The following is a 57671-nucleotide window of genomic DNA, read 5'->3' on the forward strand; positions in this document are numbered from 1 at the left end:
GGACGAAGGCGAGCGTGTACCAGGTGACGCCGGTCGCGTTGGTGACGGTGGTCGGGCTCGGGGGGCTGCCCCACCCGTTGTAGAGGTACGGCGCGACGGCCATCGGGGCGCCCCCTCCCGGCCCGTCGGGAGCGGGTGCGTTCCACTTCTGGTTGGCGGCGCCGGTGCAGCTCCAGATCTGGAGGCGGGTGCCGTTCGCCGAGGACTGGTCGGTGGCGTCGAGGCACTTGTCGGCCTGCGGGTTGACGATGTCCCGCGCCGCGGTCAGCGTCCACCGCTGGTTCGCCGAGCCGGTGCAGTCCCACAACTGGAGCTTGGCGCCGTTGGCGGTGGACCGGTCGACGACGTCCAGGCACTTGCCGAGGGCCCGCAGGCTCCCGTCCGCGCCGGCCGTCCACTGCTGGGCGGCGGTGCCGTTGCAGTCGTAGAGCTGGACGGGTGTGCCGTTGGCGCTGTTCGCGCCGGCGACGTCCACGCACTTGCCGCCGAGGCCGGTGATCTGGCCGGTGGCGGCCGAGGCCGGGGCGGCCGTCAGGGCCCCGGCGGCGAGGGAGAGGGCGGCGACGGTGAGCCCGGCGCGCAGCACGGGCGGACGGGTGAGGGGGAGTCTGGTCATGGGCAGGGCACAGCCTTTCGCGCTGGGCGGGCTGGGTGGGGGGTGCGGTGCCGGAACACGGATGCCCGTTCATGGATGTGAACCATGGATGTGTGTCTGAAGCATCCTTGTGACCGATGAACTTAAAGGTCTGAACCAGACACGTCAAGATGCGGGGAGCGGGGGAGGTGTGGTCGGCGTGTTCCTTTCGAAGGGTGAACCGGCACCGGCCGGAATCCCGCGCCCTCCCTTCAACTTCCGCCGGGAGTACGGTGAGCGAGCGCTCCTCGCGCGAGCCGGAGGCGGAGCGGGACCGGATCGACCGCGTGATTCGAGGACCTGCGGCGCTCCCGGGCCCTGCTGGACGAGGTCATCGACACGGCCTCGGCCTCCACCCGGCGCACCCCTGACGGCGGCGGCCCTGGGCTGCCACCGTCGTGTGGTCCGGGCCGTCCGGGGACGCGGTCCTGTGGTGCGGGCAGTCCGGGGGACGCGGTCCTGAGGTCCCGGTCGTCAGGGGACGCGCAGGGCGAGGACCGCGATGTCGTCCTGCTGGTCGTTGCTGAACCGGTCCAGCAACTCGTCGCGGAAGACGGCCAGCGGCTGCCGGGCCAGCGCGGCGGCCTGCTGCCGCAGCCGGGTCAGCCCGCGCCCGATGTCCTCGCCGGGCCGCTCGATCAGCCCGTCCGTGTAGAACAGCAGCGTCGACCCGGCGGGCAGCGTGACGCACGCCGTCGTCCGGTCGAGTCCGGGATCGACGCCCAGGATGGGCGCGTGCCCCTCCTCCAGCAGCAGGGTCCGCCCGTTCGGCTGGGCCAGCAGGGGCGGCAGATGGCCCGCGTTGGTCCAGCGCAGCCGCCAGGGGCCGCGCTCCGGCGTCTCCAGCCGGGCGATGATCGCGGTGACCAGTTCGATGGTGGTCAGCCCCTGCATGACGTTGTCCAGGCGGCTCATCACCCCGGCCGGGTCGTCGCCGCTGTCGTAGGCGAGGGCGCGCAGCATGTTCCGCAACTGGCCCATGCGGACGGCAGCCGCCAGATCGTGCCCGATCACGTCCCCGATGGCGAGGACCGCCGAACCGTCCGGCAGCGGGAACGCGTCGTACCAGTCGCCCCCCACCTCGGCCCGCTCCCGCGCCGCCACGTAACTCGCGGCGAGCTGGAGGTGGGCCAGGCCCGTCAGGTCCGGCAGCAGCGAGAGCTGGAGCTGTTCGGCCGTGTACTGCTGGAGCGCGTACAGCCGGGCGTTGTCCAGCGCGAGGCCCGCCCGGTGCCCCAGGTCGGCGGCGAGCGCCTGCTCCTGCTCGTCGAACGGCGCCGCCGGGGCGTGCCGCACGAAGGTGAGCGCGCCGAGCGTCTGCTGCCGTACGCGCATGGGCACGATCAGCGCGGACCCGGCGCCCAGCGTGCGGTACAGCGCCCACTGCGCGGCCTGGAGCGAGCCGACCGGGTCGGAGGTGTGGAACTCGGTCACGATCATCGGCCCCCCGCCCCGCAGCACCCGCGCCAGCGGGGCCGACGAGTCGTCCGGCCCGGGGAGGAAACCGCCCGGCAGCACGCGCAGCGCCCGCTCCGGATCGCGGTCCGTGACGGTCAGCCGCCGCAGTCCGTCGCCCTCGAGGACGTCGACGACGCAGGCGTCGGCCAGATGCGGCACGACCAGCCGGGCCAGCCGGCGCAGCGACTCCGCCGCGTCCAGGCTCGACGCCAGCGCCCGGGTCGCCTCGGCGAGCAGGCGCAGACGGGCCGCGGAGACCTCCGGCGAGGACGGTGACACCGGCCCCTCCGGCCGCCCGGACTCCCTCTTCGTCATACGTCGTCCTTGCGCTACGTCGTCGCCGCGTCCGTCGGCGCGTCGGAACCCGCGTGCGCGGCGGCACGGAGCCCTCGCGGCGGCGCCACGAGGCCCACGCGGCCGGAGCCGGTACCGGGCGTCGCCTCCGGCGACGCGCGACACGCCGACCGCCGTACAGCACCGCACCACGGACACCGCCCGGCGTGTCGCCGGCGTGTCGCGCGGTCCGCGGGGCGTGTCCCGGCGAGCCGCGGCACCGCCGTACGCCCATTGTTCCCCGGCACGCGACACGTGCAATCCCGGACGCGTGCCGCGTGCCGGGCGTCCGGTCCCCGGCGCCCCGCCGGTCGCGCGCGCCACAACGCGTCCCGCGCGGACGGCCGCCCGCACGGGCGCGGGCCCCGCCCCCGCCGGGCCGGGCGCAGGCGCCCCCGCCCGGCCCGGCGCCCCCGCCCGGAGCCCGTACGGCGCTCTGCGCGTGCGGTGGAGCACGGGTTCCGGGCACGCTGGGCGCAGACGAGCGGAGGAGGAATCGGCTCATGGGCGTGCGGCGGCTGGTCCTGGACGTCGACAAGACCGTCAACGAACCCGGTCTGGTCGAGCTGGCCCTGGTGATCGAGGCCGTGCCCGGCGTCGAGGCCGTGAACATCGCCGTCACCGAGATCGACATCGAGACCGTCGGCACCAACGTCACCGTGGAGGGCGACGGCATCGACGTCGAGGCCCTGACCCGGGCCATCGAGCGGACCGGCGCCGTGGTGCACAGCATCGACGAGGTCGTGGCGGGCGCGTTCACCCTGGAGAACACGCCGCGGTCACGATGACGGCGACGATGCCCAGGCTGCTGCGGAGCCTGGCCGCGGGCTCCACCCTGCCGCTGGTGCTGGGACTGGTGGACGGCCTCCTCAACGCGCTGACCCTCGCCGCGGCCTCGCTGGTCGGCAAAGGGGCACCGGTCGGCTACCACCTGGCGGTCCGGGTGGGACTGGCCTCGCTGACGACCGCGGCCTTCGCCGTGTTCGTCGCCGACTACGCCGACCGGCGGTCCCACCTGATGCGGGCGTCCCGGCAGTTGAACATGACCCAGCCGGGGCAGCTCGCCGCGACCCGGCTGGGCCGGCAGGCGATGGCACGGTCGGCGCTGGCCACCGCGATCGCCTGCACCGCGAGCTTCACCGGCGCCGTGGTGCCGCTGCTGGTGGGGGCCGCGCTGCCCGGACTCTCCTGGATGGTGGTGGTCCTGGCGGTGGGCACCCTCGCCGCGCTGGGGGCCGCGCTGGGCCGCCTGTTCGCGGGCAGCTCGCTGCGGTGGGCGGTCGTGCTGGGCTGCGGGGGAGTGGCGGTGACCTGGATCGGCGTCTGGCTGCACATCACCTGAACCCGGCCGCCGCGCCCGGCGGCGCCACCGGTCACTCCGGGCGGCCGGTGAACCGCTCGTAGGCGTCCCGGGCCTCGTCGAGGAGGGCCTCGGCCGCCACCGGGCCCTCGCAGTGCTCCACCCGCCAGTGGTGGTCCGGGTCGAGCCGGTGCAGGACGACGGCGAGGGTCTCCTCGTCCGCGTGCCATTCGCGCAGCGCCACCGGTCCGGTCAGCGCGGCGAAGTTGGGATCGTGCGCCGGCACGCACATCACCTCGGCCCGCGGCCGTCCGTCCACCAGGGCGTGGACCAGTGCGACCGGCCGGGCGCGCACCGAACGGCCGGGCAGCGCGGGCTCCTCCATCAGGACCAGGGCGGCCGTCGGCTCGCCGTCCTCGGTGAGCGTCGCGTCGATGAGGCCGGCGCCGACCGGGTACCCCGTGACCCGGGTCGACCCCGCCGACGCCTGGGTCCAGCCGTCCGATCCGTCCGCCGGGGCGAACGGTGCTCCCACCGTCGCCTCCACCACCACCGTCACCTCCACCGCGGGCACCTCCCGTGGTCGTCCGTCATCCACGTAGAGGCCATCAGCACGGTGCCGTCTCGCTCGTGCGGTCGCGGCGGGCCCCATCGCCCTCGTCACCTCCAGTGTGCCCGCCCCGGGACGGGGCCAACCACGCCGCGGGCACCCCGCCCGCCGTCGCCCGCCACGGCACCCGTTCACCCGGACGGCCCAGTCCGGCCCGCGGTCCGGACGCCGGGCGGGCGGCGTGGGGGCGAGACTGTGAGAGCGCCGGACGCGCCGCCGACGGGGGCCGCCACCGGGACCGCGGCCCGCACCGCCGGTCCCCGGCGCGGCCGACGCGACGGACGAGGAGCACACGGTGGAGTTCGACGTGATCGTGGAGATCCCCCAGGGGTCCCGCAACAAGTACGAGATGGACCACGCCCTGCACCGCATCCGGCTGGACCGGATGCTCTTCACGTCCACCCAGTACCCGGCGGACTACGGCTACGTCGACGGCACCCTGGGCCGCGACGGCGAACCGCTCGACGCGCTGGTGCTCACCGGCGACCCGACCTTCCCGGGGTGCGTCATCCGGTGCCGGGCGGTCGGCATGTACCTCATGCGGGACGAGAACGGCCCGGACGAGAAGGTGCTGTGCGTGCCCGCGGGCGATCCGCGCCACGCGGCCGTGCAGGACATCGGCGACCTGCCGGACTTCGACCGCCTGGAGATCACCCACTTCTTCGACGTCTACAAGGACCTCGAACCCGGCAAGTCCGTCGAGGGCTCCCACTGGGAGGGCCGCGAAGAGGCGTACGCGGAGATCGAGGCGTCCCGGGTCCGCGCGCGAAAGCCCCCCTCGCACGGCTGAACCGTCCGCCGCCCCCTGCCCCTGCCTGACCCCTGCCCCTGCCCCTGTCACCTGTCACCCCGCCCCCGCCCCGACCGGAGGGACCGCCCCCCATGCCCCTGCGGATCACCGAGCTGCACGCCGTCGAGATCCTCGACTCCCGTGCCCGCCCCACCCTCGCCGTCAGCCTCACCACCGAGGACGGCATCCGCGTCCGCGCCGGGGTCCCGGCCGGCGCCTCCACCGGCACCCGGGAGGCCGTCGAGCTGCGGGACGCGGACCCCGGCCGCTACGGAGGCCAGGGCGTGCTCACCGCGGCCGGCCAGGTCAACGGCGAGATCGCCCGTTCCCTCGCGGCCCGCGACTTCGCCTCGGCCACGGAGATCGACCGCGCCCTCATCGACCTGGACGGCACCGGCACCAAGTCCCGGCTGGGCGCCAACGCCGTCGTCGGCGTCTCCCTCGCCGCCTGGTACGCCGAGGCCGCCCGCGCCGGACGCGGTCCCTGGCAGCACCTCGCCCGCACCGCCGGGACCACGCCCCGCCTCCCGGTGCCCCACTTCAACGTCGTCAACGGGGGCGCCCACGCCACCGGCGGACCGGACATCCAGGAGTTCATGCTCGCTCCGCTCGGGGCACCGGACTTCCCCGAGGCGGTCCGCGCCGGCGCCGAGGTCTACGCCCGGCTCAAGGCCCGCCTGTCCGCCGCCGGGCACTCCACCGGCCTCGGCGACGAGGGCGGGTTCGCCCCGGCGATCCGGCGGCCCGAGGACGTCCTGACCCTGCTCGTGGAGGCGATCACCGACGCCGGGTACACCCCCGGCCGGGACGGTGTCGCCATCGCCCTCGACCCGGCCGCGGGGCAGTTCCGCCGCCCGGCCGACGGCCGCTACCTGATCGACGGCGAGGCGCTGACCAGCGACGCGCTCATCGACCGCTACGAGGAGATCGTCGACCGCTTCCCCGTGTGGTCCCTGGAGGACGGTCTCGCCGAGGACGACGGGGACGGCTGGGTCCGTCTCACCGCCCGCCTCGGCGACCGCGTCCAGATCATGGGCGACGACGTCTTCGTCACCGACCCCGCCCTCATCGCCGAGGCCGTCGCCCGGCGGGCCGCCACCTCCGCCCTCATCAAGGTCAACCAGATCGGCACGGTCACCGAGACGCTGGAGGCCCTCCGGGTCTGCCGCGAGGCGGGCTGGGCGCAGATGGTCTCCCACCGTTCCGGCGAGACCGAGGACACCTTCATCGCCGACCTCGCCGTCGGCGCCGGGACCGGCCAGATCAAGTCCGGCGCCCCGGCACGCGGCGAGCGGATCGCCAAGTACAACCGGCTCCTCGCCATCGCCGACGCCGACCCCGCCCTGCCGTACGGCCTCGCCGGCCCCTGACCGCCCCCACCTCCACCCCAGCCCCCGTCCCGGGGCCCGGCCCCCGGACCCCACACCCCTGCCAGGCCGTCCCCGGCGCGGGCGCCCCGGCGCCGGCCGCCCGCCCGGGGCACCGCCGACCACCCGGGAGCGGTCGATGTTCCGCAAGCAACCCGTACAAGACGCCGACGAGCTGCTGGCCAGGCTCGCCTCGCTGACCGCCCAGGCACGCGAGCTGGCGGAGCTGCAACGGTCCCAGGTGGAGCTGGCCATCGCCCTGCAACGCGGCATGCTCCCCGCCGACATGCCCGCCGTCCCCGGCTTCCGGCTGGCCGCCCGCTACTCGCCCGCCTACGCCGGACTCAACGTCGGCGGCGACTGGTACGACGCCTTCCTCCTGCCCGACGGCTCCCTCGGGTTCTCCGTCGGCGACGTCCAGGGGCACACCATCGACGCCGCCGCCTTCATGGGCCAGATCCGGGTCGGCCTGCGCGCCCTCGCCTCCGTCACCAGCGAGCCCGGCGACCTCCTCGCCCGCACCAACGACCTGCTGCTCGCCCTCGGCGGCGACCTCTTCGCCACCTGCACCTTCATGCGCTTCGACCCCGCCACCGGCATCCTGTACAGCGCCCGCGCCGGACACGTGCCCTGCGTCTGGGCCACCGCCGACGGCGAGGCCGGGGTCTTCGACGACGAGGGCGGACCGCCCCTCGGCGTCATGGAGGGCGCCGAGTACCCGGTCACCCCGCACCGGCTCACCACCGGCGGCGTCCTCGTCCTGCTCACCGACGGCGTGGTCGAGGGACCGTCACTGAGCATCGACGACGGCCTCGACCACGTCGTCCGGCTCGCGGGCGTCGCCGCGGTCGCCGGTATGGAGGCCGACTCGCTCGCGTCCTCCGTGATCAAGAACGCCACGACGGTCGGTCACGAGGACGACGCCGCCGTCCTCGTCGTCGGCCACGACGGTCACGACGGCCACGCCGCCCACCGGCCGGACGGCACCGCCCCGGGGGACACGGGGTAGCCCGGAAGGCCGCCCGCACCCGGTCTCGCGTGGCCGACCGCACCGTACCGGTGTCTCATGGCTGCTGTGGTGCGCATACATGGTTGGCCGCGGCCGGTGGCTCTCCTCGTCGAGACGCTGCTCGTCGCCGGCTGCTACTACGGGGCGGGACGCCTGGGCCTGTTGCTCCAGTTGGTCGTGGAGGGGGCCGTGGTCACCCCCCTGTGGCCGCCCACCGGAGTCGCCGTCGCCTGCCTGCTCATCCGCGGCCCGCGCTGCCTGCCCGGCATCGCCCTCGGCTCCCTCCTGGTCGTCATGTCCCTCACCACCCTGCGCCCCACGGCCGTCGGCATCGTTGCCGGGAACACGGCCGCCCCCGCCTGCGCCTACGTCCTGCTGCGCGCCGTCGGCTTCCGGCTCGACCTCAGCCGGCTCCGCGACGGACTGGCCCTCGTCTTCCTCGGGGCGCTCACCGCCATGGTGATCAGCTCCGGCGTCGGCGTCGGCGTCATCCTCTCCACCGGCCGCCTCGACACCGCCCACTTCTGGACCGTGTGGCTCGCCTGGTGGGCCGGGGACGCGATGGGCGTCGTCATCGTCACCCCGCTGCTGCTCCTGCTGTACCGGGCACGCCTCCCGCCTCCGACCGGACGCTGGCGGGAGGCGGTCGGCCTCACCCTCGCCCTCTGCGTCCTCGTACCGCTGGTCACCCGCAGCTCCATCGGCCTGATGTTCCTGGTCTTCCCCCTCCTCATCTGGGCCGCGCTGCGCTTCGAACTCGCCGGGAGCATGCCCTGCGCCCTGCTCGCCTCCGTTTTGGTGACCATCACCGCCAGCACCGGCTCCGGCTCCTTCGGGCGGCTCTCCCCGGACCAGGTGATGATCAAGCTCCAGGCGTTCAACGGCGCCATCGGCCTGACGGCGCTTCTGCTCTCCTCCGTCATCACCGAGCAGCACAACACCCGGCGCTCGGTCGAACGCGCCTGCCAGGAACTGGTCGAGGCGCTGCAACACCTCTCCGCCGGCTCCGGACGCAGACAGCCCGGCCAGGACGGCGACTGAGCCACCGTGGGCGAGCGCGCCCCGCGCCCCGCCCCCCCCGCCTCCCGCGCCCCCCGCCTCCCGCGCCCCCGCGCCCCCCGCGCCCCACGGCGTGCGCCCGGCGGCCCGGCCCCACATGCTGAGGGCATGGCCCAAGACCTGTCCGTCGTCGTCTACCCGCCCGGCGAGGACGGAGGACGCCGCGTCCGCTTCGACGGCTCCTTCGTCGGCCTTGCCTACACCCTCCTGGACATCGCCGAGTTCCTGCGCCGCGCCGGAGTGGAGGACGTCGAGGCTTCCGACGTCGAGGCCGCGCCGTGGGTCGAATGGCGCGGCGGAGGCCCCCACGACTGGACGTACTGACGCCCCGCCGCCTCCCGGCCCGCACCCCCGCGCCACCCCCGCCGCCCGTCCGGAGCGGGTCGCCCCCGATCGCCTCCGCCACCCGCCCGGCCTGTCCTAGAGTGACCTGGCCAGTGCAGAAGCCCGGACCTGTGAGGTAATCACCCACCATGCCGACCGAAACGTTTGAGTTCCAGGTAGAGGCCCGTCAGCTCCTCAAGCTGATGATCCATTCGGTCTACTCGAACAAGGACGTCTTCCTGCGGGAGCTCGTCTCCAACGCCTCCGACGCACTCGACAAGCTGCGTCTGGCCGTGCTCCGCGACGACACCCTCGACGCCGACACGAGCGACCTGCACATCGAGATCGACATCGACGCCGAGGCCCGTACCCTCACCGTGCGGGACAACGGCATCGGCATGTCGCACGAGGAGGTCACCCGGCTCATCGGCACCATCGCCAACTCGGGCACCGCCGCCTTCCTGCGGGAGCTGCGCGAGGCGGGCGACGCCGCCGGGGCCGACGGGCTGATCGGCCAGTTCGGCGTCGGCTTCTACTCCGGGTTCATGGTGGCGGACGAGGTCACCCTCCTCACCCGGCGCGCGGGCGAGAGCGAGGGCACCCGCTGGTCGTCGCGGGGCGAGGGCACGTACACCCTGGAGACCGTCGCGGAGGCGCCCCAGGGCACCTCCGTCACCCTGCACCTCAAGCCGGCCGACGCCGAGAACCAGCTCCACGACTACGCCGCCCCCTGGAAGGTGCGGGAGATCGTCAAGCGGTACTCGGACTTCATCACCTGGCCGATCCGGCTCGTCCCCGAGCCGCGCGAGGGCGAGGACACGCCCGAGCCCGAGACGCTCAACTCGATGAAGGCGCTGTGGGCCCGCCCGCGCGAGGAGGTCTCCGAGGACGAGTACCGCGAGCTGTACCAGCACATCGGCCACGACTGGCGCGAACCCCTGGAGACGATCCGCCTCCAGGCGGAGGGCACCTTCGAGTACCAGGCCCTGCTCTTCCTCCCCTCCCACGCGCCGCACGACCTGTTCACCCAGGGCTACCAGCGCGGTGTGCAGCTCTACGTCAAGCGCGTCTTCATCATGGACGACTGCGAGGAACTGCTCCCGCCCTACCTGCGCTTCGTCAAGGGCGTCGTCGACGCGCAGGACCTCTCGCTCAACGTCTCCCGCGAGATCCTCCAGCAGGACCGGCACATCCGCATGATGCGGCGGCGCCTGACGAAGAAGGTCCTCTCCACCGTCAAGGAGATGCGGGAGTCCGCGCCCGAGCGTTACGCCACCTTCTGGCGCGAGTTCGGCGCGGTCCTCAAGGAGGGCCTGGTCACCGACTCCGAGAACCGTGACGCCCTCCTCGCCGCCGCCTCCTTCGCCAGCACCCACGACGCCGGGGCGCCGACCGGCCTTCGCGCGTACACGGAGCGGATGAAGGAGGGCCAGGACGACATCTACTTCATGACCGGCGAGTCCCGCGAGGCCATCGAGAACTCCCCGCACATGGAGACCTTCCGCGCCAAGGGCGTCGAGGTCCTGCTGCTCACCGACCCCGTCGACGAGGTGTGGGTCGACGCGGTCGGCGAGTACGAGGGCAAGCGGCTGCGGTCCATCGCCAAGGGCGAGATCGACCTCGGCGGCGACGAGGACGGCACCGCCGACGAGGAGAAGGACAAGCAGGGCGAGGCGTACGCCGCTCTGCTCGGCTGGATGACGGAGCACCTCGCCGACGACGTCAAGGAGGTCCGCCTCTCCTCCCGCCTCACCGTCTCCCCGGCCTGCGTCGTCTCCGACGCCGACGAACTCACCCCCGCGCTGGAGAACATGTACCGCGCGATGGGCCAGGAGGTGCCGCGGGCCAAGCGCATCCTCGAACTCAACCCGGAGCACCAACTCGTGAAGGCCCTCAACCGCGCCTACACGGAACGCGAGGACCGCACCGAGCTGACCGAGACCACCGACCTGCTCCACGCCCTCGCGGTGCTCGCCGAGGGCGGCCGGCCGAAGGAACCGGCCCGGTTCGTGTCGCTGGTCGCCGACCGGCTGGAGCGCACCCTGTAGCGGGGCCGTCCCGGCGCACGGCCGGGCGGGGTGACGGACCCCGCGCGGCCGTGCGCCGCCGGCCGGGTCAGACGGGGCGGTCGCCCGCGATGGCGACGCGTTCGGCGACCCGGCGGTGCGTGCCGTAGTCGTAGGCCGCGTAGTGCTGGGTGGCCCGGTTGTCCCAGAACGCCACGTCACCCGGCTGCCAGCGGAAGCGGACCTGGTACTCGGGGACGTGCGCCTGCTGGAAGAGGTGGCGCAGCAGCCGGTCGCTCTCCTCGCGCGGCATGCCGGTGATGTGCGTGGTGAACGACGCGTTCACGAAGAGCAGGCGCCGCCCGGTGTCGGGGTGCGTGCGCACCACCGGGTGTTCCACCGGCGGGAACCGGTCCTGGTGCGGGGCGAGCCGCTCGGGCCCGTAGAACCGGGCGAACCCGGGGATGAAGTCGTGCACCGCGCGGGCCCCGTCGACGCGGTCGCGCACCTCCCGCGGGAGGTTGTCGTAGGCGGCGGCCATGTCGGCCCACAGGGTGTCGCCACCGGCCGGCGGCACTTCCCGCAACTGGAGGACCGCCCCGAGCGCCGGGCGTTCGCGGAAGGTGACGTCGGCGTGCCAGACGTTCTCGAAGGTCGGCGTGGAGCCGCCGCCCTTGTCGAAGCGGACCACGTCCTCGGCGGACCCGGCGGCGAGCAGCGGGTTGGTCTCCAGCTCGCCCCAGTGGCGGGCGAAGGCGCGTTGCCGTTCGGAGGTGAGGTGCTGGGCCCGGAAGAAGAGGACCTTCCACTCCAGCAGGGCCCGGTGGAGTTCGGCGCGCAGCTCCGGGGCGAGCGGGCGGGACAGGTCGACACCGCTGATCACGGCGCCGATCGTGCGGGCCTGCGGCTCGACGGCGAACAGCTCGTAGGGCCGCTCCTGCCATCCCTCGGGCACGCGGCGCAGGACGCGCCGTCCTTCGTGGATGCCGTCGCCGGGGATACGCGCCTCACGCAGGGCGGGGGCCGGTGCGGTGTTGGTGACGGTCATGGGACGTCCTTCCTCTGCACACGGGGGTTCGAACGGGGTCGCGGGGGTGAGGGGAGGTGACGGGACGCGGACCGTGGCAGGACCGCGTACGCCGAGGAGCGCACCCGCCGGCAGCGGGTACGCGGAACACGCCGGGGCGGCGGACCGGAACGCGCCTCTGCGCGGGGGCCGTCGACCGGGAAGGGGGAGGCGGGGGGAGAGCGGTGGCGGGGTCAGAGGACCGGGCCGGGCTCTGAGGGTGAGGCCGCTATCGGCCGGAGCGTTCGCAGCCGGTTCGGTCCGGGACGCGCGGAGCCCCCGACATCCTGACGAACCAGTACGTGGTCATGGCGACGATTCTGTGATCACGCCCGTCTTCTGTCAACGGGGCCCCTTTGGCCCCCGGCCGCCTCACCCGTCCCCGCACGTCTCCCGTACGTGGCCGGGGTCGCCCTCGGGCGTGACGTCCAGGTCCCGCCGTACGATGGAGAGTTGGTCTCCCCACCCCGCGCAGGCCCGGTCCAGTCCGGCCGCGTCGTACTCGACGACCAGGACGCGGTCGCCGAACGCGTCGGTGTAGTCGCCGCATTCCTCGTAGCGTCCGCACTCCTCCACCACGGCGAAGTCGGCGCCCACCTCCCCACGGGCGGAGGCCAGTTCGGGGGTGTTCTTCTGGGCGATGGCCAGACCGCGGTCGTGGGCGTGGGCGGCGAGCAGGGTGAGGAACGCCTTCGCGTCGTCCGCGTCGAGGAGGCCCTTCGGGGCGCGGGTGTAGCTGTCGTAGTTGTCGGGCTCGACGGCGTCGAAGCCCTTGTCGGCACAGGTGTCGATCCAGCCACGGACCTTCTCGGCGATCCGCTCGCGCTTGTCCTCGCTGCCGATGTCGAGCAGCGCCTCGTCCCAGTCCGTGTCCATCACGACCTTCCCGCCACCGCCGCCATCGCCGCCGTCGCCGCCGCGTTCGCGCAGCAAGAGGCCGGGCTCCCAGGTGTCCTCCGCGTCGGGCTGGGCCTGGAAGGCGTTGACGTAACAGACGTTGTACAGGCCGGGGGCGGGCGAGGCCGTGTGGTCGCGGACGACGACCTCCACGCCCTCGGGCGGGGGATAGGCGCCGCCGAGCTGGTAGTCGAACCCGGCGTGCGCCGGAGGAGGCGTCACCCTCAAGGCGTCCCGGGGCGTGCCGTCGCCGCCGCCGGACGAGCCCCCGGTGCCCGTGCACGCGGTCAGGACGGCGGCCACCGCGAGCAGCGCGGCCGGCCGGAGGACGGCGAACCGGTCGGCGGACATGTCAGGCGGCTCCCTCGGACGGGCCCACCCCGCGACGGCGCGGTCGGGGGAGACGGCGGCCGGCCGGTACGCGAACCGGCCCGGGAAACCTAACCGACCCCGAAACCACCCGGCAAACCACCGCGCTCCCCGCCCCGGACCCGGCCTGTCCCCCGGGAGAGCTACACGCAGGTGTCCTCCGTACGGTGACGATCCGGCACCCCGGGGTCCGTAGCGTTCGAGACATCCCGCGGCACCCCTGCCGCGACTCCCCCGAAGGACGCTCCATGAGGCTGGTCTGGCAATTCCTCGCCGTGATGGCGATCACCGTCGTCTGCAGTGTGGCGACGAAGGCGGTCGACGGACACCCCTGGCCGACCCTCGCCCTCGGCCTCCTGACCGCCGTGCTCACGGTGCTCGTCTACGGATGGGTGGTGCGCCGCACCGAACACCGGGCGGTCACCGAGACCGCCCGCGAGGGCGCCGTCCCCGCGATCCTGCGCGGACTGGTCATCGGCCTGGTCTGGTTCGGCGCGGTCATCGCCAACATCGCCTTCCTCGGCGGTTATCACGTGCACGGCATCGACTCCCCGTCCGGCGCCGCGGGCCTCTTCGGCTTCATGGCCGCCGCCGCGGTGACGGAGGAAGTCCTTTACCGCGGCGTCCTGTTCCGCATCGTCGAGGAACGCTGGGGCACCTGGATCGCCCTCGCCCTGACCGGTCTCCTCTTCGGCGGTGTCCACCTGCTCAACCCGAACGCCAGTGCGTGGGGCGCCGTCGCCATCGCGGTCGAGGCGGGCGGCGCGCTCGCCGCCGCCTACGCCGCCACCCGCAACCTGTGGGTGCCGATCGGCCTGCACTTCGGCTGGAACTTCGCCGCCGCCGGAATCTTCGGCACCGAGGTCTCGGGCAACGACACCCCGCCGGGGCTGCTCGACGCCACCACCTCCGGTTCGCCGCTCGTCACCGGCGGCGACTTCGGCCCCGAAGGCAGCGTCTACGCCGTGGTGTTCGGCGCGCTGGTCACGATCGCGTTCCTCTGGCTGGCCCGCCGGCGCGGCACGCTGGTCCCGCTCGGCGGACGCCGCTCCGGGCGGCTCGCCGACGTCGCTACACTGCCCCGGTGAACGCACTGCGCCGGGCCCGGGAGCTGGTCCGACGGTGCGACGTGCGGATGTGGTACGTCCCGCTCGCGCTGGTCCTCTTCGCCGCCTCGCTGCTGCCCTCCTTCCAGAGCCACGGCACCCAGGTCGGCGGGGTCCCGCACCGTCCGTACGACGCCCTGGCCGTGGCCGCGATCGCGCTGGAGTGCCTGCCGCTCGCGGTGCGCCGCCGGTGGCCGGTCGTCTGCCTCGCCCTGGTGTCCGCCGGGTTCGCCGTCGACCAGCTCCGCGGGTACCACTCGCTCGCCGGCACCGCGCTGCCCATCGCGCTGGTGAGCGTCGCCTCACTGACGGAGCGGTACCGACGGGCCACGGCGCTCGCCTTCACCGGAGCGTTCCTCCTGTTCGCGGTGGTCCTCCACCGGATCGGCTCCGGCGAGCCGGTCGGTGAAATGCTCCTGCTCTACCTGGCGTTGGGGCTCGCCTGGGGCCTCGGCACCGGACTGCGCGCGGCCCGAGCCGCCGAGGAGGAGCGCCGGCACCGCGTCGCCGAGGAGACCCGTGCCGCCGAACGCGCCCGCATCGCCCGCGAACTCCACGACGTGGTGACCCACCACGTGACCGCGATGGTCGTCCAGGCCGAGGCGGCCCGCTACCTGACCGCCGCGCCGGACCGCCTCGACCAGACCCTCACCGCCGTCACCGACACCGGCCGGCGGGCCATCACCGACCTGCGCCACCTGCTCGACCTGCTCCAGCCCGACCACGGCCGCGAAGCGAGGACACCGCCCGTCGGCCGGTTCCTCACCCTCGTGGAACAGACCCGGCGGGCCGGACAGCCCGTGGAGTTCACCGAGGAGGGCACCCCGGCCGAATCGACCGGCAGCGCCGACCTGGTCGCCTACCGCGTCGTACAGGAGGCGCTCACCAACGCCCTCAAGTACGCCCACGGCAGCCGCACTTCGGTCCGGGTGCGGCACGGGGAACGGGAGATCAGCGTCGAGGTCGGCACCGACGGCGCCGGCGAGCGCACCGCCTCCCCGGGCGGCAGCGGACGCGGACTCGCCGGACTGCGCGAACGCGTCGACGTCCTCGGCGGCGACTTCAGCGCCGGCCGCGGCACCGGCGGCGGCTTCCTCGTACAGGCGCGCATACCGGCGGGGAACCCCTCGTGACGGCGCCGCTCCGGGTCCTCGTCTGCGACGACCAGATGCTCGTCCGCACCGGACTGGTGACGATCATCGACGCGCAGCCCGACCTGGAGGTGGCGGGGGAGTGCGGGGACGGCCGCACGGCGGTCGACCTCGCGGCCCGATTACGGCCCGACGTGGTGGTCATGGACGTCCGCATGCCCGTGCTCGACGGCATCGAGGCGACCCGCCTCCTGGCCGGCGCGGGCGTGCCCCACCCCGTCAAGGTGCTCGTGGTCACCACGTTCAACCTGGACGAGTACGTCTACGAGGCGCTGCGCGCCGGCGCCGGGGGGTTCCTGCTCAAGGACGCCCCGCCGGCCCAGCTCCTCCACGGCATCCGGACCGTGGCCTCCGGCGCCGCGCTGCTCGACCCGGAGGTCACCCGGCAGCTCGTCGGCCGGTACGCGGCCCGCATCCGCCCGGCGGAGGACTCCACGGGGGACGTGCCGCTGACGCCGCGCGAACTGGAGGTCCTCCGCCTCATCGCCGACGGCCTCTCCAACAGCGAGATCGCCGCGACCCTGCTCATCAGCCAGGAGACCGTGAAGACGTTCGTCTCCCGCATGCTCGCCAAGCTGGGCCTGCGCGACCGCGTCCAGGCCGTCGTCTACGCCTACCGGCGCGGGCTGGTGACCTGACGGGAGGCCCACCGCCGCGCCGGTCTTGCCGGCGCCGGGCACGCGGGGTCCGCCGGCCGGAACGGCCGTGTCTCAGGCGCCGGCTTCCAGCACCGCCGTACGGCCGCGCAGGGCGGCGGAGAACCGGTCCGTGACCTCGGCCAGCGCCTCCGCCGTGCCCACCGGGAGGCCGACCGTCCCGTCCTCGCCGACGGTGATGTCCGTGTCGAGCGTGAACCAGCCCGGGACGACGTGCGTGGCGCCCATCGAGGTGAGCACCGGCCGCAGGGCGTAGTCGATGGCCAGGACGTGGGCCGTGCTGCCGCCGGTGGCGAGCGGCAGCACGGTCTTGCCGGCCAGCGCGTACTGCGGGAGCAGATCGAGCAGCGACTTGAGCAGCCCGGAGTAGGCGGCCTTGTAGATGGGGGTGCCGATCACCACGCCGTCCACCCGCTCGAACAGCGAGGCGGCCTCGACGACGGCCGGATGGCGGAGGTCGGCGCCGAGCAGGGCGCGGGCGGGCAGGTCGCGCACCTCCAGGGAGACCACGTCGTGGCCCTGGTCCCGGAGCCGGTCGTCGAGGTGAGCGAGGAGCCGTGCGGTGCGGGAGGCGGGGGAGGGGCTTGCGGAGACGGAGAGGACGGTGGCCATGGGGAGACCTTTCGGTTTCGGTGTGCGGGAGGGGTGCGGGCCGCCGCGGCGCGGGCGGGCCGGGGACTGGTCCCCGGGGGCGCTCACCAGGCGCTCGACTCCACCGTGACCGGCGGCAGGAGTCCGTTGCGCAGCGCTTCCAGGAAGGTGACGATCTCGGCGGCGACCGAGCGGTGCTGGAGGTCGTTGAGGACGTCGTGGTGGGCGCCCCGGACGACCGAGAGGCGGGCCCGGGGCAGGGACTTCGCCATCCGGGCGAGGGCGTCGCGGTCCGCGAGCGGATCGGCCTCCCCGGCGAGGATCAGCACCGGGACGCCCGCCCCGCTCTCGTGGGCGAGCGCGAGCAGGGCGCCGGGGACCGGCTCGCCGAGCGCGCCCCGGCGGAATGCGGCGTCGGCGCGGAGCGTGCCCCGGTGGGCGGGGCAGGAGGTGCGGACGGCCAACTCGTCGTCCCAGGTGCCGGAGGCCGCGGTGCGCGCGGGGAGCCCGGCGAGGACGGCGGCGTCCGCGCGGAGCCCGGCGGGCCCCTCCCCGCTCGCCGTTGCGAGGAGCGCGGCCACCGCCACGGCTCCGGTGTCGGCGCCCACCAGGACCACGGGGCCGACGACACCGTCGGGGCCCGCGGTGCCCCCGACGGCCTCGGCGATCCGGGCGCCGAAGGCGGTCAGCCGGCCGGCCGGGTCGTCGGCGTCGAGGCGTGCCGCGTCGACGACCCGGACGCGGTAGGCGTCGGCGGCCAGCCGGCGGCCCAGCCGGTGGTAGGTCGCCCGGGTCTCTCCCCGGCCCGGCACCACGACGACCGTGCCGCGGAGGGCCGGCCCTTCGGGAGCGTGGTGGTCGGTGTAGGCGGCGTGCTCGGTCATCTCGGGCTCCTGGCGGGAAACGGGGAAGGGGGGGCGGCGTCGACCGGGGAGTGGACGGGGGCTGAGCGAGGCCGCGTACTCGCTGGGCGGGCTCGTGGCGGGCCCCCTCACCCGCCCCCTCACCCGCCCGCGCGTTCGCGCACGCGGGTGTGGCGGTTCGCGGGGACCGGCAGGCCGAGGTGGCCCCGCAGGGTGTCGGCCTCGTACGCGGTGCGGAACAGGCCGCGCTCCCGGAGGAGCGGCACCACGCCGTCGACGAAGAGTTCGAGGTCGTCGTCGGTCCGAAAGGCGAGGTTGATGCCGTCCAGGGTGCCCGCCGCGAACCACTCCTCGATGGTGTCCGCGACGGTCGTGGGGGAACCGACGAACGGGGACTCACGGAACGCGGCCACGCTCTCCACGACTTGACGTAGCGTCAGCTCCTGCTCGCGGGCACGCCGGATGATCTGTGCCGCGCCGGTGCGTCCGCCCTTCTCCGCCAGGTGGGCGACGTCCGGGAAGGGGGCGTCCAGGTCGTGGACGCCGAAGTCGTACGCGCCGAAGGAGCGGCCCAGGAGCGCCAGGTTGCGGTCGAAGTCGTTGTCCTCCTCGAAGATCTCCCGCTCACGGCGCCGGGCCCGCGCGTCCGTGGCGGCGACGACCGGTCCGCCGTGGAGGAAGACCTTGAGGTGCTCGGGGTCGCGGCCGTGGGCGGCGGCACGCCGCTTGACGTCCGCGTAGTACTCCCGGGCCTGTTCCAGGGTGCCGCCGGGCGCGTAGACGCCCTCGGCGACCCGGGCGGCGAGGTCGCGGCCCTCGGCGGAGACCCCGGCCTGGAAGATGACGGGCTGCCCCTGCGGCGAGCGCGAGACGTTCAGCGGCCCGGCGACCCTGAAGTGCTCACCCACGTGGTCCAGCGCGTGCAGCCGCCGCGGGTCGAGGAAGACGCCCCGCTCCACGTCGGCGGGGAAGGCGTCGTCCTCGTAGGAGTCCCACAGCCCCCGGGCGACCTGGACGAACTCCAGGGCGCGGCCGTAGCGGGTGGCGTAGTCGAGGTGTTCGTCGAGGCCGAAGTTCCTCGACGTGCCGGTGTCGAAGCTCGTCACCACGTTCCAGCCGGCCCGGCCCCCGCTGATGAGGTCGAGGGAGGCGAAGCGGCGGGCCAGGTTGAACGGGGAGTTGTACGTCGAACTGGCGGTGCCGACCAGGCCGATGTGCCGGGTGTGGGTGGCGACCGCCGACAACAGGGTCAGCGGCTCCAGCCGGTTGAGGTAGTGGGCGGGGTAGGTGGCGTTGATGAACTGGCTGTCGACGATGAACAGGGCGTCGAAGAGGGCGTGTTCGGCCGCCTGCGCCTGCCGGATGTAGTAACCGATGTCGATGCTCGCGTTCTTGGCGACGCGCGGGTCCTTCCAGAGGCCGTGCTGACCGGGACCGCCTACACCGTACGGGTGCAGGGCGAGGTGGATTCCGCGGGACATGGCTGTTCCTCTCGAAAGCGAAAGCGAAAGCGGGGGTGGGGGTGGGGGCGTGGCGTGGAGGGGGTTGGTTCAGTCGGCCGGCAGGGCGCGCAGCGCCTCGCGTTCGGCGCGGCCGGCGGGGCGGCCCCGCAGGGTGGGCGCGGAGCCGAGCAGCAGGCGGGTGTAGGGGTGGACCGGGTGGTTGACGATGTCGCGGGCGGCGCCCGTCTCGACCAGCTCGCCCCGGTGGAGGACGGCGACGCGGTCGGCGGTCCCCGCGACGGAGCCGAGGTCGTGGGAGATGAGGAGGAGCGCGACCCCCGAGGCGCGGAGTTCCTTGAGGATCTCCAGGACCTGGACGCGGTTGGCGGAGTCCAGGGCGCTGACCGGTTCGTCGAGGACGACGAGCCGGGGCCCGGTGACCAGGGCGCGGGCCACGGCGACACGTTGGCGCTGTCCGCCGGACAGCTCCGCGGGCAGCCGTTCGAGCAGGTCGGGCGTGAGGCGGACCCGGTCGAGGAAGGAACGGACGCGCGGGGCGGCCTCCTTGCGCCGCACGCCCTGGATGAGCAGCGGTTCGACGAGCGAGTCCTCGATGGTGAGGTCCGGGTCGAGGCTGCGCAGCGGGTCCTGGAAGACGTACTGGATCACGCCCCGGCGGCGCAGCGCACGCCACTGGCGGGGCCCGTACGCGCCCACGTCCTCCCCGGCCACGCGGATCGAGCCGGCCGACGGGGGGACCAGGCCGAGGACGGCGCGGGCCAGGGTCGACTTGCCGGAGCCCGTCTCGCCGATGAGGCCGACGATCTCGCCGGGCGCGATGCCCAGGGTGACGTCGCGCAGGACCCGTCGGCGTGCGCGCCCCCGGCCGTGGTGCACGTCGAGGCCGGTCACCTCCAGGACGGCCCCCGGCTCCGCCTCGCGCGCGGCCTTCACGGCCGGGGTGGTCATGACGCCTCCCGAGGGGTGACGGAACCGGTCCAGCCCGTACTGCTCGTGCTCGGCGACGAGCAGGCGGGTGTAGGGGTGCCGCGGGTGGTGGAGCACCGAGCGGGTCTCGCCCTGCTCGACCACCTCGCCCCGCCGCATCACCAGGACCTCGTCGCAGAGGTGGGCGACGACGGCGAGGTCGTGGGAGACCACGACGAGGGCCAGTCCGGTCCGTTCGCGCAGATCGGCGAGGAGGTCGAGGATCTCGGCCTGCACGGTCACGTCGAGCGCGGTGGTGGCCTCGTCGGCGATGAGGGCCCGGGGCTCGACCGCGACGGCGGCGGCGATCAGGACGCGCTGGAGCATGCCTCCGGAGAGTTCGTGGACGTACTGGCCGTGGACGCGTCCGGGGTCGCGCAGCCGTACGGCCGCGAGCAGTTCGACGGCGCGTCGGCGGGCGGCGCGGCGGCTCAGTCCCCGTTTGACCCGCAGGACCTCGGCGATCTGCGCGCCGACGGTGATCGCCGGGTTGAGGTAGGAGGCGGGGTCCTGGAAGACGGCGCCGATGGTGGAGCCCCTGAGGTCCGTCCACTGCCGGGGCGTCTTCGTCGCGGTGTCCTCGCCCATGAGGTCGACGCGTCCGCCGGAGACCTCGAAGTGCGGCGGCAGGATGCCGAGCACGGCACGGCAGGTGAGGGTCTTGCCGCTGCCGGACTCCCCGACGATGCCGACCGCCTTGCCGGGGGTCAGCGTGAAGGTGACGCCGTGGACGATCTCCCGGTCGCCGGCCCGGTCGGTGACGCGGACGTCGTGGAGCGCCAGTACGGGCGCGGCCTCCGGGGAGCCGCCGTCGTCGGTGGGGCGGGCCGTCTCGGGGCGGGCCCTTTCGGGGCGGGGCCTTTCGGGACGGGGAGTGAGGGTGTCGGGGGAGAGCGGGCTCATCGGGAACCTCCGGCGGGATGGGGTCCGGCCGCCTCGCGGCGGTGGGCGCGGGCCTTGCGGTCGTTGGCCGGCGCCCGGCCGGCCTCTCCGGAGACGTCACGGATCGCGTCGGCGAGGAGGTTGCAGGCCCAGACGGTGATCATGATCAGCAGAGCGGGTGCCACCGGTGCCCAGGGACGGTGGCCGAGGTAGCCCAGGTCGGAGGCGAGCAGCCCGCCCCAGGTGGGCTCGGGCGGCTGGACGCCGATCCCGAGGAAGGTCAGGCTGGAGACGATCACGAAGCCGACGCCGACGGTCTGGGCGAGCGCGACGGCGATCGGCGGGAGCACCTTGGCCCAGACGTGGCGGCGCACGATCCAGCCGATGGAGGCGCCGGAGACGATCGCCGCCTCCACGTAGGCGGAGCGGGCGACGGCCAGGGTGGCGGCGCGGGAGACCCGGTAGAAGAGCGGCGAGACCAGGGTGCCGGTCACCAGCATGGCCTGGGTGATGCCGTTGCCGAGCAGGGCGATCACCGCGATGGCGAAGAGCAGGAAGGGCAGGGCGACCAGGGTGTCGGCGATGCGCAGGGTCAGCCATTCGAAGACCCGGCCGAGGTGGACCGACAGGATGCCGGGGACCGCGCCCGCCACGAGCGCCACGAGGGCGACCTCCAGCGAGCCGAGGACGCTGACCCGGGAGCCGTCGAGCAGACGGCTGAGCACGTCGCGGCCGAGGTGGTCCGTGCCCATCCAGTGGCCGGCCGAGTAGGCGGCGAGCGCGTGGTCGCCGGTGGCGAGGGGGTCCTGCGGTGCGAGCCAGGGGCCGAGCAGCGCGAGGAGCGCGATCACGGCGAGGATGACGACGGCGATCCGTCCGGAGGTGAGCGCGAGGACGCGGCGCACCATGGTCACACCCCCCGCCGGGAGGCCGGCGTCACGTGGGCCAGCACCAGGTTGACGACGAGGTTGAAGGAGACGACCAGGGCGATCGAGACCACCAGGACGCCCTGTACGGCGGGTACGTCACCGGCCTGGGCGGAGTCGTTGGCGAACCTGCCGAAGCCCTGCAGACCGAAGATCCACTCGGTGACGACGGAGGCGCCGACCAGGGCGGGGAACTTCTGCCCGAGGGTGGCGAGCGTCGGCCCGAGGGCGTTGCGCAGCACGTGGGTGAAGAAGATCCGCCGCGGGCTCAGTCCGCGTACCACCGCGCCGGTCACGTAGTTCTCCTGGTAGGCGCCGACGAGGCTGGAGCGGAGCTGGCGTGCCACGTCGGCGACGACGTCGAAGCTGAGGGCCAGGGCGGGCAGCGTGATGTGGGCGAGCCAGGCGCCGGCACCCTGCTCCGCCGGGACGTAGCCGGCCGAGGGGAACAACCCCAGCCCGACGGCGAGGACCGAGACCAGCACGATGCCGACGACGAAGGCGGGCATCACCGAGATCACGGTGACGAAGCCGGTGATCGTCCGGTCGATCACCGTGGTCCGCCGGAGCGCCGCGACCGTGCCGAGCAGGAAGCCGGCGAACACTCCGATGATCAGGGCGAACGTCGCGACCGAGAGGCTCACGCCCAGGCCGAGCCCGATGAGGGTGGAGATGTCGGCCCCGTTGACCCAGCTCGTGCCGAGGTCACCGTGGAGCACCGAGGTGAACCAGTCCCCGTACTGGGTGAGGAAGGGCCGGTCGAGTCCCCACTGGGCCTCGACCCGTTCGATGGCCTCGGGGGTGGCCTCCTCTCCCAACTGGACGCGGGCCGGGCTGAGTCCGCTCAGCGAGCGGAGGGCGAAGGTCACGAAGGTCGCCACCAGGAAGACCGGCGCGAAGACGGCGGCCGACCGGGCGAGGACGGCCAGGACCCGGCCCGCCGCGTGCCGGACCCCGGCCACGGCGACCCGGCGGCGGACAGGGGTGACCGGCGGTGCGGTCGTCGTCACGGGGCTGCCCCCTCTCTGTGCGATGGGTGGATGGACGGTGACGGGGCCGCTCGCTCCGACCGGCCCCGGACGCGGGTCAGTTGCCACCGGAGACGGTCACGCCGGTCCAGTCGACGTGCCCCGGGTTCTTCGGCAGGCCGGACACCGCCCGCGTCTTGGCGAAGAGGTTCGGGGAGGCGTACGTGAACACCAGCGCCCTGCTCTTCAGCCCCGCCCGGGTCGCGGCCCGCAGCGTCCCGGCGTACCCGGGCGCGTCGAGCGGCGTCTGCCGGACCTTGGCCACCGCCTCCTCGAACCCATCCGGCTCGTACGGGGTGGAGAGGTTGAGCGGGCCGTCGGGGCCGAAGTGCGCGGTGAGGGTCTGGACGGCGGAGTCGCGGCCGGTGGTCCCGTAGAGCGAGAAGGTGAGGTCCTTGGCGAAGAACGGGGTGGCCCAGTTCTTGTCGATCCGGATCGTCACGGTGATGCCGACCGCGGCCAGTTGCGACTGCACGATCTCGGCCTGGGGGTCCTCCGAGGGGATGACGAGGTCCAGCCTGAGGTCGCCGGGCCGGTGCCCCGCCTCGGCGAGGAGCTTCCTCGCCCTCGCGGGGTCGTGGGGGTAGGCGTTCTCGGACTCCGGGTCGTAGGCCACGTATCCCTTCGGGAAGGGCTGGTCGGTCGCCTCGCCGTAGCCGAAGGTGAGCTTGTCGACGAACTCCCGGCGGTCGACCGCGTGCCGCACCGCGTCGACGACCCGGTCGTCGTCGAAGGGCGCCTTGTTGACGTTGAGGCTGAGGTTGGCGGCGTTGAAGCCGGGCTGGACGAAGACGTCGAGGCCCGCCTTCTTCGCGGCGTCCGCCTGACTGGGGTCGATGTCGGCGAAGTTGTAGACGCCGGTGCGCAGGCCCGAGACGACCGTCGAGGCGTCGGGGGCGGAGACCAGCTCGACGTGGTCGATGTGGATGTCGGCCGCGTCCCAGTAGCCGGGGTTCTTCCTGAGGACCGCCTTGGTGCCCGGGACCAGTTGCTCGATCACGAACGGCCCGGCGCCGACCGGGTGCTGGTCGAGCTTCGCGGGGTCCTCGGCCGCCTTGGGGCTGGCGATCTGGAGGACGCGCTGTCCGAGCAACTGCGGTATCTGGTAGTCGACCTGGGTGAGGTGCAGCGTCGCCTCCAGCCCGTTCGCCTCCACCTTGCCGATCGAGGTCAGGTCGCCGAAGAGCGCGGAGTTCTCCTGCTTCTGGGCGCGCTCGATGGCGGCCTTCACCGCGGCGGCGTCGACCGGTTCGCCGTCGCTGAACCTCTGACCCGGGCGCAGGGTGAAGGTGATGCGATCGCCCCTGTCGTTGTAGGACCAGCTCTCGGCGAGGTCGGGGACCGCCTTGCCGTCCTCGTCGGTGCGTGTCAACGAGGCGTATACGAGGGAGAGTTGGCGGAACTGGGCGCCGCTGCCCGAGACCACCGGGTCCCAGTGGGCCGGGAAGTAGGAGGAGGCCCACTTCAGCGTGGCGTCGCCGGTGGCCGGGGAGGCGGCGCCCCCGCAGGCGGTGAGGGCGGGGACGAGGAGGGCGGCGACGGCCCCGAGCGCGGCGGCCCGCGGGCCGAAGGGGCGCCGGGCGGGCCGGAGACGGAGTCTCCGGGGGAAGGTCGTCGGTCGTGCGGACATCTCGGTGTTCTCTCTGTGAAAGGGGTCACCGGCCCGCCGCGGGACAAGGGCGGGCGGGACCGGGGCGGTCCGGCGCCCGCGCCGGAGCCGTGCGCGGACACGCGGGCAGGGCGACGGGAGCCTCGATACGCCTTCGGGCGGGCGGAGTTCGCCCCCGCCGGATGTCGACGGGGACACGAACGGGACCGGCGCGGGCCGGAGGGGAGTGCGCGAGGAGGACGCGGGCGGGCCGTTCAGCGCGGTGGCGGACGGCGGCGGTGCCGTCGTCGTCGGTCGGCGGAGGCCGGGGAGCCGAAGTGGCGGTCGGTCAGCGACAGAGGGCGCTGGAGGTGCGCCGCAGGTCCACGTAACGGCACATCACGCCGGGGTGCGTCGTGAGCATGCGGCACATCCTGGTGGCAGCCGGCGCCGGATGTCAATGGACACCTTTTGGTGTCTCATTCGGTGGAACGGCGCTCGGCCGCAGCTCAGCGAGGTGAAGGGGGGCCGGACAGGGCGGCGGGGTGCCGGCGGGCCTCGTCCGGGTGGAGCCACAGCGGGCCCTGGCCGGTGTCCACCCGCACCGCCCCCGGCGGCGGCCAGACGCCCTCGGCGAGCACCAGGCGCTCGGGCTCCGTCAGGCTCCGGTACCGCTCCAGCGCGGCGGCGGGACCGAGCGGCGCGGCCTCCTCCACCGGCCCCTGGCCCAGCTCCTCGACGGCGGCGGCGTACGCCGTGAACGGCCGCCAGCCGGGCACCGCCCGGTGTCCGGCCGCGGTGCGGAACAGCAACGTCGGCAACGCGTACCGCAGTTCCCCGTCGGCGGTCTCCTTGGCCGCGCCGGGATGCGGCGACCGCCCGCGCACGGAGAGCACCTCGGGGACCGGGCGACGGGCCTCCGCGCGGTCCGCGAGCACCCGCTCCCGCACCTTTGGGGAGGCGGCGTCCCGGGCCAGCGCGACGGGGTCCAGGCCGGGCACGCCCCGCACGCACCGCAGCGCCAGCTCCGGGGTGTCCGCCGGTTCGCCGAGGACGAAGGCGCTCTCCCGCAGCCGCCGCAGCACCCGCTCCGCGACGTCCCGGCCCTGCGACTCGGCCGCCTTGGCGGCCAGCGAGGACGGCCAGGAACTCGCCGCGACCCGGCGCAGCGAGCGCGCGCGGGGGGCCAGGGTGTGCGCGCCGATCTCCGCCACGTGGCGTGCGTACCAGGCGGTTTCGGCCGCCGGGTCGGGCGGGGGGTCGTCGCCGTCGTCGAAGAGGACGGCGTACACCCGCCGCCACCGGGCACGTCCGGCCAGCGCCGCCCGGAGCCCGCGGAAGACCGGCTCGGAGCCCCAGGCCCAGGGGCAGAGCGGATCGGTGTACTCCACCACCTCCAGCGTGACCACCTCGCCGGCACCGCCCCGGTCCGCGTCGGACGGCGCCCCCGCGCACGCCGGCCGTGGGGCGTCCCGCCCGGGTGGCGGCGGCCGGTCCGGAGCGCGGGTCACGCGGCGCCCACCTCGGGCCGCCGGTCCTGTGCGCCCGAGGGCAGCAGCGAGGCCAGCGTCAGCCCGCCGAGGACCGCCGCCGCACCCGCTTCCAGTTGCCGCCACACACCGGGCAGGGGAGCGGCGGCGCCGGGGTAGCTCAGCGTGTCCAGCGGCCGGCCGCGCAGGCTCAGGACCTCGCCGTCGACGGCGCGCACCACGTCCAGGAGGGTGACCTCGTCGGCGGGCCGGCCCAGCCAGTAACCCCCCTCGCAGCCGCGCCGGCTGCGGACGAGGCCCGCTCTGCGCAACTCGCCCACCACGGACTTCAGGAAACGGTAGGGAATCTCCTGCGCGGAGGCGATGGCTTCGCAGGTGAGCGGACGGCCGGGTTCACGGGCGAGCTCCAGGAGGGCCCGCGTGGCGTAGTCCGCCTTCGCGGAGATCTGCATGGCGTCCATCATGCCCGACCGGCCCCGCGCGAGTGCCGCCTCCACTCGAACCCGCTTTCTGTTGCGGCAACATTGCCGCAGATGAACCCCATAGGACACCTCTTGACATCCTTTTCCGCGCCGCCCTAGCGTCCCGGCCATGAGCGAGCCCCTGACCACCGCCGGCGAAGGCTTCCACCCGCACCTCCACGCCGCCGCGGACGACCGCCCGGCGGCGCCCCCGCACACCCGCCTGCACCACATCCGCGCCGACGCCCTGGACGGCGACACGGCGCAGACCGGGGGGATGCGCCGGTTCGCGGCCGTCAGCGGGAAGACCACCGGCTCCGAGAAGCTGTGGATGGGACAGACCCACGTGGCGCCCGAGACCTCCTCCTCCGACCACCACCACGGAGACTCCGAGACCGCCATCCACGTGGTCAGCGGGCACCCGGAGTTCGTCTTCCTGGACGACTCGGGCGACGGGCCCCGGGAGGTGCGCCTGCGCACCTCGCCCGGCGACTACATCTTCGTCCCGCCCTTCGTGCCGCACCGGGAGGAGAACCCCGACCCCACCGAGGAGGCCGTCGTGGTCATCGCCCGCTCGACCCAGGAGGCGATCGTGGTGAACCTGCCCCACCTGTACGCCCTTCCGGCCACGGAGGACCGACCGGACCTGCCCGGGGCTCCGGAGAGCGGGCGGGCGGCGGCGCCCTGGCGGACGTACGTGCCGGCCCGCGACCCCGCTCCCCGCGACGAGCCCCGCGGATGACGCCCTACCCGGCGGCGCCGAACCACCGCCGCAGGCACCGGGCCAGGTCCTCCTGGTCCTCACCGGCCCACACCACGTGGCCGTCCGGCCGCAGCAGCACCGCGGGAAGGTCCAGCTCCTCGCTGACGTCGGCGACCAGGTCCACCCGGTCCTGCCACCCCGCCACCGAGAGCCGGCCGGTCTGGTCGAGGAGCAGCCCCCGTCCGTGGTGCATCAGCCCGTACAGGCGGCCCCGCTTCAGCGGGAGGTCACGCATCCGCCGGCCGAGCGGTTCGCCGTCCGCGCCGACGTCGTAGCGGACCCCGACGGCGGTGATCGTCTCCGTCAGGTACCGGGTGACGTCCGGGAAGGCCACCAACTCCGCGAACAGCTCCCGCATCGCCACCGCCCCCGGATCGGTCCCCAGCAGCGTCATCTGCGCCCGCGTGTTGGCCAGCACCCGCGCGCCCACCGGGTGCCGCTCGGCGTGGTAGGTGTCCAGCAGACCCTCGGGCGCGTCTCCGCGCACCTCGGCGGCGAGCTTCCAGCCCAGGTTGAACGCGTCCTGGATACCGAGGTTGAGCCCCTGGCCGCCGGTCGGCGGGTGGATGTGCGCCGCGTCGCCCGCCAGCAGCACCCGGCCCGTCCGGTACCGCTCCGCCAGCCGGGTGGCGTCCCCGAAGCGGGAGAGCCGGCGCGGTGTGTGCACGCCGAAGTCGGTCCCCGCCACCTCCCGCAGCCGCTCCCTGAACTCCTCCAGGGTCGGTGCGGGCGCCCCGCTCCCGGCCGGGCCCCGGGCGGGGACGATGACCCGGTACACCCCGTCGCCGAGCGGCACCGCGCCGAACCGCAACTGCGTCCGGCGCACCTCGGCCACCACCTCCGCCAGCGTCCGCGCGGAGGCGGTCAGCTCCATGTCGCCGAGGAGCGTCTCGACCCGCGCGGGCTCCCCGGGGAACCCCACCCCGAGCAGCCGGCGCACCGTACTGCGCCCGCCGTCGCAGCCGACGAGGTACCGGGACCGCAGCCGCGTGCCGTCCGCCACCTCGACGTCCACCCCTTGCGCGTCCTGGCGCAGAGCGACCACTTCGCAGCCGCGCCGGATCTCGGCACCCAGCCCCACGGCGTGCTCGGCGAGCAGCCGCTCCGTCGTCACCTGCGGGATGGCCAGCCCGTACGGGTGCGCCGTGTCCATCCGCTCCGGCCAGGCCAGCGCCACCCCGGCGAACGGGCCGCCGACCTGAAACCGCTCACCGGCCGCGAGGAACCGCTCCAGCAGCCCCCGCTGGTCCATCACCTCGACACTGCGCACGTGCAGGCCGAGCGCCCGGGAGTACGTGGCCGGCTCCGCCGCCTTCTCCAGCACGACCGTCCGCACACCGGCGAGCCTCAGCTCGGCGGCGAGCATCAGCCCGGTCGGCCCGCCGCCCGCGACGATCACGTCGTACATCGTCAATGTCCCCACCTCGGGTCCGTCGTAGGCCGGTGATTCTGCGGCACGGAGGGGGCCTTGCGGCAAGCCCCCCGGTGCGCTATAAGTTGAGAGTGGAAAGGAACGGCGAGGCCGTCCCTTTCCTTTTTTCATTTCCCGGACCGCATTCCGGTCCCCTCGTTTTCCCGACCCCTTGCCTTCCGGTCCCCTCGCTCTCGGGAAACTTCGCTTTCGGGACCCTGCCGTCGCCGGGCGCGGCGCCGTGAAAAGCGGCCGTGACGTGGGACGATGACCGAAACGGAGGCCCCTTCATCGGCCGACCGTCATATCAGCGTCCTTTCGACGGAGGTCCCTCCGCTGTGATCGCGCCCGCCCCGGCACACCCCCATCCCGGCCTTCCCCGCCGTCCCGGCCCCTTCGTCACTCCCCGCATTCCCGCCCGAGCCGACGCGCGACGCAATCGGGAGAAACTCCTCGCCGCCGCCCGCTCCGCCTTCACCGTCCCCACGGACACCGTCGTCCCCCTCGAAACCATCGCCCGAGCGGCGGGGGTCGGGATCGGCACGCTCTACCGGCACTTCCCCCACCGCCGGGCGCTCGTCGAGGCCGTCTACGCCGCCGAACTGGACGAGGTCACCGCCGAGGCGCCCGCGCTGCTCGCCGCCCTGCCGCCCGACGCGGCCCTGCGCGCCTGGCTGGACCGGTACGCGCGGTTCGCCGCGGCCAGGAGCGGCCCGGCCGGTACGGTGCCCGACGGCGCCGTCACCGAAGCCGGAAGGGTACGGGTCACCGGCACCGTCACGCTCTTCCTCGCTGCCGGAGCGCGGACCGGCGCGCTCCGCCGGGACGTCGACGCCGACGACGCGGTCGCCCTGCTCCTGGGCGTCCTCTCGTCCCCGGGCAGCCGCGACACGCCGGAACGGACCGGCCGGCTCCTCGACCTCGTCGTCGACGCGCTGCGCCCGCACGCCGCTCCGTATCCGGCATCCGAGAGGCAGAGTTGAGGGAGAGTTGAAGGAGAGTGGAGGGAGAGTGGAGGGAGAACAGCGCGCGCCGGACAGCGACGGGAGGCACCCGCCGCGCGCACCCCTACCGCATCGAGCCGGCCGACAGGAGGACCCCGCCGTGCCCCCGGACACCATCGTCCTCGGCGACGTCGAGGTCACCCGCGTCGTCGAGTGGTCGGGCCCTGTCCGCACGGCCCGCTTCATCGTCCCGGACAGCGACGCGGAGACCTGGCGGCGCAACGAGTGGTGGCTGGCCCCCGACTTCTGGACGCCGGACGACGACGCCTACCGCTGCCACGTCCAGACCTGGGTCCTGCGCAGTGAGGGCCAGACCATCCTGGTCGACACCGGCATCGGCAACGGCCGCGACCGGCCGCAGGTCCCGGAGTTCGCCGGGCTGGACACCCCGTTCCTCGACCGGCTGCGCGCGGCCGGTGTCGCCCCCGAGGACGTCGACATCGTCGTCAACACCCACATCCACTACGACCACGTCGGCTGGAACACCCGCTGGTGCGACGGCCGTTGGGTGCCGACCTTCCCCGAGGCGACGTACCTCGTCCCGCGCCTGGACGACGTGTACTTCGACCCGGCCAGGGAGGACCGGCGCAGGCCCCCGCGTGACGCCTTCGAGCGACTGCGGCGGGAGGGCGCCGAGTTGGTGTTCCGCGACAGCATCGAGCCCGTGCACCGGTCCGGGCAGGCGGTGGTGTGGGAGGGCAGCCACCGCATCGACCGCAACCTGAGACTGGAGGCGGCACCGGGCCACACCCCCGGCTCCAGCGTCCTCACCCTCCGCTCCGGCACCGACCGGGCCGTCTTCGTCGGGGACATGCTGCACAGCCCCGTCCAGGTCCTCCACCCCGAGTGGAGCAGTTGCTTCTGCGAGGACCCCGCACTCGCCGCCCGGACCCGCCGCGCCTACCTCTCCCGCGCCGCCGAGCAGCGCGAACTCGTCATCCCGGCCCACTGGCCCGGACACGGGGGCGCCGAAGTCCGGCGCCAGGGCGACGGATTCGCCATCGCCGCCTGGGCGGGCTTCCCCCGGGCGCCGGCCGGGTGACCGACGGGGGAGCGGCGGGGGGAGGGGGAGCGGCGGCGCAGCACGGAGAGGCGGCCCCGATGCGCTCCGTGGCCTACGTGAAGTCGTACACCGCCCAGTCGGTGACGGGGCGGTACCCGATCCGCCGGTAGAGGGCGTTGCTGGTGGGGTTCGCCGCGTTGGTGAACAGCACGGCCCCTTCGGCGCCCGAGGCCAGTGCGGCGCGGCTCACCTCGACGGTCACGGCGGCGGCGTAACCGCGCCCCCGTAGGCCGGCCGGGGTGTAGACGGGGTCCACCTGGGCCTGCCCGGCGATCGTCGGGTTCACGCCCGCCATGGAGACGGGCGTGCCGTCCGGGGTCTCCCAGAAGGTGTACCGCTTGTCGGCGAACCGGGTGCGGGCCCACGACGCGGCGGTGAGCGAGACGGACTCCCCGACGTCCGCGGCGAATTCCCGGCACCAGCGCATGACCTGCTCCTCGTCGCCGTCCCCGGCCGGTCGCGCCCGGCCCGCCGGGAAGGGCTCGGGCGGGGTGAGCGCGCCGAGGCGGTGCAGGCGCAGCCGGACCCGCAGCGTGGCCGTCGCCCCCGTGTGCCGTCGCCAGGCGTCGGCGAAGGCGAGGGCGGTCTCCTGGGCGGCGCTGACATAGGGCGGCGCGTGCCCCTGGGCCACGAGGTGGGCGGCGAGGTCGTCGGCCTGCTTCGTGCCGAGCGGTGTGAGCACCAGCCCGCCGCGGGAGAGCCGGTGGAACGTCGCCCGCACCTCGCCCGCGTGCTCCAGCCGGCCGAAGACGTGCGGACCCTCGCCGTACATGGCCGCCATGGGCGAGCGCAGCCGCGCCAGCGCGGTCAACTGCACGATGTGCCACACCGGCCGCGCTCGCAGGAAGCCTCCGGCCCGCCCGAGGAACGCGTCGACGTCATCGTCCTGGTGCCATCCGTCCGCTCGCATGCCTCATGATCCTCGACGGCACCGGCGGAGGTCGACCCGGCGCCGGCAGAGGACGCGGTATCCGGCCACGTAGCGCCAACTCCCTTGTCGGAAAAGGCAGTACAACCTTCCGTGCCTCTCGTTGATCAGGTAACCGGCGCCTCGGGAACCCCGGTGCGCCCGTCATCCGCTCACACCCCTGGGGGGAAACATGAGACGTGTCTCTGCCGGGCGCTCGCCGCGCCGCGGAGCCGGTGCCGTCGCCGTGGCCGGTCTGCTCACGGCCTCACTCGCCGCACCGGCGTTCGCGGACGAGCCGCAGACCGACCAGTTGTGGATCAACCCGCCGTACCGGCAGGCCCTGCCGCTCGGGGCGGACGGCGGCGGACCGCAGACCCGCCCGCTCGACATCGGCCTCTACCACGACAACGGCAACTTCACGATCACCGACGGCAAGGTCACCGTCGACGTCTCCGGGCTCGCCGGCGTCGCCGAGGTGACCTGGCCGGACAACTGCGCGCCGAGCGGGACGACCGCCGTGTGCGACGTGCCCGTGGTGCCCGTCATCGGGCCCGACTACACCGCGCAGATCCGCCTCATGGTCCGCGCGGCCGACGGAGCGGCGGCCGGTGCAGAGGGCCGGATCACCTACGAGGCGACCGCCACCGGCGGCCCCTCCGGCACGCTCGTCGCACCTCACCACAGCTTCGACACCACCCTCACCGTCGCCAGCGGCCCCGACCTGGCGATCACCGACGTCGCCCCGATCCGGCACGCCGAGCCCGGCGACGAGAAGACCCTCCCCTTCGAGCTGGCCAACCACGGCGACGCGACCGCGCACGGCATCACCGTGACGATGAGGGCCTCGTACGGGCTGGAGGAGCTGACCCGGTACGACGCCTGCACGTACTCCCGGACGAGCGGCGACGACTACGCGCCGATGACCCGCGCCGAGTGCTTCTTCGACCGGGAACTGGCGCCGGGCGACACCTTCGAGCTGCCCGAGCCGCTGAAGGTGACCCTCACCCGGCACGCCCTGGAGGAGCGGCTCGACATCATCGTCGACCCGGGCGACGGCGCCGAGGACCTGCGGGGAGAGGACAACTACCTGGCGCTGCTGATCGGGGCCGACAGCACCGCCGACTTCTCGGTCACCGGCGACGCGGTCTCCGGGGAGGCGGGCCAGACCGTCAGGGCCCGGCTCACCTTCAGGAACAACGGACCCGGCTGGCTCGGCGACAGCGTCTCCGGCGACCCGGTCGCCAAGGTCCGGCTGATCGTCCCCGAGGGCACCACCGTCACCGGCGTCCCGGACGGCTGCTCCCCGCGCTCCCTCGACGGCACCTACCTCCCCCGGCAGACGGGCGCCCCGCGCTACGACTGCGCCCTGCGGTTCTGGGTGCTGGAGGACACGGAGCGCTCCTACGACTTCTCGCTGCGCATCGACTCCGTCATCCCCGGCGCGACCGGTGCCGTGAGCATCCACCCCGCGTTCGGTGACTTCACCCACGACCCGGACGACTCGAACAACACGGCGGTCCTGACGGTCAACTGACCGTCCCCGCCGTCCGGTCGGCGGTGGTCTCCTCCGGTCTCGGAGGAGACCACCGCTCGGTTCCTCTTGCTTGTCCCGACTGTCCGGCTGCCGTGGCGGGACACCGGCCGAGACCGCTCCCTCTTCAAGAAACCGGTGTCGTCTGTGAACACCGTCCGGCTTCCCGGGCCTCCCGGCGACGTACCCCCGCACGTCCTCACGCACCCAAGGCGGCCCGGTTCGGCGTGGGAACGGACCGCCGACGGCAAGGCGCCGGGGCAGGTCGGGGCCGGTCGGGAACGAGGTGCGTGTCAGATCGTGTCCGGAGAGGCGGCGGGCTCCGCGGTCACCTCCCGGAGGTCAGTCGGCCCACCGGCTGATGGGTGGTGACCCGGACCCCCGGAAATCCGTGGAGGACGGTGTCTTCGACGGATTGGTCACCGAGGATGTGGAACCGGAAGAAGGACACGATGTACCGGCTCGTGGCGTCCTGCACCTGGGGCGCGTTCCAGGTGTCCTGCGGGGCGCAACTGGTGTCGTTGTCGTATGCCCATTCGGAGTTGAAGAAATTGTGGTTCGCGCCGGCGAGGTCCACCTCGTAGAAGGGGGCCGTGTTCCGCCCGGCCGCGTTCTTCGCGAAAGTGCGGCGGTTCATGGCCGCGCCCCCGTCGCAGTCCCCGGCCAGCACGGCGAACGGGATCTTTGTGATGCGGTAGTCGAGGTGCTCGGGTGAATCCGGATCGGGAACGTGGTAGTCGGCAGGAGCGAGGGGGACCACTGCCCGCAGGCGGACTCCGCGGGGGAGGTCAGCCGCGTGGATGTCGGCTGCCTGCCAGACCACGCCCCTGCCGCCGCGGGAGTGTCCCATCAGCCCGACGTTGGTCAGGTCGAGCTTGCCACGCAACGCCCGCACGTGCTCGGCCAGCGGTCCTCGGCCGTCGTTCGCGTCACGGAGCATCTCCAGGTGCTTGTTGACCAGCGCGGCGCGCGCCATGTCCGCGGGTGTTCCCAGCTCACCCGCGTTGATGCCGTTCACGCCTACGGAAACGGCGACGAACCCCTGTTCCGCGAGGGCTTTCGCAAGGTAGTCGTAGCCGATGTGGCTCCGGGTCGGCGGTATTCCCGCCGGGCAGGGCCAGCCCAGCCATGCGTCGTCGTCGCATGTGGTCCATAAGCCGTGCGCGAGCATCACCACCGGGTGTGGGCCTCGTGAGGACCGCGGATAGTGGACGACAGCGGTCAACTCGATCCGGGCCTCCTTCTCCCTTTCCTCGTCGAGGAATCCGGGAACGGTGAAGGCCGTGTCTCCCAGCGTGTACTCGATCCGAGAGGTGCCGTCTTGCGCGGCGCCCGTCGCGGCCGGCGCCGGGGTGGTGATCAGGGCGGTCATGATGGCCACGGCGAGCCCCAGGATTCTCAGCCTGCCGAATCGCATGTCGATATGTCCCCTTGTCGGTGTGGGTGTCACTGGTCTGCTGAAGGGCACGAGAACCCGTTGCGCGGCACTGTCAGCTTCAGCAGGTAGTTGTCGCCGACCTGCCGGGTGCAGTCGCTGCGGTCGTACGCGCCGTGCCCGGCCCCCTCGTAGGTCGCGAGTACGGCCGCCTCGCCCTGCTGGCGCTGCACGGCGGTCGCGTTCTCGTGCGGGGTTGCGGGGTCGTGCCTGCTGTTGAGGAGCAGGGTGGGCACTCGCGTCCGCATGGTGCCCGGTCGTTGGGGGTTACGGGCTTCGGGGCTGCCGAGGCAGTTGGTCAGCGCCGCGTTGCCGCGGGTCGAGCCGACAGTGCGCGGGGAGATCTGCTTCTCCACCCGCGTCAGCGCGTCGTACTCGGCGAAGTCGCGCACGCGGAAGCCCAGATCGGCACAGGAGACGGCCCTGAACGCGGTGGCGTACGACGGGGTGTCGTCCAGGGCATCCGCACGCGCGGACCGCCGGGTTGTTGCACCGCCCTCGTGCAGTGACAGTACCCACGAGCTGAGGTCGGCCCAGTCCGGACCGTAGCCCGCCGTGGTCAGGGTGCCGCCGAGGTCGTACGGGGTGATCAGGCTCTCCGGAGCGTCCGGATCGGCGAGTTCGCCCCGGGCCGCCCTGGCCATCAGGCCGTCCCACAGGGCTTCGACGTCCTGCCCGTGCAGCGGTGAGGAGTGGGTGCGGGCGTTCCACCGCACCCACTCCTCGAACACGTCCCCGGCGGCTCGGGCGGACACCGCCACGTAGTCGTGAGCGTTCAGGCCCCGGTCCACCACCGAATCCAGCAGCGTCGCGCGCAGGTCGTCGCCGTAGCGTTCGGCGTAGCGTTGGCCGATGACCGTGCCGTAGGACAGCCCGTAGTAGCTGATCTTCCGCTCTCCCAGCGCCTGGCGCAGGGCGTCGATGTCGCGCACGACGTCGTCGGTGGAGAGGTGGTCCACGATCGGCCCGGAGCGCCGGGCGCAGTCCTCGCGAACCTGCCGGCCGTGCTCGCGCAGCCTCTCGAACCCGGCCCGGTCGGCGGGATGTGTCGTGGGTCCGCCGAAGTACAGTTCGGTGGAGCAGCGCACCGGTTGGCTGAGTCCGACGCCTCGCGGGTCGAAACCGACGATGTCGAAACGCGCCAGCACCTCCGGGGTGAAAGAGAACTGCGCGCCGAACGTGAAGTCGACGCCGGATTCGCCAGGTCCGCCCGGGTTGACCACCAGTACACCGATGCGGCGGTCGGGCTCGGTCGCACGGTGGCGGGCCAGGGCCATGGGGAAAGTGCCACCATCGGGGCGGTCGGGGTCGATCGGCCTGATCAGTGTGCCGCACTCGAATTCAGGGCGGTCGGCGCACGGTGCCCATGTCAGGGGATCGGACGATGCGACGGCCGGCTCGACGGTACCGGCGATGAGAAGCACCCCCGCCGCGACCGCCAGCAGCCGGCGCAACGGTGCCCGGCCGTGCTGCCGAGCGGTGCGCGGGTGGGGGATCAGGCGCTCTCCCCGGGTCTTCCGCTCCTGCGGCATGCGAGGACTCACCGCTGGTGTGGTGGCATGTCGTCGTCGAAGTCTCAACTTCGGTCTCCTCGGTGGACTGACGGAAACGCGGTCAGGGTCACCTCTGAGACGCCCCAAGCGGTCGGCGGGTTAGGTGATCCACGTCACACGGGAGGGGCTTGTGGGTTCCTCGGGGGGCCGGCTTCGCCGCCCGGCACGCCACGACGGCCCGGCCGCCGACCGCCGGCCCCTTCGGGGTGCTGTCGCCACGGCAGTCGCAGAGACTCGAGAAGGCGGCTCTGACCGGCAGAGGTGGCGAGCGGTGACGGGAGCGCTAAGCCAGGGGTGCCCCCTTGCCGATGCCGTGAGCGGCTGCCACCCCGGCCACCCGCCGCGCCGGCCACTGCCGCCCCATCCGCCCCCCAACCCCCGTTCCCCCTGGCCGGAACGTGAGGGATCGAGTGCCGGGAATCGGCAGGATGTCGAGATTCCAAGTTACCGTGAAGTAATGATTGACGGGGTCGTGGACCCTTCCTACTGTTCCACCCAATCGAACGGCGTACCGGCCAATGGAACGCCGATGGGCTCCGGCCCTCGAATGGGGAGGGGATCACGCGTGACAAGCTCGGACATCACGGCCCTGCTCTCACCGGTCGACCTCGGCCCCGTCCGCTTGCGGAACCGGGTCTTCGTCCCCGGCCACACCACGAATTTCGGCCACGCCAACCACCCGACGGAACGTCACGCCGCCTACCACGCCGAGCGGGCCAGGGGCGGAGTGGGGCTCATCATCACCGAGGGCATCCGCGTCCACCCCACCAGCGCCGGCCGCCACATCAGCCTCGGCAGCTTCGACGACGACTCCATACCCGCCTACGCGGCCGTCGCCGAGGCCGTCCAGGCCCACGGCACACGGCTCTTCGCCCAGTTGCTGCACACCGGCCGCCAGGCCAACGGCGACGCCACCCGCACCGCCGCCTGGTCGCCTGGGACCACACCGTGGGCCGCCGGCACCCACATCCCGCACGCCATGGGCCGCTCGGACATCGCCCTGGTCGTCCGCTCCTTCGGCGCCGCGGCCCGGCGCATGCGGCAGGCCGGCTACGACGGCGTCGAGATCCACCTCGGCCACGGCCACCTGATCGAACAGTTCCTGTCCCCCTTCACCAACACCCGCACCGACGCCTACGGCGGCAGCGCCGACGGACGGCTCCGCTTCGCCCGCGAGGTGCTGGCCGAGGTCGTGGCCCAGGCGCCCGGCCTGCCCCTGGGCATCCGCGTCAGCACCGACGAGTTCCTGCCCGGCGGACTCACCCCGCCCGACATGGTCGGGATCGTCGACCGGCTGCGGCAGGAGTTCCCGCTCCTCTACGTCCACGCCAGCCACGCCGCCTACCACGGCAGCTACTCCCTCGCCACGCAGATGGCGGACATGAGCTTCCGGCACGCCCACTTCCGGCACCACGCCGCCCTGTTCAAGAAGGAGATCCCCGCCCTCCCCGTACTCGCCGTGTGCCGGCTGGACAGCCTCCCCGAGGCCGCCGAACTCGTCGCGTCCGGAGAAGCGGACCTCGTCGGACTCGCCCGCCCGCACATCGCCGACCCCCACCTCGTCCGCCGGGCCGAGGAGGGACGCGCCCACGAGGTCCGCGGCTGCATCGCCTGCAACCAGGGCTGCGTCGGACGCCTGGAGGCCAGCCTGCCGATCGCCTGCGTCGTCAACCCGGAGGTCGGCGACGAAGGCGCCTGGGCGCGGCTCCGCTCGGCCCGCCCCGCCGGCACCCGGCGCGTCCTGGTCGTCGGCGCCGGACCCTCCGGCATGGAAGCCGCCCTCTCCGCCCACCGCGCCGGACACGAGGTCACCCTCGCGGAGGCCGGAGCGGCCCTCGGCGGAGGGATCGCCGTCGCGGCCACCGTGCCCGGCCGGGAACGGCTCGCCCTGATGGTCACCGACCTGGCCCGCGAACTCGCCGACAGCGCCGTCGACATACGGTTCGGGGAGCGGGTGAGCACGGCCGATCTGCTGCCCGGCGGCCGGCTCGACGGGTACGACGACGTGGTCGTGGCCACCGGCGCCCGCCCCGGCAGACGCGAACTGCCCGGCGGACCCCCTGTGTTCGACGTCCTGGAGACGGTCGCCGCCCTCGGGGACGACACCTCCCCGCTGCGCGGCACGGTCCTCGTCCGCGACGACCAGGGCACGTGGACCGCCGCCTGCCTCGCCGAGGCCCTCGCCCGCGCCGGTGCCCGCGTCCACGTCCTGTCCCCGACGGCCTCCTTCGCCTCCAAGATCACCACGTACTCCCGGCTGGCGCTCACCCGGCGCCTCGGGGAACTCGGGACCCGCTCCCACGTCATGCGGGACGTCCACACGGCACGCGGGGACACCGTCGTCCTGCGGGACACGCTCAGCGGCCACACCGAAGAACTCACCGGCGTCACGGCCGTCGTGGACGTGGCACTGCCGGTGGCCGACGACGGGCTCTACCGGGAGCTGGACGCCCGGGACGACGCCCCGCGCGTCCACGTCGTCGGCGACGCCAACGCCCCGCGCACCGCGCTGGAGGCCGTGTACGAAGGCCGGCTCGCCGGAACCTTCCTGACCGACGCCGTCACCGGCGCGGAACTCCTCGCCCACACCCCCTGACGCGCCACCCGCACCACGTGACCGGCCGCCGACAGCCGGTCGGGACAACAGAGTTCTTCCCGCCCGTCCGCCCCGTGCCCCACTCCCCGGCACGACGACGGGCAGGCCGGTCCGCCGGCCCCTCTCCCCACCCGGGCGCTCCTCGACGTACCCCGTCCCCAGGACCGCTCGTCCGCCCGGCGCCGACGCCGCGTCCCCGCACCGGCCCGGCGCCTCCGGTCGTACCCCGCACCGGCCCCCACCCCCCGGACGACCACCCCGTCCCCACCCCGGGGCCCGCCACCGCACGACCGCAGACATGCCCGAACAGGAGAGACACGTGATCGACATCGAGAACCAGCTCACGCTCGACGAACGCTCCCGCGTGGACTTCGTCCTCGCCCTGCGCAAGCGCTGGGCCGACACCGTCTACCCGGCCCTCGCCGAGGAGTACCGCTCGACCGGCCCCGCCGCCGACGACATCGACGGCGCCGTGGAACGCCTCCACCGGCTCAGCCTGTACCCCTGGTACAGCCACCTGGAGCGCGTCCAGCAGAAGATGCTGTGGAAGACCGTCGGCGAGGCCGTCCTCGGCCGCGCCGAGACCCTGCGCCGGCAGCTCCACGACCTCCCGGACCACCCCAAGGGCGACCTGCGGCTCGCCCCGGAGACCGAACTGCCCGCCTGGTACACCGACTACGACATCCACATCCAGCCCGGCAGCTTCCACTCCGACGACCTGAGCGCCTACGTGTACGAGCTGGGCGCGCGGATCGTCATGCTCCGCGACAACGACGGCTACAAGTTCCACCGGCTCTTCACCGAGACCGCGCTGCCCGAACTGCCCGCGGCCTCCCGCGTCGTGGACATCGGCTGCGGCTTCGGCAAGAGCACCCGCCCGCTGGCCGACCGGTACCCGGCGGCCGAGGTCATCGGCATCGACTTCGCCGCCCCCGGACTGCGCCTGGCGCACGCCGAGGCCGAGGCCGACGGCGCCGCCATCCACTACGTCCAGGGCGACGGCCGCGCCACCGGCCTGGAGGCGGGCTCCTGCGACGTCGTCACCGGCACCATGGTGCTCCACGAGATGCCCGCCGAGGCGGTCCGCGAGACCGTCGCCGAGGCGGCCCGGCTGCTCAAGCCCGGCGGCACCATGAGCTTCCTGGAGTTCCACCCCACCGGCGACGCCTTCCGTGACGCCACCATCCACGAGCACGCCGAACGCAACAACGAGCCCTTCTTCCGCGACCTGTTCGCCGCGGACCTCCCGGCGGTCTGCGCCGAGGCCGGTCTGACCGGCGCCGGCTGGACCCCGTTCGACGAACGCCGCGACGGAGTCCGTCCCGAGGGCTGGGGGGAACGCCGCGAATGGCACTTCCCCTGGGCCGTCCTGACCGCCACCAAGCCGCAGAACTGAGGCCCGCCGTGTCCGAAGAGTTCGACTACTTCCGCGACCGCAACATCGGCAAGCTTTTCGACCTCGTGCTCCAGAGCAGCACCGAACTCCACGTCACCCACCAGCGGTTGCACGCCATGGAGGCGCTCCTCGTCCGCCACGGCGTGCTCACCGCCGGCGAACTCGACGCCCTGGAGCCCACCGAGGAGGAACAGCGCGTCTTGGACCACCAGCGCGACGCCGTCCTCGCCCGCCTCGTCCGCGTCATCACCGAGAGCGGCCCCGCCGAACACCCGCTGCGCGACCAGTGGGAGTCGACCCTGCGCGAGACCGGCCGATGAACACCGCCCGGCTCCCGCACGCCGACGCGGTCGACCTCTTCCTCCAGCTCTGCGAGGACCGCCGGCTGGACGAGGCGCAGCGGATGCTCGCGCCCGGCGCCCGCATCGTCTTCCCCGGCGGCGCCGTCTACGGCTCGCTGCCCGAGATGGCCGCCGGCCAGCGCGGCCGGTACCGGTGGGTGCGCAAGCGCCGAGACCGCTACCACGTCGGCACCACCCACGACGGCCTCGTCGCCGTCACCTCGCTCGGCACCCTCTACGGCGAGGACCTGAGCGGCCGTCCCTTCGAGGGCGTGCGCTACGCCGACGTGTTCGTCCTGCGCGACGGACTCATCGCCGAGCAGCACGTCTACAACGACCTCGCCGACAGCGGGGTCAGCACCCCGGTCAGCGGCTGACCGTCTCCTCCACCGAACAGCAGAGGTACGCACCATGAAGCACGCCCTGAGAGCCGGCGCAGGCGCCCTGACGCTGTCCGCCATGATCGCCCTCTCCGCCTGCGGCGGGGCCTCCGACTCCGCCGGGTCCGCCGACTCCGGCTCGGGGAAGAAGGCCGCCACGATCCAACTGGCCATCGCCTCCGCCGTCATCGGCCCCAAAGAGGAGGTCGCCACCTACTCCGTCGCCAAGCGGGAAGGTTTCCTCGACGAGGAGAACCTCAAGGTCGAGACCATCAACACCGACGGCTCGGTCGCCGCGGTGCAGGCGGTCGCGTCCGGCAGCGCCGACATCACCCCCTCCGACGCCGGCGCCATCCTCGCCGCCCGCGAGAAGGGCGTCCCCGTCGTCGCCGTCGGCGGCCTCGTGCAGAACTGGCCCTGGCGCATCGCCACCAAGCCGGACAGCCCGGTCAAGAACGCCGCGGACCTCAAGGGCAAGAAGATCGGCGTCATCAGCCTGGCGTCCGGCTCCGCCCCGTACGCCCGCGCCTTCGCCGAGGACGGCGGACTCGACCCGGACAAGGACGTCGACCTCGTGCCGGTCGGCGTCGGCAGCCAGGCGCTGTCGGCCCTGGAGAGCGGCAAGGTGGACGCCCTGGCCCTCTACACGCAGGCGTACACCACCCTCGAACTCACCGGGAAGAAGTTCTCCTACCTGGAGAACGGCGAACGCTTCGACGGCATCCGCTCCCTGACCTACGTGGTGCGCGAGGACACCCTGCGCGACAGGAAGGACGAGATCACCCGCTTCCTGCGCGCCTCGTACAAGGGCATGCTCTTCTCCGCCGTGAACCCCGAGGCGGCCATGCGCGACGGGTACGCCGTCTTCCCGGCCATCCTCTCCGGCCAGAAGGCCGAGGACCGGATCGAGAACGACACCGAGATCCTCAGGACCTGGGTGGCGACGGCCACCCCCGCCACCGGCGAACCCGCCTCCTTCAAGGACTGGGGCGCCATCGGCGACGAGGCATGGACCAGGACGGGCGACTACATGAAGTCCGCCGGGACCATCACCAAGGACCCCGACCTCAAGGCCCTGTGGAACGACAGCCTGCTGAAGGACGCCAACGACTTCGACGCCGCCGCCGTCATCGGCAAGGCCGAGAGCGCCACCAAGTAACCGGCGGCGACGCCAGGAGCAGGAAGGCAAGGAGGCCACGATGGCCATCAGGACCCTCGGGCGCCGCCCGCGCGCGGCGGCAGCCGCGGAAGCCGACCACGAGCGCTGGATCGAGCTGAGCGGGCTGCACAAGGTCTACCGCCCGCGCAAGTCCGAACCGACCCACGCGCTGTCCGACATCAACCTCACGGTCGGACGCGGTGAGTTCGTCTCGGTCGTCGGGCCCTCCGGGTGCGGCAAGACGACCCTGCTGAAGATCCTCGCCGGGCTCATCCCCCGCAGCGAGGGCACCGTCCGGGTGGCCGGCCGCGACGTGGACGGTCCGCTGCCCGAGATCGGCATGGTCTTCCAGGCCGCCACCCTCCTGCCCTGGCGCACCATCCGGCAGAACGTGATGGTCCCGGTCGAGGTCCAGCGCCTCGACCGGACCGTCTACCGCGAACGGGCCGACCAGCTCCTGGAGATGGTCGGGCTCGGCGGGTTCGAGGACAAGTACCCCGACGAGCTGAGCGGCGGGATGCAGCAGCGGGCCGGGATCTGCCGGGCCCTGGTCCACGACCCGGCGGTCCTCCTCATGGACGAGCCGTTCGGCGCGCTGGACGCCATGACGCGCGAGTACATGAACCTGGAGCTGCTGCGCATCTGGCGGGAGAGCGGCAAGACCGTCGTCCTCGTCACCCACTCCATCCCCGAGGCGGTGTTCCTCTCCGACCGGGTCGTCGTGCTCAGCCCCCGCCCCGGCCGGATCGCCGAGGTGATCGACATCGACCTGGACCGTCCGCGCGACCTGAGCGTCATGGCCTCCGACCGGGCCGGCGTCCACGTCGAGCGCATCCGCACCTTCTTCAACGCCCAAGGCGTGATCGACTGATGGGGCCGCTCATGACGATGACCGAGAAGGGCCCGGAGGACGGCGGCCCGGAGCCGGGCACCACCCCGCCCGGCACCGCACCCCCGGCACCCCCGAAGGCCAAGCCCGCCCGCCGCCGGGACCTGCGCGACCACCCCGAGTGGGTGCTCGTCCCCGGGGTCTTCGTGGTCGTCCTGCTGCTGTGGGAGTACCTCGTCCCCGTCCTCGGCGTCGACGAGTACGTGCTGCCGCGGCCGTCCAGCATCGCCGAGGCGCTGCTGACGCAGTTGTCCGACGCGCTGTTCTGGACCCATATGAAGGTGACCCTGCTGGAGTCGCTCTACGGCTTCGTCCTCGGCGTCGGCGCGGCGCTCCTGCTCGGCACCCTGATCTCCCAGATCCGGCTGGTCGAGAAGACCCTGATGCCGTACATCGTGGCCTTCCAGACGGTCCCCAAGGTGGCCCTCGCCCCGCTCTTCGTCGTGTGGTTCGGCTTCGGCATGACCAGCAAGGTCGTGATGGCCGCGGTCATCTCCTTCTTCCCGATGCTCGTCAACGTGATCGAGGGCCTGCGCTCCGCGGACGCCGACCGGGTGCAGATGCTGACCGTCTTCGGCGCGAGCAAGTTCGACGTCTTCCGCCGGGTGCGGCTGCCCGGCGCACTGCCGTTCATCTTCGCCGGCCTCGACATCGGCATCGTCTTCGCCATCCTCGGCGCGGTCGTCGGCGAGTTCATCGGCGCCAAGGAGGGACTGGGCTACCTGCTGCTCCAGACCAACTACAACTTCGACATCGCCGGGATGTTCGCGGTGCTCGTGGTCCTGTCGGTGCTCGGACTGATCGCCCACTTCATCATCCGCGCCGCCCAGAAGCGCTTCGCCTTCTGGGCCGAGGACAACACGGTGATCGGCGCATGAGCACCCACTCCACCGACCCCGTACGGTTCGACGGCAGGGTGGCCCTGGTCACCGGGGCCGCCCGCGGCATCGGCGCCGCCATAGCCGTGCGCCTGGCCGAACTGGGCGCCACCGTCGCCGCCGCCGACATCCTGCCCCACCACCGGTGGGAGCAGGACGCCCTCCCCGCCGGCGGCCCGCACACCCGCCACCACCTCGACATCACCTCCGGCGACTCCTGCCGGCGCACCGTCGAGGAGGTCCTCGCGGTCCACGGACACCTGGACCACCTCGTCAACAACGCCGGCGTCGTCGCCAGGGGACCGGCGGCCACCACCACCGAGGAGGACTTCCGCCGCGTCATCGACGTCAACCTCACCGGCACCTTCCGCATGTCACAGGCCGCCTACCCCGCCCTCCGCGCCGCCGAGGCGGCCAGCGTCGTCAACATCGGCTCGACCAACGGCCACATCGCCGTCCTCGACACCCTCGCCTACTGCGTCAGCAAGGCCGGCGTCATGCACATGGCCCGCGTGCTCGCGCTGGAGTGGGCACCGGACGGCATCCGCGTCAACGCCGTCGGCCCGACCATCGTGCCGACCGACATGACACGGGACGTCCGCGCGGACGACGCGTACATGGCCGACAAGATGGCCGGCATCCCGCTCGGCCGGATGGCCGCCCCGCGCGACGTCGCCCTGACCGTCGCCCACCTGCTCAGCCCGGCCGCCGCCATGACGACCGGCCAGACCGTCTTCGTCGACGGCGGCGTCCTCATCCACTAGCCGGCCCCGGCCGGCCCCCCGTACCCCAGTCGTCCCGTCCACGCGAGAGGGGAGCACCCCCGTGCCCCAGCCCGATCTGCAAGCCGCCCTCGACGCGGTCGACCAGCACTTCGACACCTTCGTCACCGAACTCCGGGAGCTGTGCCGGCTGCGCAGCAGACGCCAGGAACCCGACCAGATGGCCGCCACCGCCGACTTCCTCAAGAACTCGGTCGAACGCTGGGGCGGCACCGCCGACATCGTCCCCTGGGAACAGTCCCACCCCTACGTCCTCGCCGAGATCGCCGGCGGCGAACGGCGCCTGCTCCACTTCAACCACTACGACGTCGAGGTCGAACCGACCGGCGACGACGCCGAGTGGATCAGCCCGCCCTACGCGGCCGAGATCCACGACGGCCGGCTCTACGCCCGCGGCGTCGCCGACGACAAGGGCGCCCTGATGTCCCGCGTGCACGCCGCGGCGGCCTGGCGCCTGTCGGGCCAGGAACCCCCGGTCACCAGCCGGTACATCATGGAGGGCAAGCAGTGGCTGCACAGCCCCGGGCTGGGCGGCGTCGTCGAGGCGCACGCCGACCGGCTGGCCGCGGACGCCGCCCTGTGGGAGAACTCCTGGACCGACGGCGAGGGCCGCCCCCTGCTCAAGCTCGGCGAGAAGGGCGTCCTCTACCTGAAGCTCACCTCCCGCACCCTCACCCGGGACCTGACCAGCCAGAACACAGTTCTGCTGCCGTCCGCCACCACCCGGCTCACCACGGCCCTGGCCACCCTGGTCCACCCCGACGGCACCCCCGCCGTCGAGGGCTTCGCGGACGACGCCCGCGTCCCCACCGACGCCGAACGCGCCCTGCTGGAGCGGATGCCGTTCGACGGCGCGTTCCTGAGACAGCGCGCCGGCGTCGACGCCTTCACCGGCGGACTCACCGACACCGAGGCCGCCGTCGCGCTGCGCACCGTCCCCACCCTCACCCTCGCCGGCATCGAGGGCGGCGACACCACGGACGACGTCACCCTCGGCATCCCCGCCACCGCCACCGCCAAGGTCGAGATCCGCCTCGTCCCCGGCCAGGACCCCGAACGGGTGCTCCAGGCCGTCCGCGCCCACCTGGTGAAGGAGGGCTTCGAGGACATCACCGTCGACGTGATGGCCATGAGCCGCCCCCACCACACCGACCACACCGACCCGTTCGTCGCCCTCGTCGCCGACACCGCCCGCACCGCCTACGGCGCCGAACCGCTCGTCGAGCCGTACACCCAGTGGATCGGCAACCAGGGCGTCCTCGCCGGAGTGCCCATCGTGGGCGTCGGCGTCTCCCGCGCCGACGCCGGCATCGACGGCCCCAACGAACACATCCGCCTGGAGGACTACCGCATGGGCATCAAGCACGTGGTCGCCGTCATGGCCGCCCTGGCGGTGGCCGAGTGACCACCCCCGCCACCCACCTGAGAGGGACCTCCCACCGCGGCTACCTCGACCTGCCCTGGGGCCAGGTCCACTACCGCCGCTCCGGCGACCCCGAGGGCCCCGCGCTGGTCGTCGTCCACCAGTCGCCGCTCTCCTCCGCCACCTACGAGGAGGCCATGGCCGCCCTCGGCGCCCACGGACTGAACACCGTCGCCCTCGACATCCCCGGCTTCGGCATGTCCGACCCCGCACCCGAGCCGTGGACCATCCCCCGGTACGCCGACGCCCTCTGGCAGACCGTCGACGCCCTCGGCCTCGGCGCGGTGCACCTCCTCGGCCAGCACACCGGCGCGATCATCTGCGCCGAGGCCGCGCTCGGCCGGCGCGACCGCGTGAAGAGCCTGACCTTCCAGGGCATCCCGCTCTACACCGAGCGGGAACGCGAGGAGAAGGCCGAGGGATACGCCCCCGGCTACACCCCCGTCCTCGACGGCGGCCACCTCCGGGTCGTCTGGGACCGCGTCCGCGGCCTCTACCCGGGCATCTCCGCCGAATCCTGCACCCGCCAGGTCACCGAGTACCTCAGCGTCGGCCCCGACTACGGCGTCGCCTACCGCGCCGTCTTCGCCCACCACCTGGACACCGCGCCCCTCGCCGGACTGCCCACCCTGCTGCTGCACGGCAGCGAGGACGTCCTCGACCGCATGAACGACGTCGTCACCGCGGCGTTCCCCGACGCGCCCCTGGTCCGCATCGACGGCGGCACCGACTTCGTCGCCCAGGAGCAACCGGACGCGTTCGCGGACGCCGTCGCCGCCCACGTCCTGGCCCACAGCACCGCCGGCCCGGACCCCTTCACCCCCCTCTACACCGCCACCGTCGACGTGAGCGGCGGACGCGCCGGACACGCCACCTCCCGCACCGGCACCCTCGACCTGCCGCTGACCCGCCCCGCCGAACGCACCGCGGACACCACCGGCACCGACCCCGAGGAACTCTTCGCCGCCGGATACGCGGCCTGCTTCAGCAGCGCCCTCGCCGTCGCCGCACGCCGCCGCCGCGCCACCGTCGGCCCCCTCACCGTCACCGCGTCCGTCACCCTCGGCACCCTGCCCGGCGGCACCTACGGCATCGCCGCACGGCTGGTCGTCAAGGCACCCGAGTGCCCGCAGCACCTTCTGGAGGAACTCGTGGAGACCACCCACACCCTCTGTCCCTACTCCCAGGCGGTCCGGGGCAACATCGAGGTCATCACCGAGACACACGGCGGCACTTGACGCCGCCGGCCCCCGGTGAACGACCCCATCCCGCCGGCCCGCGCACCCGGGCCGGCCGACCGACCGAGGTTCCCATGACCATCGACCCCGCCGACTCCGCCGACTCGGCCACTCCCAGCCGCTCCGGGATCTCCAGGGCGCTCTCCGTCATCGACGCCATCGCGCGCGGCCCGCACGCCCAGGGCGTCTCGGTGATCGCACGGGAGACCGGACTGCCCAAGGCCGTGGTCCACCGCATCCTGCGCGAACTCGTGGCGGAGAACTTCCTCGCCTTCGACGACGCCACCAAGGCGTACCGGATGGGCCCCGGCGCCCTGAGCATCGGACTCGCGGCCATGCGCGAACTGGACGTCGCCGCCATCGCCCACCGCCACCTGGTGGCCCTGTCCGAGCTGACCGGCCAGACGACGACGCTCTCCCTGCGCCAGGGCTGGTCGCGGGTCTACGTCGACCAGGTCCTCTCCCGCCAGGAGATCCGGATGTCGGTGGCCCTCGGCACCAGCCACCCCCTGCACGCGGGCTCCTCCTCCAAGGCGATCCTCGCCGCCCTGCCCGACAGCGAGGTGGAGGACTACATCGCCCACCACCGCCTGGACGGCGTCACCGACGCCACCATCACCTCGGCGACGACCCTGCGCGAGGAGATCGGCGCCATCCGCAAGGCCGGCTACGCGGTCAGCGTCGGCGAACGGCAGGTCGAGGCGGCCAGCGTGGCGGCCTGCGTGCACGGGCCGATGGGCCAGGTCATCGGATCGGTCTCCATCTGCGGGACGAAGGCGATGTTCGGCGAGACCAGCAGCGGCCGGCTCGGCGAGCAGGTGGCCACGGCCGCCGCCGACATCTCCGCCGACCTCGGCGCGGTGCGGGACACCGCCCCGAAACGAAAGGACACGCCATGACCCCACCGGCGCCCCAGGCCCCCGACCCGGCCCCCGGCCCCCTCGACGGGCTCCGCGTCATCGACGCCTCCACCATCCTGGCCGGACCGCTCTGCGCCCAGCTCCTCGGCGACTTCGGCGCCGACGTCGTCAAGATCGAGCACCCCGTCGCCGGGGACGGGATGCGCGGCCACGGCGAGTCCAAGAACGGCGTCCCGCTCTGGTGGAAGGAACTCTCCCGCAACAAGCGCACCGTCGGCCTCAGCCTCTCCGACCCGCGCGGAGCCGCCCTCCTGCGCCGGATGGTGCGGCGGGCCGACGTCCTGATCGAGAACTTCCGCCCCGGCACCCTGGAACGCTGGGGCCTCGGACCCGACGTCCTCCACGAGATCAACCCCGGCCTCGTCCTCGTCCGCATCACCGGCTTCGGCCAGAGCGGTCCGTACGCCTCCCGCGCGGGCTTCGGCACCCTCGCCGAGGCGATGAGCGGCTTCGCCCACCTGACCGGCGAACCGGACGGCCCGCCCACCCTCCCCGCCTTCGGCCTCGCCGACACCATCTGCGGCATCGCGGCCTCCTCGGCCACCGTCATGGCCCTGTACCACCGCGACCGCGACCCGCACCGGCGCGGCCAGGTCGTCGACATGAGCCTGATCGAACCGATCATGGCCGCCGTCGGCCCCTCCCCGACCGTCTTCGACCAGCTCGGCACCGTCGGCAGCCGCCACGGCAACCGCTCCACCAACAACGCCCCCCGCAACACCTACCGCACCTGCGACGGCCACTGGGTGGCCGTCTCCACCAGCGCCCAGCGCATCGCCGAACGCGTCCTGCGCCTGGTGGGCCACCCCGAGATCACCGAGGAGGAGTGGTTCGCCACCGGCCAGGGCCGCGCCGCCCACGCCGACCTCCTCGACGACCTCGTCGGCGGCTGGATCGCCGAGCGCACCCGCGAGAAGGTCATCGCCGAGTTCACCGAGGCCGGCGCCGCGGTGGCGCCCGTCTACGACGCGCGGGACATCGTCGAGGACCCGCACATCCGGGCCACCGACATGCTCGTCACGGTCGACGACGAGGACTTCGGACCCCTGCTCATGCACAACGTCATGTGGCGGATGTCCGGCACCCCCGGCCGCATCCGGTTCACCGGCCGCGCCCGCGGCGCCGACACCGACGACATCCTCGTCGGCGAACTGGGCGTCGACCCGCGGGAGATCGCCGAACTCCGGGGGGACCAGGTCGTCTCCTGACCACCACGAGCGGCACCAGCGCACCGAACCACCGAGCGAAGGACGGCACCCACATGAGCAGCACGGCATCGATCACCGGACCCTCCCCGACCCGGGCACGGGACCCGCTCCTGGCGGAGGTACGCCGGGGGGTGCGCGTCCTGGACCTCGGCCGGCGGCTCTACACCGGCATGCCCCAGTCGCCCAACCACCCCGCCTACCGGCACACCCTGCCGCGCCGCCACGGCGACCGCATCCGGGCCGACGGCGGCTCCGCGGCCAACGACATGCTCGTCATGGGCACCCACGTCGGCACCCACATCGACGCCCTCGCCCACGTCTCCCACGACGGCAAACTGCACGGCGGGGCCGACGCCCGCGCCGCGGTCCGGGACGGGGTCTACCCCGACCACGGCGTCCACACCATCGCCCCGATGGTCTGCCGCGGCGTCCTCCTCGACGTGCCCGCCGCCCTCGGCACCGACGTCTGCGAACCCGGCTACGAGATCACCGTCGCCGACCTGGAGGCCACCGAACGGCTCCAGGGCACCCCGGTCGGACGCGGTGACGTCGTCCTCCTCCGCAGCGGCTGGGGCCGCCGCTTCGACGCCCCCGGCCACGACACCTACATCGGCCACGACACCGGCGTCCCCGGCATCGGCGAAGCCGGCGCCCAGTGGCTCGCCGCCCGCGAGGTCCACGCCGCCGGCGCCGACACCATCGCTTTCGAACGCCTCGCCCCCGGCGCCGGACACGCCACTCTCCCCGCCCACCGCGTGCTGCTCGTCGAGGCCGGCATCTACATCATCGAGACGCTGGACCTGGAGCAGATCGCCGCCGAACGCGTCCACGAGTTCACCTTCGTCCTCGCCCCGCTGCCCCTGTTCGGCGCGACCGGCTCCCCGGTACGCCCCCTCGCCGTCACCGGCACCCCGGCCGAGGACGCGGACCATGGCTGAGCACACCCTCGCCCGGCACCTCGCCCGGTTCGCCGCCGGCACCGGGTACGACACACTCCCGGCCGAGGTCGCCGACAGCGTCCGCCGGCGGATCGTCGACGTCCTCGGCCTGTGCGTGGCCGCCCACCGGCTGCCCACCTCGACGGCGATCATCGCGCACGTACGGGAACAGGGCGGGGCGGCCCACTCCACCGTGATCGGCGGCGGCCCGCCCGTCCCGGCACCGCTCGCCGCCCTCGCCAACGGGGTGCTCGCCCACTCCCTCGACTACGACGACACCCACCTGCCCTCCGTCCTGCACCCCAGCGCCTCCGTCGTCCCCGCCGCCCTCGCCGCGGCCGAGGCGTCCGGAGCCGACGGCGCCCGCACCGTCCACGCCGTCGCCGTCGGACTGGAGGTGTGCGTACGGCTCGGCATGGCGGGCTACGACCGCGCCGCCGGCAACTCCACCTTCTTCGAACACGGCCAGCACGCCACCTCGATCTGCGGCGCCCTCGGCGGCGCCGTCGCCGCCGGACTCCTCCTCGGCCTCGACGAGGACGCGGTGCAGAGCGCGCTCGGCATCGCCGCCTCCATGGCCGCCGGCATCATCGAGGCCAACCGGACCGGCGGCACCGTCAAACGCCTGCACTGCGGACTCGCCGCCCAATCAGCGGTCACCGCCGCCCAGTTGGTGCGCCGCGGCTTCACCGGACCGCCCACCGTCCTGGAAGGGCGCTTCGGCTTCTTCGAGGCGTTCCTGCACGGCGTGTACGACCCGGCGGCCATCACCGAGGGCCTCGGCACCGAGTGGGCCGTCCCCGGCATCTTCTTCAAGCCCTACCCCGCCAACCACTTCACCCACACCGCCGCCGACGCCGCCATGGCCCTGCGTGAACAGGGCCTGGACCCCGCCCGGGTGGAACGGCTCGTGCTCGGCGTACCGGCCCCCGTGATCCGTACCATCGGCCAGCCCATCGAGAACAAACGCGCCCCCGAGACCGGCTACCAGGCCCAGTTCTCCGGCCCCTACATGGTCGCCGCCGGACTCCTCGGCGGCGGCGGGGGACTCGGCCTCGGACTCGACGACTTCACCGACGAACTCGCCCGGGACCCGGCCCGCCGCGCGCTGATGGCCAAGGTCGAGGTGGTGGCCGACGAGAGGGCGACCGCCATCTTCCCCGAGCAGTTCCCCGCCGTGCTCACCGCCCACGACACCGACGGCCGCGTCTGGCGGCGGGAGGTCCTCACCAACCGCGGCGGCAGCGAACGCCCCCTCTCCGACGCCGAACTGGAACTCAAGTTCCGTGACAACACCGCGGGACGGCTGGCGGACGCCGACGCCGGCCTCGTCATGGACCGGGCCCTGCGCCTCGGTGAGACGGACCGCATCCAAGACCTGCTCCGCCCCTTGGCCGAGCTGAAGAACGTGGCTGGAGGCCCCCGTGACTGACTACGACCTCGTGCTGACCAACGTCCGTGTCGTCACCGACGAACAGGACGAACCGCAGGCCGCGGACATCGCCGTACGCGACGGCAGGATCGCCCTGGTCGCCCCCGGCGTGGACCCGGCCCGCGCCGCCCGCGTGGTCGACGGCGGCGGGAAGCTGGCCTTCCCCGGAGTCGTCGACGCCCACCAGCACTGGGGCATCTACAACCCCCTCGACGAGGACGCCGCCACCGAGAGCCGCGCCTGCGCCCAGGGCGGCGTCACCTCCGTCCTCAGCTACATGCGCACCGGCCGCTACTACCTCAACAAGGGCGGCCCGTACGCCGACTTCTTCCCCGAGGTACTGGAACGCACCGCCGGCCGCGCCCACGTCGACTACGCCTACCACCTCGCCCCCATGTCCACCGCGCACATCGACGAGATACCCGCGCTCGTCCGCGACCACGGCGTCACCTCGTTCAAGGTGTTCATGTTCTACGGCGGCCACGGACTGCACGGCCGCTCCGCCGACCAGAGCTCCTTCCTCATGACCCCCGAGGGCGAACGCTACGACTACGCCCACTTCGAGTTCGTGATGCGCGGAGTCCAGGCGGTCCGCGAGGAGTTCCCCGGCCTCGCGGACCAGATCTCGCTCTCGCTGCACTGCGAGACCGCCGAGATCATGACCGCGTACACCAGACTCGTCGAGGAGGCGGGCGAACTGAGCGGCCTCGCCGCCTACAGCGCCTCCCGCCCCCAGCACTCCGAGGGCCTCGCCGTCTCCATCGCCTCCTACCTGGCCCACGAGACGGGCCTGCCCACCATCAACCTGCTCCACCTCACCTCCCGCAAGGCGGTCGACGCGGCCGTGCGCATGGGCAGGGCGTTCCCGCACATCGACTTCCGCCGCGAGGTCACCGTCGGCCACCTCCTCGCCGACATCGACACCGCCCACGGGATCGGCGGCAAGGTCAACCCGCCGCTGCGCCCGCGCGAGGACGTCGAGGCGCTGTGGGAGTACGTCCTGGACGGCACCGTCGACTGGGTCGTCTCCGACCACGCCTGCTGCCGCGAGGAGGCCAAGTTCGGCGACCCGGAGGACGACGTGTTCCTCGCCAAGTCCGGCTTCGGCGGCGCCGAGTACCTCCTCGCCGGGATGGTGACCGAGGGCACCCGGCGCGGACTCTCCCTCGGCCGCGTCGCCGCGCTGACCGCCTGGAACCCGGCCCGGCGCTACGGCCTGCCCACCAAGGGCCGGATCGCCGCCGGATACGACGCGGACATCGCCCTCGTCGACGACGGCCACACCTGGACCGTGCGGGCGGCCGACTCGGAGTCCACGCAGGAGTACACGCCCTTCGAGGGCTTCGAACTGACCGCCCGCGTCACCGACACCTTCCTGCGCGGCCACCACGTCTACGCCGACGGCAAGGTCTGCGGAGACCCCCTCGGCTCCTACCTGCACCGCCCGACCGGCGGCTGAGCGGGCGCCCACACCCACCGCGGCGACCGGACCGGGGCGGCCCCGCCCCGCCCGGTCGCCGCGACCGGAAGGAGAACCCCCACGTGAGATCCGCCCTCTACGTGCCGGCCGACCGCCCGGACATGCTGGCGAAGGCGCTCGGCAGGGGAGCCGACGGGGTGATCGTGGACCTGGAGGACGCGGTCGCCCCGTCCGCCAAGGAACGCGCCCGGAGCATCTGCGCCCAGTGGCTGGCGGGCCTCGCGCCCGCCGGGGAGCGCCCGGGACCGCGGGTCTGGGTCCGCATCAACCCGGGCCGGCCCGGACTCGCCGACGCGCGGGCGGTGGCGCTGCCCGCCGTGAGCGGGCTCATGGTCGCCAAGACGGAACGGGTCGGCGACCTCGTGGCCGTCGCCGGAGAGCTGACGGCGGCCCCGTGGATCGCCCTGTGCCCGCTCCTGGAGAGCGCCTCCGCCCTGCTCTCCGCGCCCCTGATCGGCCGCGGCCCCCGGGTGACCCGCATGCACCTGGGCGAGGCCGACCTGTGCGCCGACACCGGCATCGCCCCCGGACCCGACGAACGGGAACTGCTCTGGCCGAGGACCCAGCTCGTCCTGGCCTGCGCGGCGGCCGGACTCGCCCCGCCCCTCGCCCCCGTCAGCACCGACTTCCGCGACCTCGAAGCGCTCCGCACCTCGACCCAGGCGCTCAAACGCCTCGGTTTCGGCGGCCGTTCGTGCATCCATCCCGCACAGATCCCCGTCGTCGAGGAGGTGTTCACACCGAGCCCCGCGGAGATCGAGCGGGCCCGCGCGCTGGTGGCACGGTTCGAGGCGGCGGGCGCGGGCGCCACGCGCGACGAGTCCGGCCGCATGATCGACGAGGCGGTGGTGCGCGGGGCGCGGCGCGTCCTCGCCGCCGTGCCGGACCCCATGACACTCCGTGGGTGACGGGCGCGCTCCCGCCCTCAGGACCCGGTGCTCCGACCCTCCCGGACGGCGCCCGGGTCCGACCCTTTGTCCCCATATGCAAGACAATCGCGCACGAAGCCGGTATTGCTCCATATTGAGGCACCTCCTTGATCTCTTTGCCGTAACAAAACAGCATGCGTCGCAATCGCAACGAGTAAAGAGATTTGGTGAAGGGTGAGGGCGAAAGGGCCGTAACCCCGACAAATCACTCCGCCAGATAGTCGTCAAATTGCGCAACTCAGACGGGATTCCAGGTGAGAGTGTTGCGGCGCGGGGATCGCCTTCCGGCGCCCTGGCTCGAAAGTGCTGTTACGGTGCCCAATGTTTGCGGGCTCAAAGAGCCCGCCTCTTTGTGAACGTTCCCTGTGCAGCGAAGAGCTGTCAGGCCGGAGCCCTTCCCGCAGCGCGCCGCGCGGGACGATCCGCCCGCCTGTCGGTCGACACGCAGCGTCGCGGCTGGTGCCGGGCTCCATGAGTCGGAAGGAGGTGGCGTGTGTGGTCGAAATGGACACAGCGCAATTCAACGTCCTGGTGGTAGTGGGTCTGCTGGTCCTCTTCTACGGAGGGACCTTCCTCATCTCGACCCGTATCGGCAAGAAGGAGGAGAACGCCGACGGCTACATGACCGCCGGCAACAACCTGGGCTTCGGAATCTCCGCGGCCAGCATGACGGCGACGTGGATCTGGGCGGCCTCGATGTACGCCTCCGCGACGTCCGGTTACACCTACGGGATCTCCGGCCCCATCCATTACGGACTGTGGGGCGCGTTGATGATCCTCTTCATCTACCCCTTCGGCAAACGCATCCGTGCCATCGCGCCCAAGGCGCACACCCTGGCCGAAGTCCTCTACGTACGGCACGGCCGCTCCAGCCAGTTGATGCTCGCCGGCTCCAACATCGTCGGCAGCCTGATCAGCCTGATGTCCAACTTCATCGCCGGCGGCGTGCTGATCTCCCTGCTGTCGCCCTTCAACTTCACCCAGGGCGTCTTCGCCGTCGCGGCGGGCGTGCTGCTCTACACCCTGTGGTCCGGCTTCCGCGCCTCGGTGCTCACCGACTTCGTGCAGGTCGTGGCGATGCTCGGCGCGGTGGCCATCATCGTCCCCTTCATCTTCTTCGCCGCCGGCTTCCCGGCCGCCTTCGAGACCGGCGCGGGCAACCTCACCGCCGAGCAGGGCGACTTCTTCTCCAGCACCGCCTTCATGGAGCAGGGCGCCCCGTACATCGCGGCCGTCCTCGCCTACGCGATTGGGAACCAGACCATCGCCCAGCGGCTCTTCGCGGTGAAGGAGAGCCTGATCAAGCCGACCTTCATCACCGCGACCATCGGCTACGGCGCCATGGTCATCGGCGTCGGCATGCTCGGCGTCCTCGCCCTCTACCTCGGCTTCGAGCCGAGCGGCGGCGACCCGAACAACATCATCCCGGGCATGGCCTCCGAGTACCTGCCGCCCGTCCTGCTCGCCCTGTTCTTCATCATGATCGTCGGCGCGCTCTCCTCCACCGCCGACTCGGACCTCGCGGCCCTCTCCTCGATCATGATGGCCGACGTCTACGGCCAGAACGTCGCCGGCAAGGAGAAGGCCGACCCGAAGACGATGCTGCTCGTCGGCCGCATCACCATGGTGGTGGCGACCGCAGTGGCCGTGGCCTTCGCCAGCCTGCAACTGAACATCCTCGACCTGCTGGTCTTCGTCGGCGCGCTCTGGGGCGCGCTCGTCTTCCCCGTCCTCGCCAGCTTCTACTGGGGCAAGGTCACCGGACGGGCGTTCACCACCTCGGTGCTCGCGGCCCTCGCGGTGTTCCTGCCGGTCCGCTTCGGCTGGCTGCCCCTGGGCGGCGTGCTCGGCTTCGTGGTGGACCTGCTCTCGATCGTCGGCGTCGGTGTCGTCATCGGCCTGATGGTCTTCGGCTTCTTCGGCCCGCGCCCGGCGAAGGTCGCGGGCATCGCGGCGGCCGTGGTCACCGCGCCCTTCGCCATCGGCTCGCTCCACGAGTACGCGACGCTGAGCGGCTCGCTCGTCGCCTACTCGGTCTCCACCATCCTGTGCTGGGCCATGTCGGTACGCCGGCGCGAGGAGTTCGACTTCGCCGTCATCGCCCAGCGCACCGGCGACTTCGACGACGACGACGCGGCGGCCGTCGGTACGGCCGTCCCAGGCCGGGCGGCGGACACCGGCAACGACCCCGAACCCGCCGGAACCAAGTGATCCCCGAGGAGCCGTCGTGAGCACCGTACTCCTGAGCGCCTACGTCCTGATGTGGCCCGTACTGGTGGCGGTCGTGCTGTTCGTCATCAGCCGCGGCTTCTTCCGCGAGTGGGCGGAGGCCCGCCGCAACGGACGCGACCTGATCTGACCCACCCACCCAAACGAGGCGCTCGGGCCCCTGGTGCCCACCCCCAGGAGCCCGAGCGCCCTGCCAGTCCCGGGGTACGGGAGACGGTGCTCTGGCGGACCAACGAGTGGGCGAGGCATGGGGAGATCGGCCCCCACCCGAGAGCCCGTGCACGACGGACGGTACGAGCCGCACGATGCCGCCGCCCGGCGCGGTATCGGTGGTCAACGCCTCTGCCTGAACGCCCTGTTCGACCCTTCCGGGCAGTGTTGGTTCATTCCAGCCGGACAGCCCGGGCCTGAGCCGGTGACCTGTCCGGCACGGCCTACACTCTCCGTTGTGACAGCCACGGAGCCAGTGATCCGCCCGGCGGCCCCGGCCGACCTGGACGCCGTGGCCGAGATCTTCACACACTACGTCCGCCACACAGTGATCACCTTCGAGGAGATCCCTCCACCCGCAGCCGCCTGGCACCAGCGGCTCGACGACCTCGCCGCCCAGGAACTGCCCTTTCTGGTCGCCGAATCGTCCGGCGAAGTCGTCGGCTACGCCTACGCGGCCCCTTGGCGGCCCAAGCCCGCCTATCGGCACACCGCCGAGAACTCGATCTACCTCGCCCCCGGCCGGACGGGCCGGGGTCTTGGCGGCACCCTGCTGCAAGCCCTGCTGACCGCCTGTACTCGGACTCACTTGCGGCAGATGATCGCCCTCATCGCCGACACCGGCACCGATGCCTCGGTCGCACTGCACCGCAGTCTCGGCTTCACCGACGTGGGCCGGCTGGCGGCCGTCGGCTACAAGCATGGCCGCTGGATCGACACCGTGCTGATGCAACGGCCCCTCAACTCACACACCGACCAATGACCGGCCTGAATCGGTCACCTGCGACATACGGGCCTACGGTTTTGTCCGGCAGATCATGGACGGTCGCTTTCCGCTGAGGTTGGGGTCTGCCCATGGGGTCGATGGGGGATAGCTTCCGGAGCCGTTCGGCCTTCGTGGGGAGGACGCTGGTCAAGCGCCCGTGGCTGGTCGTGAGCTGGATTCCGCTCGCGATATTGGCGGTTGCCGCAGGGAAGGTCGTGCCGCAACCGTGGAGCGCGGGCATCTATCCCGTGACCATGGGCTGGAGCCAGAGCCGGATCGCCGCATCCGTGAGCGTGCCGTGGAATCCATAGGCCCGCTGGTCGTAACGGGTTGCTACGGCCGCGTAGTTCTGAGCCGATTGATGGTTCGTTCGGTTCGTTGCTACGCCGGCAGTGCTCGCGGTCGAAGCCAGGG

At 73.0% G+C, this 57671-nt stretch carries 51 protein-coding genes, 1 pseudogene and 1 riboswitch (1 of these 53 running past the window's edge); of the genes and pseudogenes, 34 read left to right on the top strand and 18 right to left on the bottom strand.

Annotated features, from left to right (window positions below; genetic code table 11):
- Both J5Y05_RS08035 and J5Y05_RS08040 read right to left on the bottom strand, forming a co-directional pair.
- A protein-coding gene (locus tag J5Y05_RS08035; RefSeq protein ID WP_210869475.1) for a ricin-type beta-trefoil lectin domain protein crosses the window boundary here: on the bottom strand, window positions 1-616 show its beginning. Its footprint begins 761 nt before the window's first position; only the first 616 of its 1377 coding nucleotides appear in the window; it begins with the start codon at window positions 614-616; the stop codon falls past the left edge of the window.
- 492 nt (window positions 617-1108) lie between these two features.
- Entirely contained in the window at window positions 1109-2407 is a 1299-nt protein-coding gene (locus J5Y05_RS08040) for a PP2C family protein-serine/threonine phosphatase (protein ID WP_210869477.1), read from the bottom strand.
- Window positions 2408-2928: 521 nt separating this feature from the next.
- Between J5Y05_RS08040 and J5Y05_RS08045 the strand changes: the two genes are divergently transcribed.
- On the top strand, window positions 2929-3213 hold the full coding sequence (locus J5Y05_RS08045) for a DUF211 domain-containing protein (RefSeq protein ID WP_210869479.1): 285 nt from the start codon (window positions 2929-2931) through the stop codon (window positions 3211-3213).
- A gap of 8 nt (window positions 3214-3221) precedes the next feature.
- Complete coding sequence (locus tag J5Y05_RS08050; RefSeq protein WP_210869481.1) at window positions 3222-3767, top strand: hypothetical protein; 546 nt, start codon at window positions 3222-3224, stop codon at window positions 3765-3767.
- Window positions 3768-3798: 31 nt separating this feature from the next.
- Here J5Y05_RS08050 and J5Y05_RS08055 read toward each other — a convergent pair whose 3' ends face one another.
- Complete coding sequence (locus J5Y05_RS08055) at window positions 3799-4290, bottom strand: inorganic diphosphatase (protein WP_210869483.1); 492 nt, start codon at window positions 4288-4290, stop codon at window positions 3799-3801.
- A 27-nt stretch (window positions 4291-4317) separates the two neighbouring features.
- A riboswitch (Fluoride riboswitch) is annotated at window positions 4318-4390 on the bottom strand.
- Between the two features lie 240 nt (window positions 4391-4630).
- Between J5Y05_RS08055 and J5Y05_RS08060 the strand changes: the two genes are divergently transcribed.
- From J5Y05_RS08060 to htpG, 6 genes are all read left to right on the top strand, one after another.
- Window positions 4631-5125: an inorganic diphosphatase gene (locus J5Y05_RS08060; protein ID WP_210869485.1), complete on the top strand. Its 495-nt coding sequence runs from the start codon at window positions 4631-4633 to the stop codon at window positions 5123-5125.
- Between the two features lie 92 nt (window positions 5126-5217).
- Window positions 5218-6495 (top strand): phosphopyruvate hydratase, encoded by a 1278-nt coding sequence (gene eno / locus J5Y05_RS08065; RefSeq protein ID WP_210869487.1) that lies wholly within the window; start codon window positions 5218-5220, stop codon window positions 6493-6495.
- Window positions 6496-6631: 136 nt separating this feature from the next.
- Window positions 6632-7501, top strand: a complete 870-nt coding sequence (locus J5Y05_RS08070) for a PP2C family protein-serine/threonine phosphatase (protein ID WP_210869489.1) — start codon at window positions 6632-6634, stop codon at window positions 7499-7501.
- A 57-nt stretch (window positions 7502-7558) separates the two neighbouring features.
- Window positions 7559-8542 carry an MASE1 domain-containing protein gene (locus J5Y05_RS08075; RefSeq protein ID WP_210869490.1) on the top strand — a complete coding sequence of 328 codons (984 nt, stop codon included), beginning with the start codon at window positions 7559-7561 and terminating at the stop codon, window positions 8540-8542.
- 126 nt (window positions 8543-8668) lie between these two features.
- On the top strand, window positions 8669-8884 hold the full coding sequence (locus tag J5Y05_RS08080; RefSeq protein WP_210869492.1) for a hypothetical protein: 216 nt from the start codon (window positions 8669-8671) through the stop codon (window positions 8882-8884).
- 149 nt (window positions 8885-9033) lie between these two features.
- Window positions 9034-10932: a molecular chaperone HtpG gene (gene htpG / locus J5Y05_RS08085; protein WP_210869494.1), complete on the top strand. Its 1899-nt coding sequence runs from the start codon at window positions 9034-9036 to the stop codon at window positions 10930-10932.
- A gap of 67 nt (window positions 10933-10999) precedes the next feature.
- Here the strand turns inward: htpG and J5Y05_RS08090 are convergent, their stop codons facing one another.
- Both J5Y05_RS08090 and J5Y05_RS08095 read right to left on the bottom strand, forming a co-directional pair.
- A complete protein-coding gene (locus J5Y05_RS08090; RefSeq protein ID WP_210869496.1) occupies window positions 11000-11938 on the bottom strand; it encodes a TauD/TfdA dioxygenase family protein in 939 nt (312 codons plus the stop codon).
- A 390-nt stretch (window positions 11939-12328) separates the two neighbouring features.
- Window positions 12329-13204, bottom strand: coding sequence for an endo alpha-1,4 polygalactosaminidase (locus tag J5Y05_RS08095; RefSeq protein ID WP_210869498.1), 876 nt, complete (start codon window positions 13202-13204; stop codon window positions 12329-12331).
- A gap of 266 nt (window positions 13205-13470) precedes the next feature.
- Between J5Y05_RS08095 and J5Y05_RS08100 the strand changes: the two genes are divergently transcribed.
- From J5Y05_RS08100 to J5Y05_RS08110, 3 genes are read left to right on the top strand one after another with little or no spacing between them, the layout of a single operon-like run.
- On the top strand, window positions 13471-14310 hold the full coding sequence (locus J5Y05_RS08100) for a CPBP family intramembrane glutamic endopeptidase (RefSeq protein WP_210869500.1): 840 nt from the start codon (window positions 13471-13473) through the stop codon (window positions 14308-14310).
- Between the two features lie 47 nt (window positions 14311-14357).
- Entirely contained in the window at window positions 14358-15461 is a 1104-nt protein-coding gene (locus J5Y05_RS08105) for a sensor histidine kinase (protein ID WP_210869833.1), read from the top strand.
- The gene (locus tag J5Y05_RS08110) at window positions 15458-16117 is read left to right on the top strand and encodes a response regulator (protein WP_210869502.1); all 660 of its coding nucleotides are present in this window, start codon (window positions 15458-15460) and stop codon (window positions 16115-16117) included. Before J5Y05_RS08105 ends, J5Y05_RS08110 begins: the two co-directional genes overlap by 4 nt.
- A gap of 72 nt (window positions 16118-16189) precedes the next feature.
- Here J5Y05_RS08110 and ssuE read toward each other — a convergent pair whose 3' ends face one another.
- The 9 genes from ssuE to J5Y05_RS08155 all read right to left on the bottom strand — a co-directional run bounded on the left by ssuE (window position 16190) and on the right by J5Y05_RS08155 (window position 26384).
- Complete coding sequence (ssuE, locus tag J5Y05_RS08115; protein WP_210869503.1) at window positions 16190-16747, bottom strand: NADPH-dependent FMN reductase; 558 nt, start codon at window positions 16745-16747, stop codon at window positions 16190-16192.
- 83 nt (window positions 16748-16830) lie between these two features.
- Entirely contained in the window at window positions 16831-17610 is a 780-nt protein-coding gene (locus J5Y05_RS08120; RefSeq protein WP_210869505.1) for an alpha/beta hydrolase, read from the bottom strand.
- Window positions 17611-17729: 119 nt separating this feature from the next.
- Window positions 17730-19070 (bottom strand): NtaA/DmoA family FMN-dependent monooxygenase, encoded by a 1341-nt coding sequence (locus J5Y05_RS08125; protein ID WP_210869507.1) that lies wholly within the window; start codon window positions 19068-19070, stop codon window positions 17730-17732.
- 69 nt (window positions 19071-19139) lie between these two features.
- On the bottom strand, window positions 19140-20921 hold the full coding sequence (locus J5Y05_RS08130) for an ATP-binding cassette domain-containing protein (RefSeq protein ID WP_210869508.1): 1782 nt from the start codon (window positions 20919-20921) through the stop codon (window positions 19140-19142).
- Window positions 20918-21808, bottom strand: a complete 891-nt coding sequence (locus J5Y05_RS08135; RefSeq protein ID WP_210869510.1) for an ABC transporter permease — start codon at window positions 21806-21808, stop codon at window positions 20918-20920. Before J5Y05_RS08135 ends, J5Y05_RS08130 begins: the two co-directional genes overlap by 4 nt.
- A 2-nt stretch (window positions 21809-21810) precedes the next feature.
- Window positions 21811-22836 (bottom strand): ABC transporter permease, encoded by a 1026-nt coding sequence (locus J5Y05_RS08140; protein WP_210869512.1) that lies wholly within the window; start codon window positions 22834-22836, stop codon window positions 21811-21813.
- A gap of 76 nt (window positions 22837-22912) precedes the next feature.
- Entirely contained in the window at window positions 22913-24484 is a 1572-nt protein-coding gene (locus J5Y05_RS08145) for an ABC transporter substrate-binding protein (RefSeq protein WP_210869514.1), read from the bottom strand.
- A gap of 467 nt (window positions 24485-24951) precedes the next feature.
- Entirely contained in the window at window positions 24952-25851 is a 900-nt protein-coding gene (locus J5Y05_RS08150; protein WP_307853773.1) for a DsbA family oxidoreductase, read from the bottom strand.
- Window positions 25852-25949: 98 nt separating this feature from the next.
- Window positions 25950-26384, bottom strand: a complete 435-nt coding sequence (locus tag J5Y05_RS08155) for an RrF2 family transcriptional regulator (RefSeq protein WP_210869516.1) — start codon at window positions 26382-26384, stop codon at window positions 25950-25952.
- A 139-nt stretch (window positions 26385-26523) separates the two neighbouring features.
- Here J5Y05_RS08155 and J5Y05_RS08160 point away from each other — a divergent pair.
- Window positions 26524-27027, top strand: a pseudogene (locus tag J5Y05_RS08160) (cupin domain-containing protein); the annotation flags it as partial.
- A 112-nt stretch (window positions 27028-27139) separates the two neighbouring features.
- Here J5Y05_RS08160 and rox read toward each other — a convergent pair.
- On the bottom strand, window positions 27140-28564 hold the full coding sequence (gene rox, locus J5Y05_RS08165) for a rifampin monooxygenase (RefSeq protein WP_210869838.1): 1425 nt from the start codon (window positions 28562-28564) through the stop codon (window positions 27140-27142).
- A gap of 341 nt (window positions 28565-28905) precedes the next feature.
- Here rox and J5Y05_RS08170 point away from each other — a divergent pair, with 341 nt between their 5' ends.
- Both J5Y05_RS08170 and J5Y05_RS08175 read left to right on the top strand, forming a co-directional pair.
- Window positions 28906-29550: a TetR/AcrR family transcriptional regulator gene (locus tag J5Y05_RS08170; RefSeq protein ID WP_372450469.1), complete on the top strand. Its 645-nt coding sequence runs from the start codon at window positions 28906-28908 to the stop codon at window positions 29548-29550.
- A gap of 121 nt (window positions 29551-29671) precedes the next feature.
- Window positions 29672-30613: an MBL fold metallo-hydrolase gene (locus tag J5Y05_RS08175; RefSeq protein WP_210869518.1), complete on the top strand. Its 942-nt coding sequence runs from the start codon at window positions 29672-29674 to the stop codon at window positions 30611-30613.
- A 73-nt stretch (window positions 30614-30686) separates the two neighbouring features.
- On the opposite strand, the gene J5Y05_RS08180 is transcribed toward J5Y05_RS08175, so the two are convergent.
- The gene (locus J5Y05_RS08180; protein ID WP_210869520.1) at window positions 30687-31544 is read right to left on the bottom strand and encodes a GNAT family N-acetyltransferase; all 858 of its coding nucleotides are present in this window, start codon (window positions 31542-31544) and stop codon (window positions 30687-30689) included.
- Between the two features lie 190 nt (window positions 31545-31734).
- Here J5Y05_RS08180 and J5Y05_RS08185 point away from each other — a divergent pair, with 190 nt between their 5' ends.
- On the top strand, window positions 31735-33078 hold the full coding sequence (locus tag J5Y05_RS08185) for a COG1361 family protein (RefSeq protein WP_210869521.1): 1344 nt from the start codon (window positions 31735-31737) through the stop codon (window positions 33076-33078).
- 325 nt (window positions 33079-33403) lie between these two features.
- Here J5Y05_RS08185 and J5Y05_RS08190 read toward each other — a convergent pair whose 3' ends face one another.
- Entirely contained in the window at window positions 33404-34492 is a 1089-nt protein-coding gene (locus tag J5Y05_RS08190; RefSeq protein ID WP_210869523.1) for an alpha/beta hydrolase family protein, read from the bottom strand.
- A 29-nt stretch (window positions 34493-34521) separates the two neighbouring features.
- On the bottom strand, window positions 34522-35787 hold the full coding sequence (locus J5Y05_RS08195) for an alpha/beta fold hydrolase (RefSeq protein WP_210869525.1): 1266 nt from the start codon (window positions 35785-35787) through the stop codon (window positions 34522-34524).
- An 841-nt stretch (window positions 35788-36628) separates the two neighbouring features.
- Here J5Y05_RS08195 and J5Y05_RS08200 point away from each other — a divergent pair.
- The 19 genes from J5Y05_RS08200 to J5Y05_RS08290 all read left to right on the top strand — a co-directional run bounded on the left by J5Y05_RS08200 (window position 36629) and on the right by J5Y05_RS08290 (window position 57254).
- Window positions 36629-38659 (top strand): oxidoreductase, encoded by a 2031-nt coding sequence (locus J5Y05_RS08200; protein WP_210869527.1) that lies wholly within the window; start codon window positions 36629-36631, stop codon window positions 38657-38659.
- Between the two features lie 319 nt (window positions 38660-38978).
- Window positions 38979-40055, top strand: coding sequence for a class I SAM-dependent methyltransferase (locus J5Y05_RS32435; RefSeq protein ID WP_210869529.1), 1077 nt, complete (start codon window positions 38979-38981; stop codon window positions 40053-40055).
- An 8-nt stretch (window positions 40056-40063) separates the two neighbouring features.
- Window positions 40064-40375: a hypothetical protein gene (locus J5Y05_RS08210; protein ID WP_210869531.1), complete on the top strand. Its 312-nt coding sequence runs from the start codon at window positions 40064-40066 to the stop codon at window positions 40373-40375.
- Entirely contained in the window at window positions 40372-40773 is a 402-nt protein-coding gene (locus J5Y05_RS08215) for a nuclear transport factor 2 family protein (RefSeq protein ID WP_210869533.1), read from the top strand. The genes J5Y05_RS08210 and J5Y05_RS08215 overlap by 4 nt, the downstream gene beginning before the upstream one ends.
- Window positions 40774-40807: 34 nt before the next feature.
- Window positions 40808-41935 (top strand): ABC transporter substrate-binding protein, encoded by a 1128-nt coding sequence (locus J5Y05_RS08220; RefSeq protein WP_210869535.1) that lies wholly within the window; start codon window positions 40808-40810, stop codon window positions 41933-41935.
- A gap of 40 nt (window positions 41936-41975) precedes the next feature.
- Window positions 41976-42806, top strand: coding sequence for an ABC transporter ATP-binding protein (locus J5Y05_RS08225; protein WP_210869537.1), 831 nt, complete (start codon window positions 41976-41978; stop codon window positions 42804-42806).
- Window positions 42807-42817: 11 nt separating this feature from the next.
- Window positions 42818-43702, top strand: coding sequence for an ABC transporter permease (locus tag J5Y05_RS08230; RefSeq protein ID WP_247614071.1), 885 nt, complete (start codon window positions 42818-42820; stop codon window positions 43700-43702).
- Window positions 43699-44466 (top strand): SDR family NAD(P)-dependent oxidoreductase, encoded by a 768-nt coding sequence (locus J5Y05_RS08235; protein WP_210869539.1) that lies wholly within the window; start codon window positions 43699-43701, stop codon window positions 44464-44466. The genes J5Y05_RS08230 and J5Y05_RS08235 overlap by 4 nt, the downstream gene beginning before the upstream one ends.
- Window positions 44467-44527: 61 nt before the next feature.
- On the top strand, window positions 44528-45889 hold the full coding sequence (locus J5Y05_RS08240; protein ID WP_210869541.1) for a M20/M25/M40 family metallo-hydrolase: 1362 nt from the start codon (window positions 44528-44530) through the stop codon (window positions 45887-45889).
- On the top strand, window positions 45886-47145 hold the full coding sequence (locus tag J5Y05_RS08245) for an Ohr family peroxiredoxin (RefSeq protein WP_210869544.1): 1260 nt from the start codon (window positions 45886-45888) through the stop codon (window positions 47143-47145). Before J5Y05_RS08240 ends, J5Y05_RS08245 begins: the two co-directional genes overlap by 4 nt.
- Window positions 47146-47219: 74 nt before the next feature.
- The gene (locus tag J5Y05_RS08250) at window positions 47220-48044 is read left to right on the top strand and encodes an IclR family transcriptional regulator (protein ID WP_210869546.1); all 825 of its coding nucleotides are present in this window, start codon (window positions 47220-47222) and stop codon (window positions 48042-48044) included.
- A complete protein-coding gene (locus J5Y05_RS08255; RefSeq protein ID WP_210869548.1) occupies window positions 48041-49273 on the top strand; it encodes a CaiB/BaiF CoA transferase family protein in 1233 nt (410 codons plus the stop codon). The genes J5Y05_RS08250 and J5Y05_RS08255 overlap by 4 nt, the downstream gene beginning before the upstream one ends.
- A gap of 53 nt (window positions 49274-49326) precedes the next feature.
- On the top strand, window positions 49327-50211 hold the full coding sequence (locus tag J5Y05_RS08260) for a cyclase family protein (protein ID WP_210869550.1): 885 nt from the start codon (window positions 49327-49329) through the stop codon (window positions 50209-50211).
- Window positions 50204-51643 carry an MmgE/PrpD family protein gene (locus J5Y05_RS08265; protein ID WP_210869552.1) on the top strand — a complete coding sequence of 480 codons (1440 nt, stop codon included), beginning with the start codon at window positions 50204-50206 and terminating at the stop codon, window positions 51641-51643. The genes J5Y05_RS08260 and J5Y05_RS08265 overlap by 8 nt, the downstream gene beginning before the upstream one ends.
- On the top strand, window positions 51636-53102 hold the full coding sequence (locus J5Y05_RS08270; RefSeq protein WP_210869554.1) for a dihydroorotase: 1467 nt from the start codon (window positions 51636-51638) through the stop codon (window positions 53100-53102). The genes J5Y05_RS08265 and J5Y05_RS08270 overlap by 8 nt, the downstream gene beginning before the upstream one ends.
- A gap of 83 nt (window positions 53103-53185) precedes the next feature.
- Window positions 53186-54031, top strand: coding sequence for an HpcH/HpaI aldolase/citrate lyase family protein (locus J5Y05_RS08275; RefSeq protein WP_210869555.1), 846 nt, complete (start codon window positions 53186-53188; stop codon window positions 54029-54031).
- Between the two features lie 525 nt (window positions 54032-54556).
- Window positions 54557-56263: a sodium:solute symporter family protein gene (locus tag J5Y05_RS08280; RefSeq protein ID WP_247614072.1), complete on the top strand. Its 1707-nt coding sequence runs from the start codon at window positions 54557-54559 to the stop codon at window positions 56261-56263.
- Between the two features lie 16 nt (window positions 56264-56279).
- The gene (locus J5Y05_RS08285; protein ID WP_210869557.1) at window positions 56280-56411 is read left to right on the top strand and encodes a putative transporter small subunit; all 132 of its coding nucleotides are present in this window, start codon (window positions 56280-56282) and stop codon (window positions 56409-56411) included.
- Window positions 56412-56729: 318 nt separating this feature from the next.
- Window positions 56730-57254, top strand: coding sequence for a GNAT family N-acetyltransferase (locus tag J5Y05_RS08290; protein WP_210869559.1), 525 nt, complete (start codon window positions 56730-56732; stop codon window positions 57252-57254).
- The last annotated feature ends 417 nt before the right edge of the window (window positions 57255-57671 follow it).

The organism is Streptomyces tagetis (genome assembly GCF_018069565.1).
GTDB classification, from domain to species: domain Bacteria; phylum Actinomycetota; class Actinomycetes; order Streptomycetales; family Streptomycetaceae; genus Streptomyces; species Streptomyces tagetis.

Coding starts and splice junctions, on each gene's coding strand:
- J5Y05_RS08075 (WP_210869490.1), top strand. CDS start 7,559: ATGGCTGCTGTGGTGCGCATACATGGTTGGCCGCGGCCGGTGGCTCTC.
- J5Y05_RS08265 (WP_210869552.1), top strand. CDS start 50,204: ATGGCTGAGCACACCCTCGCCCGGCACCTCGCCCGGTTCGCCGCCGGC.
- J5Y05_RS08095 (WP_210869498.1), bottom strand. CDS start 13,204: ATGTCCGCCGACCGGTTCGCCGTCCTCCGGCCGGCCGCGCTGCTCGCG.
- J5Y05_RS08250 (WP_210869546.1), top strand. CDS start 47,220: ATGACCATCGACCCCGCCGACTCCGCCGACTCGGCCACTCCCAGCCGC.
- J5Y05_RS08220 (WP_210869535.1), top strand. CDS start 40,808: ATGAAGCACGCCCTGAGAGCCGGCGCAGGCGCCCTGACGCTGTCCGCC.
- eno (WP_210869487.1), top strand. CDS start 5,218: ATGCCCCTGCGGATCACCGAGCTGCACGCCGTCGAGATCCTCGACTCC.
- J5Y05_RS08090 (WP_210869496.1), bottom strand. CDS start 11,938: ATGACCGTCACCAACACCGCACCGGCCCCCGCCCTGCGTGAGGCGCGT.
- J5Y05_RS08225 (WP_210869537.1), top strand. CDS start 41,976: ATGGCCATCAGGACCCTCGGGCGCCGCCCGCGCGCGGCGGCAGCCGCG.
- J5Y05_RS08145 (WP_210869514.1), bottom strand. CDS start 24,484: ATGTCCGCACGACCGACGACCTTCCCCCGGAGACTCCGTCTCCGGCCC.
- ssuE (WP_210869503.1), bottom strand. CDS start 16,747: ATGGCCACCGTCCTCTCCGTCTCCGCAAGCCCCTCCCCCGCCTCCCGC.
- J5Y05_RS08155 (WP_210869516.1), bottom strand. CDS start 26,384: ATGCAGATCTCCGCGAAGGCGGACTACGCCACGCGGGCCCTCCTGGAG.
- J5Y05_RS08190 (WP_210869523.1), bottom strand. CDS start 34,492: ATGCGATTCGGCAGGCTGAGAATCCTGGGGCTCGCCGTGGCCATCATG.
- J5Y05_RS08080 (WP_210869492.1), top strand. CDS start 8,669: ATGGCCCAAGACCTGTCCGTCGTCGTCTACCCGCCCGGCGAGGACGGA.
- J5Y05_RS08280 (WP_247614072.1), top strand. CDS start 54,557: ATGGACACAGCGCAATTCAACGTCCTGGTGGTAGTGGGTCTGCTGGTC.
- J5Y05_RS08260 (WP_210869550.1), top strand. CDS start 49,327: ATGAGCAGCACGGCATCGATCACCGGACCCTCCCCGACCCGGGCACGG.
- J5Y05_RS08255 (WP_210869548.1), top strand. CDS start 48,041: ATGACCCCACCGGCGCCCCAGGCCCCCGACCCGGCCCCCGGCCCCCTC.
- J5Y05_RS08195 (WP_210869525.1), bottom strand. CDS start 35,787: ATGGCCCTGGCCCGCCACCGTGCGACCGAGCCCGACCGCCGCATCGGT.
- J5Y05_RS08135 (WP_210869510.1), bottom strand. CDS start 21,808: ATGGTGCGCCGCGTCCTCGCGCTCACCTCCGGACGGATCGCCGTCGTC.
- rox (WP_210869838.1), bottom strand. CDS start 28,564: ATGTACGACGTGATCGTCGCGGGCGGCGGGCCGACCGGGCTGATGCTC.
- htpG (WP_210869494.1), top strand. CDS start 9,034: ATGCCGACCGAAACGTTTGAGTTCCAGGTAGAGGCCCGTCAGCTCCTC.
- J5Y05_RS08185 (WP_210869521.1), top strand. CDS start 31,735: ATGAGACGTGTCTCTGCCGGGCGCTCGCCGCGCCGCGGAGCCGGTGCC.
- J5Y05_RS08045 (WP_210869479.1), top strand. CDS start 2,929: ATGGGCGTGCGGCGGCTGGTCCTGGACGTCGACAAGACCGTCAACGAA.
- J5Y05_RS08100 (WP_210869500.1), top strand. CDS start 13,471: ATGAGGCTGGTCTGGCAATTCCTCGCCGTGATGGCGATCACCGTCGTC.
- J5Y05_RS08235 (WP_210869539.1), top strand. CDS start 43,699: ATGAGCACCCACTCCACCGACCCCGTACGGTTCGACGGCAGGGTGGCC.
- J5Y05_RS08125 (WP_210869507.1), bottom strand. CDS start 19,070: ATGTCCCGCGGAATCCACCTCGCCCTGCACCCGTACGGTGTAGGCGGT.
- J5Y05_RS08040 (WP_210869477.1), bottom strand. CDS start 2,407: ATGACGAAGAGGGAGTCCGGGCGGCCGGAGGGGCCGGTGTCACCGTCC.
- J5Y05_RS08120 (WP_210869505.1), bottom strand. CDS start 17,610: ATGACCGAGCACGCCGCCTACACCGACCACCACGCTCCCGAAGGGCCG.
- J5Y05_RS08215 (WP_210869533.1), top strand. CDS start 40,372: ATGAACACCGCCCGGCTCCCGCACGCCGACGCGGTCGACCTCTTCCTC.
- J5Y05_RS08070 (WP_210869489.1), top strand. CDS start 6,632: ATGTTCCGCAAGCAACCCGTACAAGACGCCGACGAGCTGCTGGCCAGG.
- J5Y05_RS08230 (WP_247614071.1), top strand. CDS start 42,818: ATGACGATGACCGAGAAGGGCCCGGAGGACGGCGGCCCGGAGCCGGGC.
- J5Y05_RS08050 (WP_210869481.1), top strand. CDS start 3,222: ATGCCCAGGCTGCTGCGGAGCCTGGCCGCGGGCTCCACCCTGCCGCTG.
- J5Y05_RS08180 (WP_210869520.1), bottom strand. CDS start 31,544: ATGCGAGCGGACGGATGGCACCAGGACGATGACGTCGACGCGTTCCTC.
- J5Y05_RS08130 (WP_210869508.1), bottom strand. CDS start 20,921: ATGAGCCCGCTCTCCCCCGACACCCTCACTCCCCGTCCCGAAAGGCCC.
- J5Y05_RS08105 (WP_210869833.1), top strand. CDS start 14,358: ATGTGGTACGTCCCGCTCGCGCTGGTCCTCTTCGCCGCCTCGCTGCTG.